This window comes from Brachybacterium sp. NPDC056505, assembly GCF_042794925.1.
GTDB classification, from domain to species: Bacteria; Actinomycetota; Actinomycetes; order Actinomycetales; family Dermabacteraceae; genus Brachybacterium; species Brachybacterium kimchii.
This window is the reverse complement of record NZ_JBHTSV010000007.1, coordinates 1-55,716: the sequence shown is the minus strand read 5'-3', so window position 1 is coordinate 55,716 and position 55,716 is coordinate 1. Positions and strand designations below refer to the sequence as shown.

Sequence of the window (55,716 nt, the reverse complement as noted above, 5' to 3'; positions counted from 1 at the left end):
CGGGACCGCAGACCGAGCAGGTCAAGAAGGCCGCTGAGGACGCGGACGTGCCTGTCGTCGGCGTCACCGAGACCCTGCCCGACGGCAAGGACTACGTCGCCTGGATGAGCTCGAACCTCGACGCGCTCGAGGACGCGCTGGGCAAGTGACGGACGGCAACGACCACGCCGCGCCGCCCCTGCTCTCCCTGCTCGGGGCGACCAAGCGTTTCGGCGACCGCGTGCTGTGGCAGGACGTCGACCTCGACGTGCGCCGCGGCGAGGTCATCGCCGTGCTCGGCGCGAACGGCTCGGGCAAGTCCACACTGCTGCGCGCGATCCTCGGCCTCGAGCCGCTGAGCGCCGGCGGCATCCGACTGCTCGGCCGTGAGGTGGGGCGTGGGAGCCGACGCATCGGGCTCGTGCCGCAGCAGCGCCTGGCTGACGACGGGCTCCCTCTGCGCGGCCGTGACCTGGTGCGCCTGGGGCTCGACGGCGATCGCTGGGGTCTGCCCCTGCCGCGCCGTGCGGCCCGCGAGAGGGTCGACGAGCTGCTCGCCGCGGTCGGCGCGAGCCGCTATGCCGACGCCCCCGTCTCCCGTCTCTCCGGCGGCGAGCAGCAGCGCCTTCGGATCGCGCAGGCCCTCGCGGCCGACCCCGACCTGCTGCTGTGCGACGAACCGCTGCTCTCCCTCGACCTCCCGCACCAGCGGATGGTCGCCCGCCTCGTCGACGACGCCCGCAACCGCCTCGACCTGGGGGTCCTCTTCGTGACCCACGACGTGAACCCGATCCTGGACATCGTGGACCGCGTCCTCTACATCGCCGGGTCGCGCTTCCGCATCGGCACGCCCGACGAGGTGCTGCGCTCGGACGTCCTCAGCGATCTGTACGGAGTCCAGGTCGACGTGCTGCGCCTGCACGGCCGCGTCCTCGTCGCGGGCGTCCCCGACCACCAGCACCATGACGACGACGCCGTGCTCGCCCCGCGCGCGGCCGACGACAACGCACAGGCGGGAGGCCCCCGATGAGCGACCAGCTCTCCCAGGTCCTCTCCCAGGTCGTCGACTTCTCCGACTACGCGGAGCTGCTGCCGCTGCTGCGCAACACGATCATCGCGTGCGTCGCCCTCGGGGTGGTGGGCGGTCTGATCGGCGTGTTCGTGATGATGCGAGACATGGCCTTCGCCGTCCACGGCATCAGCGAGCTGTCCTTCGCCGGCGCCTCCGTGGGGCTGCTGCTCGGCGCGGGCGTGGTGCCCGGCTCGCTCATCGGCTCGATGCTCGCGGCGCTCGTGATCGGCGTGCTGGGATCCCGGGCGCGCGACCGCAACTCCGCGACCGCCGTGCTCATGCCCTTCGGGCTGGGACTCGGCATCCTCAGCCTCTCCCTCTACTCCGGGCGCGCCTCGAACAAGTTCGGCCTGCTCACCGGTCAGATCGTCGCCATCGACAACCCCCAGATCACCTCGCTGCTGGTGATCTGCGCGCTCGTCGCCGCGGGGCTGCTGGTGATCTGGCGGCCGCTGCTGTTCGCCTCCACGGACCCCGTCACCGCCCAGGCCCGCGGCGTGCCCACGCGCGCGCTCTCGGTCGTGTTCATGGTGCTGCTGGGTGCGGCCGTTGCCGTCTCCGTGCAGATCGTCGGCGCGCTGCTCGTGCTCTCGCTGCTGGTCACCCCGGCGGCGGCCGCGATGCGTCTGAGCGCCTCGCCCGTGCGGGTCACGCTGCTGTCGGTCGCCTTCGCGCTCGCCGCCTCCGTGGGCGGCGTGCTGCTGGCCGCGGGCAGCTCCGTGCCGATCAGCCCCTTCATCACCACGATCTCCTTCGTGATCTACGGGGTGTGCCGCCTGGTCTCCGGGGCGCGCGGCCGGGTGTGAGGGCGCCCGGTCCTGGGGCTGGGCGACGGCGGAGGAGGGAGGGGAGATCGCAGGCATCCGCCCGCCGCGGCCGGGCCCTCACAGCTCCCAGCGGTGCTCGCCCGGCCCGACCTCGAGGCGGCGACCGTCCGGCAGGTGCACGAGTGCCCGGGAGCCGTCGGGCACCGTGAGGTGCACCCTCGAACGGGGGATGTCCAGGTCGGAGGCCCCATCCGCGTCACCGCGCAGATCCTCGTCGGCACCCTGCTCCCAGCCCGCCCGGATCCCGCGGTGCTCGACCGCGAGGCGTGCGATCCCCGGGACGAGGACGGGCCGCAGCTCGAAGGTCGCCCAGTCCGGGGCGGTCCGGTGCAGGCCCACCAGGTCGCGGGCCACGAAGTCCACGCCGGCGCCCATGAAGTAGTGGGCGCGCGAGCGCACGGGCTCGACCCACATCTCCAGCAGGGTGCGATGGCCCGCGAGGCGCCAGCTCTCCCAGCTGGGCGGCGCGGGGTTGCGGGCGACCGCGAGCGCCAGGTCCGCGCGACCCGCCTGCACGAGCACGCCGCCCAGATGCGCCATGCCCAGGCAGCCGGCGTCGTGGTGGTCGCCGCGCGCGCGGATCTCCTCGACAAGATGCCTGCGGACCGCATCGACGTGCCCGGCGGGGACGATCCCGGAGGTCAGGGCCAGGATCTGCGGGGTCTGGCGGAAGCCCGGGTCCGTTGGGGCGCGTGGGTCCGAGTGGGCAGGCGATTCCGGCAGGGCGGAGTTCCCGGCCCCGTCACCGTCGGCGAGGTGGGGGCTCCCGTGCAGCGGCGCCGAGGCGAACACCGAGCGCTCTGCGTCGAAGAAGACGCGCAGCACGTGCGCGGCGAGCTCGTCGCGGGCGCGGGCATAGCGCTCGCGATGGATGCTGCGGCCCGCGCGCGCTATCACGTCCAGTGCCCGGTGCAGCAGCAGGGAGGACTCCAGGCGCACGTCCTCGGGCGGAGGGCCGTCGGCCCCGGGAGAGAGGTAGTCGCCCAGGATCCCGACCGCGAGGCCGTCCGCGTCGATCCGGCCCAGCTCGAAGTCCAGGTAGTCCTCGACGGCCTCGCCGTGGATCGGCCACAGGTCCAGGCCGTACTCGCCCTCGAGCGCGTCCACGAGCACCGGGTACAGCGTCGTCCATTCGGGGGCGGGCGCGCACTGGCCGTCGCCGTAGCCCCATCCGGCCGACGGCACGATCACGGGCAGCGAGCCGTCCTCGCGCTGCGCGTCGAGGAAGTCGTCGAGCCAGCTGGTGAGGAATCGCCGCAGGTCGAAGCGGGTGAGCAGGGCCGGCAGAGCCACCTGCGCATCGCCCGTCCAGCCGTTCTTCTCGTACGTCGGGGTGTCCGTGAGCACCCAGTGGAGGTTCGCGCGGACGGTCGCGACGAAGGCCTCCTCGAGCCACGCGAGGGTCGGGTCCGAGGTCTCCGTGCCGCCGACGAGCGGCACGTCGGCCCAGGCGGCGCGGCCCAGGATCTCCGCGTCCTGTCCCGGCACGGCGCCCCGCACCTCGACGTACCGGAACCCCTTGTAGGTGTGGTGGGACTCGAAAGGTCGGCCCTCGAGCGCCACCTGGTCGCGCTGGAAGCGACCGGTGGGGATGAAGGCGTTCTCGGCGATCACGGAGCCGTCGTCCGCGAGGCGCTCGCCGTGGACGAGGGTGACCTCGAGACGCTCGTCCGTGAGCGGCTCGAGACGCGTCCAGCCGGCGACGACGCGCCCTAGGTCGCCGACGAAGCGTCCGTCGCCGAGGTCCGTCCATGTGGGCAGCAGGGTCTCCTGCACGAGGATCGGCTCGGCCATGGCCTCGCGCAGCGGCAGCCCGGCGGTCGGGATCTCGCGGGCGGCGCGCGGGCGGGGCAGCGCGGCCGACGGGCCGGGGTCGGGGGCGAGCACCGTGACGGGAGCCCACTGCGAGGAGGCGCGAGTGTCGTGGGAGCCGGGGTGCTCGGAGCTCTCGGTGTCCCCGGTGTCCCCGGTGCCCTCGTCGTCCTCGGAATCCTCGAAGCCGGGCTCCCGCCAGCCGTGGGGTTCGAGGGCCTCGTCCCAGGTCTCGCCCTCGTACAGGCTGTCGAAGCGGAGCCCGCCGGTCGCGCAGCGCCACGTCTCGTCGGTGACCAGGACGTGCTCGCTGCCGTCCTCGCAGGTCACGTGGAGCTCGGCGGTCAGACGCGGGGAAGCGCGCCAGGGCGCCTCCGACCACATCCAGACCTCGGGCGAGTGCAGGTCGAAGAAGCCACGTCCGAGCTCCGCGGCGAGGCAGACTCGCGTCGACCCCGCCGCCTGCGCGGTCACGTCCCAGCTCACCGCGCGGGCGGCGACCGAGGCGTTCGTGAGCCCCGGCGCGAGACGCTGCTCGCTCGCCGGGTGGCCGTTGACCCAGGCCAGCACGGTGCCGAGCCCGGAGACGTGCAGCGTCGCCCGGGCGATGGGGGAGTGCAGATCCCATGTCCGGCGGAAGATCGGGGCCGCGTGCGGATCTGCGGCCCGCGGAGAGGCGGTGATCCAGTCGGCCCGCCAGAGGTCCGGCAGCGGGATCCGCGGGCGGAGGGTCTCGAGGTCGCGAGCGGGGCCGGTGTCGCGGCCGGGACCGTGCTCGGCGGGCGGCGAGGAGAGCGGTGGGGACGGCGTCGTCATCACGCGCTTCAGCGTAGTGGGCGCCGCCGCGCAGCGGAGCCGCCGCCCTCCAGGGACGTCGGCCCCGCGAGCAGGTCAGCTGCTGGCGCCGGGCGCGAGGGTCATGATCTCGGCGCCGTCCGCGGTGATCGCGATCGTGTGCTCGGTGTGGGCGGTGCGCGCGCCGGTCACGCTGCGCAGGGTCCAGCCGTCCTCGGGATCGGTGACCAGCTCGTCGGTGTCGACCATGATCCAGGGCTCGAGCGCGAGCAGCATCCCGGGGCGCAGGCGCAGCCCCCGGCCGGGGCGGCCGTCGTTGGCGACGTGCGGGTCCTGGTGCATCGTGGTGCCGATGCCGTGGCCGCCGAAGTCCATGTTGATCGGGTATCCGGCGCCGGAGAGCACCTGGCCGATGGCATGCGAGACGTCGCCCAGTCGCGCATCCGGGCCGGCGGCCTCGATGCCGGCCGCGAGGGCCCGCCGGGTGGTCTCGATGAGGGCGGTGTCCTCGGGGTCGCGCTCCCGGCCGACCACGAAGCTGATCGCGGCGTCCGACGCGATGCCGTCGAGGATCACGGCGAGGTCGAGAGTGAGCAGGTCGCCGTCGGCGAGGACCTGATCGCGGGGCATCCCGTGCAGCACGGCGTCGTTGACCGAGGTGCAGATCCAGTGGCCGAAGGGGCCGTCGCCGAAGGAGGGCGCGTAGTCGACGTAGCAGGACTTCGCGCCGGCCTCGAGGATCATCTCCTTCGTCCACTCGTCGATCTCCAGCAGGTTCGTCCCCACCTGGGCGCGCTCGCGCATGGTCTGGAGGATGCGGCCGACGAGCGCCCCGGTCGCGCGGGCGCGGGTGATCTCGGAGGGGCTGAGGATCTCGATCATGGGGGCCTTCCTGGGCGGGGCGAGTGCGGTGCGGCGGCGCGGGGCGATGCCTGATGACGCGGAGCGGGAACAATCTATCCGGCTTGCGGCACGTCCATCAGGGCGCGGCCGTGCGAGTCCGGCCACGTGCGGGGGCCCGCTCGCGGAGTGCGCGCGGCCCGCCCCCACAGCTTCTGCACAGTCCTCGCATGACGCCTGCACCACGAGCGCTCGCAGAATCGGACACCGTGGCGGAAGATGGACGTGGCGTCCGCGCGCGTCCCGTCGCGCAACCCGCCCCGCGCGGCGTGCGACGCCCGCGCCGGGCGCACCGGCGTCCTGCGCACCGCGCCCCGACATCGACACGACCACGAGACGTGACCACGGAAGAGGCCCCATGGACCTGCTGCACATGCTGATGGACCCCACGCAGCTGCTGGAGCGCTTCGGCGCCGCCTTCTGGTGGGTCGCCCACGCGATCGTCTTCATCGAGTGCGGACTGTTCTTCCCGATCCTTCCCGGCGACTCCCTGCTCTTCGCCGTCGGCATGTTCTCCCACGGCGGCGGTCTCGGCGTCCCGCTCGCGCTGTCCCTGCTGACCCTGTGCGTCGCCGCGTTCGCCGGCAACGTCGTGGGGTACGAGATCGGTCGCGGCCTGGGCGGGAAGCTCTACGAGCGCGACGGCCGCCTCCTCAAGCGCCGCTACTTCGACCGCACCATCGAGTTCTTCGACCGCTACGGCCGGCGCGCCCTGGTGCTGGGCCGCTTCGTCCCGATCGTGCGCACCTTCATCACCGTCGTCGCCGGCGTCGGTCAGATGCAGCGGCGCATCTTCTACACCTGGTCCGCCGTCGGCGCCGTGCTCTGGGTCGTGCTCATCACGATGCTCGGCTACGCGCTGGGCAGCGTCACGTTCATCCGCGAGAACCTCGAGATCGCCGTGCTCGCCCTCGTGTTCGTCTCCGTGGTGCCGATGCTCATCGAGGCCCTGCGCAAGCGGGCCAAGTCCCGGAGGGCCGCCGCCTCGGCCTCGGCGCAGACGCCCGATCGCCCGGGCGAGGACCAGCTGGTCTGAGCGCTGCAGGCCGGCTGGTCCGAGGACTGTGGACTGAGGACCGGCAGATCCGCGCGTCGCGCACCATCTGGTCCGACGCTCACTCCGCCGCGGAGGTCTCCGTCTCCAGCGCGCCGCGCCGCGCGACGTCGCCGAGCCACTCGAGGCTCGGCTTGGGCCGGCGCTCGAAGGTCTGCGGGTCCCAGCCCACCAGCCCGAACGTCGGCCGATACCCGCTCGCCCACTCGAAGTTGTCCAGCAGCGACCAGTGCAGGTATCCGCGCACGTCGATGCCGTCGGCGATCGCCCGGTGCACGCCCTCGAGGGCGCCGCGCGTGTAGTCGATGCGGCGGGCGTCGTCGGCGGTCGCGATGCCGTTCTCGGTGATCATCAGCGGCACGTGGCCGCTGAGCTCCCAGGCGCTGCGCAGTCCCAGCTCCGCCGCCGGAGGGAAGTACTCCCATCCGGTCAGCGTGGTCTCGACCCCGTCGGCGACCGGGCGCGGACCGTCCGGGCCGATGAAGGTGCGGGTGTAGGCCTGCACGCCCAGGAAGTCGTCTCCCGCGGAGTTCTCGAGGTACCAGAAGTCGCGCGGATGCCCGTACTCCTGCAGCGCCTGCTCGCTGCCCTCCTCGTCGCTCGCGTGGAAGGCCTGGGTGGCGATCGTCCAGCCGGACTGCACGCCCGGCAGCGCGGAGAGCACCTCGCGGGAGCGGCGGTGGGAGGCCAGCAGCTGATCGGCCACGTGCAGGTCGGGGAACGGCAGGCCGTGCGCGACCAGGTTCTTCGCGTCCTCGCCGCCCGCGAGCATCGCCGCGATGTTCGGCTCGTTGATCGTGCACACCACGCGCACCCCGTCGAGGATCCCGAGCACGCTCTCGGTGTAGCGGGCGAACAGCTCGGGGGCATCGTCGGCCCGCCAGAAGCCGTCGCGCTCGAACCAGCGCGGCACCGTGAAGTGCATGAGGGTGACGATGGGCTCGACGCCGTGGTCGAGGCAGGTCTGGATCATCCGCCGGTAGTGGGCCAGCTCGGCCCGGGAGACCACGCCGCGCTCGGGCTCGATGCGCGCCCACTCGATGCTGAAGCGGTAGGCGTTCATGCCGGCGTCCGCGAGCAGGGCGATGTCCTCGGCGAAGCGGTGGTAGCTGTCCGCCGCGTCGTTGCTGGGCTCCACGACCGGGGAGCCGGGCCGGTGCTCGAGCTCCCACCAGTTCGAGTTCACGTTGTTGCCCTCGATCTGGTGGGCGGCGGTCGCGGCGCCCCAGCGGAAGCCGTCGGGGAAGCGGAGAGTGGACATGGGACTCCTTCGTGGTGGGTCGTCTCAGGCGCTGAGCGCCCGGCGGGGATCGGGGATCGCGTCGAGCAGACGGATCGTGTACTCGTCGCGCGGGGCCCGCATGACCTGGGCCGTCGGGCCGTCCTCGGCGATCCGGCCCTCGTGCAGCACGATGATCTCGTCGGTGACGAGACGGGCGCTGAGCAGGTCGTGCGTGATGTACAGCAGGGAGACGCCGGTGGTCTCCCGCAGCTCGCGCAGCAGCGAGAGCACCCCGGCGCGCAGCGACACGTCGAGCATGGAGACGGGCTCGTCGGCGATGATCACGCGGGGGTCGCAGGCGAGCGCCCGGGCGATCACGACCCGCTGGCGCTGCCCGCCCGAGAGCTGGTGGGGGAGTTTGGTCAGGTACTGCTCGACCGGCGTCAGCCCCACCGTCTCCAGCAGCTCGCGCACCCGGCGCCGCACGCCGTCGCGGCGCACGTCGGTGAGGTTCGCGACGGCCCGCGAGAGCGTGTACTCGACCGTGCTCAGCGGGTTCAGGGCCGCGTACGGATCCTGGAAGACCATCTGCACGGTGCGGCGGAGGTCCCGCAGCCGGCGCCTGGGCAGGTCGCCCACGGACACGTCGCCGATCTCGATCCTGCCCTCGGTGGGCCGCTCGATGCCGGTGATGAGCTTCGCGAGGGTGGACTTGCCGCTTCCGGACTGGCCGACGAGGGCCGTCGCCCCGCCCGGCGCGAGCGTGAAGGAGACGTCCTGGACGGCGCGCACGGGCGGCAGGCCGCGCCGCGGGGGCGCATAGGCCTTGCTCACGCCGCGCACGCGCAGCTCGGGTCCTGCCGATGCTGCCGACGCTGCCGACGGGCCTGGCGCGCGGGTCCGCTCCGACTCCCCATCGGCCCGATCCGCGGGCAGCACCGCGCGGTCCTCGAGACCGGGCAGGCTCACGACCTCTGCCCGCGGGTCCGCATAGTGGGAGAGCAGCATCCGCGTGTACTCGTGCTGGGGGCGGGTGAGGATGTCGGTGCTCGAGGCGTCCTCGACGATCCGGCCGTCGTGCATGACGAGCACGCGGTGCGCCGATTCGAGCACCACGCCCAGGTCGTGGCTGATGAGGATCGCCGTGAAGCCCTCGCTGGCCTGCAGCTCGCGGATGGTGTCCATGACGGCGTGCTGGACCAGCACGTCGAGCGCCGTCGTGGGCTCGTCGAACACCATCAGCTGCGGTTCCAGCGAGAGCGCGAGCGCGATCGTCACGCGCTGGCGCATGCCGCCGGAGAGCTGGTCGGGATAGCGGTCCAGCACGTCGGGCCCCAGGGACACCTTGCCCACGAGCTCCGCGGCGCGATCATCGCGCCGTGCCCGGGGCACGTGCCCGTGGGCGGCGAAGATGTCGTGGAAGTGCTTGCGGATCGTCCGCACCGGGTTCAGCGCGTTCATGCCGGACTGCAGCACCATCGCGAAGCCGCCCTGGCGCTGGGCGCGCAGCGACTCGTGGTCCATGGTGGCGATGTCGCGGCCCCCGAAGAGGATGCGCCCGCCCTCGATCCGCGCGGGCGCCGAGGCGAGCCCCGTGATCGCGAAGCCGAGGGTGGACTTGCCCGAGCCGGACTCGCCGACGAGCCCGACGAACTCCCCGCGGGAGACCTCGAGGCTCACTTCGCGCACCGCGTGGGTGGGGGAGGCGCCGACGGGCTCGTAGACGACGGAGAGGTCCTGGACCGCGAGGATCGGCCCGTCGGCCGCGGAGTCCTGCGCGGGGGAGGTCTGGGCGCTGGTCATCGTCCGGTGCTCCCTTCCCGCAGTCGCGGGTTGCTGATGCCGTCCACGCCGAAGTTGATGAGCGTGAGCGACGTGGCCATGAGGGCGATGCACAGACCGGGGGCGAACAGCAGCGCCCACTGCCCGGTGAGCAGCGCGTTGGAGTTCTGCGCCCAATAGATCATCGTTCCCCAGCTGACCACCGAGGAGTCCCCGAGGCCCAGGAACTCGAGCCCCGCCTCGGCGAGGATCGCGGCGGTCGCCGCCCCGAAGAAGGAGCCCGTGATCAGGGACGTCATGTTGGGCAGGATCTCGCGGAAGATGATCCGGCCCGCCCGCTCGCCGGAGAACCGGGCGGACTGCACGAAGTCCCGCGAGCGCAGGGTCGCGGTCTGGCTGCGCAGCACGCGCGCGCCCCAGGCCCAGCCGGTGATCGCGATGACCACGATGATCACCGAGATGCCGCCGTTGCTGAGATAGGTCGCGACCACGATCATCAGCGGCATCCCCGGGATCACCAGGAACAGGTTGACGAGGAAGTTGATCGCGTCGGCCGCGAAGCCCGTCAGGTACCCCCAGGTGAGCCCCACGATCACGGCGATCAGGGTCGAGATGAAGCCGGCGCCGAAGCCCACCAGCACGCTGATGCGCGCGCCGAAGATCAGCTGGCTGAGCACGTCCTCCCCGGCGGCCGTGGTGCCCAGCCAGTGCTGGAGCGAGGCGTCCTGGCTGCGGTCGAAGGAGTTGTCGGTGGGGCCGTAGGGGGCGAGCAGCGGCGCGAGCAGCGCCACCAGCAGCAGGATGCCGATGACGATCAGACCGATGCGGGCCTTGCGGTTGCCCCACACCGTGCGGGCCGACGACGCCAGGGCGCGCAGCCCCGGGTGGATCCGCCGCTCGGTCCCGGTTGCGTCGGTCCCGGGAGCACCGTTGCGGGGCGCGCCGGTCGCGGGGGCCGTCCCCGGTGCGGTCTCTGGTCTGCGGTTCATCGCCTGGTCCTTGGGTCGAGGGCGCCGTAGAGGATGTCCACGAGCAGGTTCGCCACCAGCACGCTCACGGTGATCATGAGGAAGAGCGCCTGCATGAGCGGGTAGTCCTGGCCGATCACGGCGTTGAACAGCAGGAACCCGATGCCGGGGTAGCCGAAGACCTGCTCGACGAGGATCGAGCCGCCGACGACCCCGCCGAGGGCCATCCCGAAGCCCGTGAGGTTGGGCAGGATCGCGTTGCGAGCGGCGTAGCGCAGGGCGACGGTGCGCCCGCCGATGCCGTTGGCCTCGGCGAAGGTCACGTAGTCCTCGCCGAGCGTGTTGATCATGGCGTTGCGCATGCCGATGATCCAGCCGCCCAGCGACGTCACCAGCAGGGTGAGCGCCGGCAGCGCCGCGTGGTAGAGCGCGTCGACGACGAAGGAGCCGCTGAGCTGCGGGGTGGTGGTCGCCGAGTACGCGCCCGAGGTCGGGAACAGGTGGGCGATGTACCCGAGGAAGAACAGCAGCAGCAGCGAGGTCCAGAAGTAGGGGAAGGTGTTGATGAAGCTGCCTCCCACGGTGGGCAGGGCGTCCATCCAGGTGCCCCGCTTCCATGCGGCCATCACGCCCAGCAGGGTGCCCAGCACGAAGGCCAGCACGGTCACCGCGCCCACCAGGATCAGCGTGTAGGGCAGGGCGCGGCCGATGAGCCCGCTCACCGGCTCCGGGTAGAACGCGTAGGACACGCCGAAGTCGAGGTGCACGACCTGCCCCAGGTACGCCCAGTACTGGGCGAGCAGGCTGCCGTCCGGCACTCCCAGCTGGGCCTCGACGGCGGCTCGGGTCTCCTCGGAGACCGGGCCGTTCTGGGCGAGCCGCGCGATCGCGGCGTCGGCCGGGGAGCCGGGCATCAGGCGCGGCAGCAGGAAGTTCAGGGTGACCGCCGCCCACAGGGTGAGGGCGAACAGGCCGAGCTTGTTCAGCACGTATCTCATGACGCGCTCTCCTTCCCCGCGCGGCGCAGCCGGGCGAGCACCTTCAGGGGGGAGGAGCCGTACGTCTGCGGCGCGGTGTACGGGTCCTCGGCATCGGGCCAGCCGGTGAACCGGCCGTCGTTGTACAGCCCCCAGAGACCGCCGTAGTAGAGGGAGATGATCGGGATCTTCTCGTAGAAGGCCTGCTCGAGGCCGTGGATGATCTGGGTCTGCTCGTCCTTGTCGACGCTCTCGCGGTAGCGGCGCAGCAGGTCGTCGACCTCGTCGTCGCGGAAGCGGATGCGGTTGTTCTGGCTGGTCTTCCCGACGGGCTGGTAGTACTCGCTCGAGAGCAGGTTCGCGTACCCCTGGTAGGCGTCCGAGCCGTTGGAGGAGCCGACCGCGAGCGTGAAGTCGCCGTCGGAGAGCGCGGCCTCGTAGGCGGCGGCCTGCGGCGCGGAGATGGTGACCTCGATGCCGATCTTCCCGAGCTGGCGCTGGACCTCCTGGACCGCCCGCAGCCAGTCGGTGTACCCGTTGGCGGTGGTGATCGCGAGGGTGAAGGGGTCGCCGTCCTTCGTGCGCATGACGGACCCGTCGTGCGTGAAGCCGGCCTTCTCGAAGGAGGCGATGGCGGCCTTCGCGTCCTGGACGATGATCCCCTTGTCGGGGATCGAGGGATCCAGGAGGTCCTCCTGGTTGGGCAGGAGCAGGCCGGTCTGGCCGGCCTCGTCCATGTAGCCCTCCGCGGCGGCCTGGCCCACGGCGTCGCCGTCGATCGCGAGCGCGAGGCCGCGGCGCACGTCGAGGTCGTCGAACGGCGCCTTGTCGTGGTTCGGGTGCAGCCCGATGATGCCGCCCGGCGGGAACCAGTGCCGGTTGTGCGCGTTGGCCGCGCCCCAGGTGGCGTCGACGTCGCTCATGAACGAGTAGCACCAGTCGTAGCCCTTGGTGACCACGTCGAGCTCGCCGGTCGCGGCGGGGAACACGATGTGCTCGACGTCCACGTCGTCGGCCGCCCAGTGGTCCGCGAAGCGGTCCATCGAGTACTGGAGCGGGGTGAAGCTCGCGAGCGTGAAGGGGCCCGAGCCGACGGGCTTCTCGTTGCGCCAGGTGGTGGGGTCCTCGACGTCGGACCAGATGTGCTCGGGCACGATGAGCGTCGCGCCGAGGATGCCGACCGCGGGGGAGTCCGCGCCCTTCAGGGTGAAGCGGATCCGCGAGCCGTCGGCCTCGAGGGAGTCGAGATGCCCCCAGACGCCCTTGAGGTCGTTGGCCGGGAACTCCTTGAGCATGCGGAAGGTGAACAGGACGTCGTCGGCCGTGAGCGGCGTGCCGTCGGACCAGGTCACGCCCTCGCGCAGCGTCATCGTCACCGACGACGGGTCGCTCTGGTCCCAGTCCGCGGCGAGCCACGGGTCCATGGATCCGTCGAGCGGGTTGAGCAGGATCAGCGGCTCAAAGATCAGGCCGACGCTCGTGCGGGCGTTCGCCTGGAACGGGTTGAAGTTCGCGGTGAACGTCGGATTGCCCTTGTCTCCCGCGATCTGCAGGGTGTCCGCGCCGATGGTCGGGTCCGGGCGGCTGCGCACCTGCAGGCTGCAGCCCGAGGCGGCGCCCGCGAGGAGTGCAGCGGAGGCCCCGGTCAGCAGGGTGCGACGGCCGACGCGCGGGGTGTTCGTGGAAGGCACGGGACTCGATCCTGACGTCGTTGTGCAAGAGGTCTCCGGTCCGATCCGTGCGGGTCTGCTGGTGGCGGTCACTCGTGGGTCTCGCTCAGGAGCCTCGCTCGGTCGATCGCCCGGGGGAGCGCGACGGGTGCGCAGGCTCGGACGGCCGGAGGATTGTGAGTGTATGCGCATACATAGGCGGGCGCAAGAGGTGTCTGGGCGCGGATCCGGCACGAATCCGGTGCGGGTTGGGTGCGGGTGCTCGAGCGCGGTGGACGTCGACGCCCGAGCGGGCGGACGGGGTGCAGTGGTCGCGACGCGCGCTCGACGGGTGTGCATCGAGGCGTGTTTTAAGGTACGTTAAATCCATGGCGGAACCCGTGGTCGATCAGCGCACCCAGGCACCCGTTCCTCGCACGGAGGAAGGGCGTCGGGCCGGTGCGCGTCCCGACGGGTCGCGCGAGCCCGGCCCCGCCCGTCGGTCCCGCGGCCCCTGGCGCACGCTGCGTCTGCTGGGCCCGGCCTTCGTCGCCGCCGTCGCCTACGTGGACCCCGGGAACATCGCCGCGAACATCACCGCCGGCGCCCGCCACGGCTACCTGCTGCTGTGGGTGCTCGTGGTCGCGAACCTCATGGCGATGCTCGTCCAGTACCTCTCGGCGAAGCTCGGCGCGGTCACCGGCCGCACCCTCGCCGATCATCTCGGAGCGACCCTGGGCCGACGCTCGCGCCTGCTGTTCTGGCTGCAGGCGCAGGCCATGGCGATCGCGACCGACATCGCCGAGGTCGTCGGCGGCGCGATCGCCCTGCGCATCCTCTTCGGGCTCCCGCTGCTGGTCGGCGGCGTCATCGTCGGCGCCGTCTCGATGGCCCTGCTCGCCGTGCAGTCCCGCTTCGGCCAGAGGCCCTTCGAGCACGTGATCATCGGGCTGCTGGGCGTGATCACCATCGGGTTCCTCGCCGGGCTCGTCGTCGCCCCGCCCGATCCGGTGGCCCTGGCCGACGGGCTGATCCCGCGCTTCGACGGGGGCGGCACCGTGCTGCTCGCGGCCTCGATGCTGGGCGCGACCGTCATGCCCCACGCGATCTACCTGCACGCCGGACTCGTGCGCGACCGCCACGGCAGCGACCGCTCTCCCGGGAGGATCACCCGCGTGGTCCGCGCCTCGCGCTGGGACGTGGTGCTCTCGCTGTGCCTCGCGGGCACCGTGAACATCGCGATGCTGGTCCTGGCCGCCGAGGCGCTCCCCGGGATCCCCGGCACCGACACCATCGAGGGCGCGCAGGCCGCGATCTCCGCCGCCTCCGGGCCCGTGGTCGGCGTGCTCTTCGGGATCGGGCTGCTCGCCTCCGGGCTCGCCTCCTCCTCCGTGGGCGCCTACGCGGGCAGCGAGATCATGCGCGGCCTGCTGCATCGGCGGATTCCGCTCGTGCTGTCCCGCCTGCTCACCCTGCTGCCGGCGCTCGTCGTGCTCGCGATCGGCGCCGAGCCCACCGCGGCCCTCGTGCTCAGCCAGGTCGTGCTCAGCCTCTGCCTGCCCTTCGCCCTGGTGCCGCTCGTGACCCTCACCGGCCGGCGCGCCCTGATGGGGAGCTTCGCGAACTCGCGGCCGGTCACCGTGATCGCCTGGATCGTCGTCGCGCTCATCATCGCCCTGAACCTCGCGCTCGTCCCGATGTCGCTCGCGGGCGGGTGAGCAGGGGCGAACCGGAGGTCGCCATCGGCCCCGGCGATACGATGCCGGGGTGAATCCCGACGAGCTCAGTCCCGTGGCCCAGGACTACCTCAAGGTGATCTGGTCGCGCACCGAATGGGGTGCCCCGCCGATCACCACGGGCGAGCTCGCCCAGCGCTTCGGCACCTCCGCCGCCAACGTCACCGAGACCCTCAAGCGCCTGGACGCCCAGGGCCTCGTGGCCCGCATCCCCTACAAGCCCGTCGAGCTCACCGAGGCCGGCGCGCAGTGCGCGATCGCGATGGTGCGCCGCCACCGTCTGCTGGAGACCTACCTGGTGGAGGCCCTCGGCTACGACTGGGACGAGGTGCACGACGAGGCCGAGCGCCTCGAGCACGCCGTGAGCGACACCTTCATCGCCCGCATCGACGCGATCCTCGAGCATCCGACGGCGGACCCCCACGGCGACCCCATCCCCGATGCCGACCACCGCTGGGCACACCCCGAGGACGCGCGGCGCCTCGCGAACGTCACCGGCAGCGGCCGCTTCCGCGTCCTCGTGGTCTCCGACGCCGACCCCGAGGTGCTGCGCACCGCCCGCGAGCTGGGGCTCGTGCCCGGTGTGGAGCTCGACATCGACGCGGGGGAGAGTGGCGCGTCGGGCGAAGGTCCGCTGGTGCGGGTGCTCGGGCGCGAGGGCGTCGAGGTGCCCGGGAGCGTCGCCGAGGGGATGCTCGTGCGGCCGATCGTATGAGGGCGACGGGCCCGACGGGCGCTCAGCGCCCGAGCGGCCCGCAGCTCTCGCGCAGCAGCACGTCGACCGGGAGCTGCAGGTCCTGGCCGGGAGCGTCGGCATCGGCCATCCGACGCAGCAGCGTCTGGACCGCCTGAACGCCGACGTCCGTCATCGGCTGGCGCACGGTGGTGAGCGGCGGACGGGACCAGCGCGCGTCCTCGATGCCGTCGAACCCGGTGACCACGCAGTCGCACGGGACGCCGATGCCGGCCTCTCGCAGCGCAGTGAGCGCCCCGAGCGCGCTCTGGTCGTTCGCCGCGATCACCGCGCCCGGGCGGACGTCCGCGAGGGCGCGGCGCATCTCCTGCGCCCCGCCCTCGGTCGTGAAGTCGGTGGACGCGATGCGCCAGGTCTCGCCGCTGCCGTCGATCTCCCGGCGGAAGCCCTCCTCGCGCTCGACCCCGTCGGGCGAATCCGCGGGTCCGCCCAGGTAGACCACGGGGCCCTCGGGCTTGCGCGCGAGCACGTGGCGGGTCACCGCCGCCATCCCGCCCGCGTTGTCCACGCGCACGGAATCGGCCGTCCCGGCGGCGCGGCCGGCGACCACCACGAGCGGCACGCGGCGCGCCGAGCGGGCGATGAGGTCGTCGGGCACGGTGCGGGAGATGACGATGATCCCGTCGACCCGACCCTCCAGATCGTCCAGCACCACGCTCCGGCTGAGGTCGGGGCCGGAGGCGACCAGGAGTGCATAGCCGCTGCCCCAGGCGCTGATCTCACAGCCGCGCACGAGCTGCTCGAAGTAGTGGTTGCGCTCGGGGTCCACGAAGCTGCGGTCCATGTCGTCGATGAACTCGACGACGTGATCGCCCGCGGATCCCGGCTGCGGCACCGGCGGGGCGTCGTGGCCGGGGATGAGCAGGCCCAGCACGCCGGTGCGGCGGCCTGCGAGGCCCCGCGCGCTCGCGTTGGGGACGTAGCCGAGCTCGTCGATCGCGGCGAGCACCCTCTCCCGCGTCGACTCGGTGACCTTCTGCGGGCTGCGCAGCACGCGCGAGACCGTTGCGATCGAGACCCCTGCGCGCGTCGCGACGTCGTAGACGGTCGGCGGTTTCCTGGGTGGCACGGGGAACCTCCAGGCGTCGGGCGGAGTGCTCGACGGGGTCGGGGACGGGGTGGACGTCATGAGCCGGATGGGGACGGGTGTCCGCAGGGTACCCGAGAGCGGGGACGCGCCGGTGCGTGACGGCCTGCTGGACTCGTTGACAGTTATACCCCCTAGGGGTATAGATTCGAGCTGTGCCCGAGCGGGCGCCGACGAACCGAGGAGGAGTCCATGACCACGACCGAGTTCCAGGTGACCGGGATGACCTGCGGGCACTGCGAGATGTCCGTGCGCGAAGAGGTCGGCGAGGTCCCCGGCGTCGAGGGCATCGAGGTCAGCCACGAGACCGGCCGTCTGGTCGTCTCCGGCCCCGAGGTGATCGACGAGTCCGCCGTGCTCGCCGCCGTCGAGGAGGCCGGGTACGAGGCCAGCCGCGTCGGCTGAGTCAGCGCCGTGAGCCGGCCCGCGCCGGTCGCCCGAGCTGTGCTGCGGGCCCAGCGCGTGCCGCCGGCCGATCCGCGCCGGCGGCGTGCTCCCGCGCCGCCCGTGTCCCCTCTGTTCCCGTCCCGAAGGAGCTTCGATGACATCCGTCGACCCCGCCGAGCGCAGCACGCCGAGCGGCGCGATCGGTCCGCTGCGCGGGATCGACCTCGACATCGGCGGGATGACCTGCGCCTCCTGCGCGAACCGCATCGAGCGCAAGCTCAACAAGCTCGACGGCGTGGAGGCGAGCGTCAACTTCGCGACCGAGTCCGCGAGGGTCACCGCTCCCGAGGATCTCGACCCCAAGGTGCTGGTGGGGACCGTGGCCAAGGCCGGATACACGGCCACGATGCCTGCGGGCCCGTCGGGCCCGTCGGGCCCGTCGAGTCCAGACCCTTCGGGTGTGGTACCCGAGGGCCGCGCGCCGTCGGCACACGCGGGATCCGACGCAGCCGGCCCGTCGGGCGCCCCCGGATCTTCGACCGGGTCCACCGTCGAGGACACCTCCGACGCCGAGCCCATCGACCCCGAGCTGGTCTCCCTGCGCCAGCGCCTGATCGGCGCGGCCGTGCTCGGAATCCCCGTGATCGCCCTGGCCATGATCCCGGCGCTGCAGTTCACGTACTGGCAGTGGGCCTCGCTCGTGCTCGCCGCGCCCGTGATCGTCTGGGCCGGCTGGCCCTTCCACCGCGCGGCGCTCATCAACGCCCGCCACGGAGCGGCGACGATGGACACCCTGATCTCGATGGGCACCACGGCCGCGTTCCTGTGGTCGCTGTACGCCCTGTTCCTGGGGGACGCCGGCATGCCGGGAATGCACCACGGCTTCGACCTCACCATCGCCCGGTCCGACGGCGCCTCCACGAGCTACCTCGAGGTCGCCGCCGGGGTCATCCTGTTCATCCTCGCCGGCCGGTACATCGAGAAGCGCTCGAAGCGCGAGGCCGGGGCCGCTCTGCGGGCCCTCCTCCATCTGGGGGCGAAGGACGTGGCGGTGCTGCGCGGCGGCACCGAGGTGCGCATGCCGATCGGCGACCTGGCCCCGGGCGACGAGTTCGTGGTGCGGCCCGGCGAGAAGATCGCGACCGACGGCGAGATCGTCTCCGGGCACAGCGCCGTGGACGCCTCCATGCTCACCGGCGAGTCGGTGCCCCAGGAGGTCGCTGAGGGAGACGCCGTCACCGGCGCGACCGTGAACAGCGGCGGACGGCTCGTGGTGCGCGCGACCCGCGTGGGCGCCGACACCCAGCTCGCCCAGATGGCGCAGCTCGTGAAGGACGCCCAGTCCGGCAAAGCGCGCGTGCAGCGCCTGGCCGACCGGATCTCCGGCGTGTTCGTGCCGATCGTGCTCGGGATCGCGCTGGTCACGCTCGTCGTCTGGCTGCTCACCGGGCACGGAGCGGAGGCCGCGTTCACCGCGGCCGTGGCCGTCCTCATCATCGCCTGCCCCTGCGCGCTGGGCCTCGCGACCCCCACGGCGCTGCTGGTGGGCACCGGCCGCGGCGCCCAGCTGGGCATCCTCATCAAGGGGCCCGAGGTGCTCGAGAGCACCGGCGACCTCGACACGGTGGTCCTGGACAAGACCGGCACCGTGACCACCGGACGGATGACCCTCGTCGACGTGCATCCGGCCGGCGGCATCGACGTCGAGACGCTGCTGCGCCGCGCGGGCGCCGTCGAGGACTCCTCCGAGCACCCGATCGCCCAGGCCATCGCCCGCGGAGCCGGCGAGCGCATCGGGAACGTCCCCGAGGCGACCGGCTTCGAGGCCCTGCCCGGCCGCGGCGCCCGCGGGATGGTCGACGGGGTGCACGTGAGCGTGGGACGAGAGCTCGGGGATGACGGAGCCAGCGGGGCCGACGGGGTCCGGGTGCCGGCCGAGCTCGCCGAGTTCCAGGAGAGCGCGCAGGCGGCCGGCCGCACCGCCGTGCTCGTCGCCTGGGACGGGCAGGCGCGCGGCGTCCTCACCGTCGCCGACGCCGTGAGGCCCTCGAGCGCCGAGGCCATCTCGCGCCTGCGTGAGCTGGGACTGCGCCCCGTGCTGCTGACCGGCGACGGCCGCACCGTCGCCGAGCGCGTCGCCTCCGAGGTCGGCATCGACGAGGTCATCGCCGAGGTCATGCCCGAGGACAAGGTCTCCGTGATCGCCCGCCTGCAGGGCGAGGGGCGGAAGGTCGCGATGGTCGGCGACGGCGTCAACGACGCGGCCGCCCTCGCGCAGGCCGACCTGGGCCTGGCCATGGGCGGCGGCACCGACGCGGCCATCCAGGCCGCCGACATCACCCTGGTGCGCAGCGACCTGCGCTCCGCGGCCGACGCGGTCCGCCTCGCACGCCGCACCCTGCGCACGATCCGCGGGAACCTGTTCTGGGCCTTCGCCTACAACGTCGCCGCCATCCCGCTGGCCGCGCTCGGCCTGCTGAACCCCATGCTCGCCGGTGCGGCCATGGCCTTCTCCAGCGTGTTCGTGGTCCTCAACAGCCTCCGCCTGCGCACCTTCCGGGCCGACGCGCGCTGAGCGCCCGGGACCTGCGCGGTTCCCGTGGCGCCCTGTTCGCTCCTGAGCCCGCGGCACCCAGGACGCGCGCGGCGCAGGTGCCACGCGCGCGGCACCGGCGCCACGCGCGCGGCGCAGGCGCCACGCGCGGCACCTTGTTCGCTCCTGGCGCGACCACTTCACGACCGCACCCGCCGGGCATAGCGTGGGCACCGAATCCCGCCTCGCGGGAACCCCGAGCGAAGGGAAGCATCATGACCGACCTGACAGGACGCACCGTCGCACTCATCGCGAACCGCGGCGTCGAGGAGCCCGAGCTCGCCCAGCCACTCGCCGCCCTCCAGGAGGCCGGCGCGAAGACCGTGCTGCTCTCCGCCGAGGACGGCGCCGTCGTCGCCCTGAACGGCGACTGGGACCGAGGGAAGGAGTTCCCCGTCGACGGGCCCATCAAGGGCGCGAGCGCCGACGACTACGACGCCCTGGTCCTGCCCGGCGGCACCCTGAACGCCGATTCCCTGCGGATCGACGAGGACGCCGTGGGCCTCGTGAAGGCCTTCGCCTCCGCGGGCAAGCCCATCGCCGCCATCTGCCACGCCCCCTGGATCCTCATCGAGGCGGGACTCGTCGACGGGCTCCGGATGACCAGCTTCACCTCGGTCGCCACCGACCTGCGCAACGCGGGGGCCGACTGGGTCGACGAGCAGGTCGTCACCGACCGCGGCATCACCACGAGCCGCAACCCCGGCGACCTCGACGCCTTCAACGCCGAGGTCATCGCGCGCCTCGCGGGCTGACGCGGGCGCGCCCTGGGCGCGGGGCGCGGGGCGAGGGCGCCTCGTTCCCGCGGGCGCGGGTGCACCGTTCCCACGGGGGGCGGTTGCGCCGTGCTCACGAGGGCGGTGCACCGTGCCTCCCGCTGCGTGTTGTGTTTGAGTGCTGCGTAATGGTCGTTCTGGAGGCTCATAACGACTGTTGCGCAGCACTGTTCGTGTGTCGCCCGCCTTCTGGCGCGGTGCCCGTTCCTTGAGTGCTGCGCAGTGGTCGTTTAGGACGCTCAAAACGACCGTTGCGCAGCACTGTTCGTGCGCGGCCCCTGCTTTGGGGTGCCCTGGAGTGGAGCTCGGATCTTGAGTGCTGCGTAGTGGTCGTTTAGGAGGCTCATAACGACCGTTGCGCAGCACTGTTCGCGTCGCGCCAGGCGCCAGGCGCCAGGAGCCAGGAGCCAGAGCCCAGGCGTCCGCTCCCACACTTGCCAGCTCAGCCCTCCCACCCGCGCGAGCGGAGGGCGCCCCGCACCTCATGCGCCGCGAGCCGTCCTCCGGCGCGGAGGTGCTCGGCGACGGTGCGGATCTCGAGCCACCCGTGGGCCGCGCGCCTTTTGCCGCGACGGATGTCCTTCGCCAGCTGCTCGGGGGTGAGGTGGCTGGGCCCTTCGTGCTCGACGCACACCTTCCACTCCGGCCAGCTCAGGTCCGGTTCCCCCAGGTCGACGTCGCCCTCCCAGACCCTGACGTTGAGCTGGGGATCGGGGATGCCGGCGCCCACGAGCGCCAGCCTCAGCGAGGTCTCGGCCGGGGAGTCGCTGCCGACCCGTGCCCGCGCGAGCGCGGCGCGCAGGTGCCCGCGTCCGGTTCGTCGGGAGGAGTCGATCGCGAGGCGCAGACCCTCGGGGGTCGCGTACGGAGCCGAGCGGCCCTCGAAGCGGGGGCGCGGGTGGCGGATCAGGTGGTCGAGGACGGAGACGAGGTCGTCGGGCGTCAGATGCTCGACGAGGTCCAACGCTGTGCGGATCCGACCGGTGAGGCGGCATCCCCGGGCGTCGACGACGTCGTCACGGTCGATCGTGAGGCGGTGCCAGATCAGCATCCTCGAGCCGCGCCGCGCATGGGCGCTGGTGAGGTGGATCTGTTGGGTGTTCGCCACATCGAGGGTTGAGGGGAGCGGCATGCCGAGAACCTGCGCGGCGGAGGGGCCGCACAGCATTACGCTCGCGTCCGACCAGCGCAGTGCCCGCGCGAGGTCCTCGGGAGTGAACCGGGGACCCCGCCGGTAGAGGCCGCGCTGCACCCGTCCCAGGTCTGGCGCCCGCAGCCGGCGAGCGCTGACGCCGGCCGCGAACGCCTCGGCAGCGGTGAACACGGGCCCGAGAGTGCTCGGCAGCGGTTCCGGGGTCAGTGTCATCGCCCCAGGGTGCACGGAGCAGTGCGGCCCGTCGGCCACTCATCCACATTCCCCTGGTCAGTCGCGGTCGCGCCTCTGGTCAGTCGCGCCCCCTACTTCACCGCGCCCATCGAGAGCCCGCGCACCAGCTGCTTCTGGGCGATCCAGCCGGCGAGGACCACGGGCAGGGAGGCGATGACCGAGGCCGCGGAGAGCCGCGCGAGGAACAGACCCTCGGAGGTCATCGTGCTCATGAGGTAGATCGGCACCGTGGCGGCGTTGGCGGCGGTGAGGTTCAGGGCGAAGAAGAACTCGTTCCACGCGAAGATCACGCAGATCAGCGCGGTCGCCGCGACACCGGGGGCCACCATCGGCAGCAGCACCGTGCGCATCGTGCGCATGAGCGAGGCGCCGTCGATCGACGCCGCCTCGAGCACCTCTCCGGGCACCTCGAGGAAGAACGAGCGCATCATCCACACCGCGATCGGCAGGTTCATCGCCGTGTAGAGCACGATGAGCGTGAGCAGGTTGTCGAGCATGCGCAGCTGTCCGGCGATCACGTAGATCGGCATGATCACCGCGACCACCGGCAGCATCTTCGTGGAGATGAAGAAGAACAGCACGTCCTGGGTCTTCTTCACCGGCCGGATGCTGAGTGCGTAGGCGGCGGGGATGGCGAGCACGAGCACCAGCAGCGTCGAGCAGGCCGTCGCGATCACCGAGTTCAGCAGGTAGCTGCCCGCGCCCGAGGCGAGCACCGCCTTGTACTGGTCGAGCGTCGGGGTGAACAGGAAGGTGGGCGGGTTCGACGCGGCCTGCGACTCCTGCTTGAAGCTCGTGAGCACCATCCACGCGACCGGCGCGAAGAAGATCAGCCCGACGATCCAGGCGAGGATGCCCAGCAGGCGTCCGGTCGTGGTGCCGCGGGCGCGCTTGGGGCGGATCGCGGGGGCGCCGGGGGCCGACGCGCGGGAAGCTGTCGAACCCGCGGACGAGCGCCGCGGCGAAGGGGCGGGGGAAGCGTCGGCGACGGTGCTCATGACTGCTCCTTGGCGTTGATGCTGCGGAAGATCAGGCGCAGCGCGAGCGTCGAGATGATGATGGTGGCGACCACGGTGACCACGCCCATCGCGGCGGACTGGCCGATGTCGAAGCCGAGGAACGCGCGCTGGTAGATGTAGAACGGCAGGTTCGCGCTCGCCGTGCCCGGTCCGCCCGCGGTCATCAGGTAGATCTGATCGAAGGTGTTGACCACGTAGATCGCGCCCAGCAGCACCGACAGCTCGATGTAGAAGCGCAGGTGGGGGAGCGTGATGTGGCGGAAGGTCTGCCACGGGGAGGCTCCGTCCATCGACGCGGCCTCGAGCACGTCGCCGGTCTGCGACTGCAGGCCCGCGAGCAGCAGGAGCATCATGAACGGCGTCCACTGCCACACCAGCGCCACCACGATCGAGAACACCGGCAGCTGGCTGGTCCAGTCCACGGGGCCGACGCCCACGAGGGAGATCAGCCAGTTCACGAGCCCGTACGTGGGGTCGAACATCGAGATCGACCAGAGCATCGCGCCGGCGACCGGCATGATGAGGAACGGCGTGATGAGCAGGGTGCGCACGATCCCGCGGCCCAGGAACTTGCGGTCCAGCAGCAACGCCAGCCCGAGCCCCAGCAGCAGGGCGACCGCCACGCACGCGAGCGTGATGAGGATCGAGTTCAGCGCGGCACCGCGGAACGTGGAGTCGCGGAAGATGTCGAGGAAGTTCTGCAGGCCCACGAACTCCTCGCCCTCGGGGCGCAGCAGGTTGCGCGAGCGCAGCGAGTACCAGATGGTCAGCAGGAACGGGATCTGCGTGCAGATCACCACGAACACGAAGGCGGGCAGGAGCGGCAGGCGCCGACTCCATCCGTCGGCCCGGGACTGCGCGGTGCCGCGCGGCGGCGCGGTGCGACGGGGCTGCGAGCTCCCGCGGGACTGCGGGGACCCGGCGGCGGCGGTGGTCGTCATCGCTCAGCCCTCCCATCCGTAGGTGCGGGCGACGGACGCGGCGAAGGTCTGCGCCTGGGAGAGGGCGTCCTCGACGCTCTGCCCGCCGGCGATCGCCGCGGAGAGCTGCTGGCCCACCCGGGTGCCCAGGTCCTGGAACTCGGGGATGCCGACGAACTGCAGTCCGGGGTAGGGGACCTCCTGGGTCATGGCCTTCTCCTGCGTCGCGTTGTCCATCGAGTCGAGGGTGGGGGTCGCGTAGTGGGCGGCGAGCTTCTTGTACTCGGGGATCTCGTACGTCGAGCTGCGGGACCCCGGCGGCAGCGCCTCCCAGCCCACCTCCTTCCCGACCAGCTGGAAGTAGTCGGGGTGGGTCATCCAGGCGATGAAGTCCCAGGCGGCCTGCTTCTTCGTGGAGGTCTCGGGGATCGCGAGCGCCCACGAGTAGAGCCAGCCGGTGGACTCGGTCTCGACCGTCGGCCCGAGCGTGTAGTCGGTCTTGCCGACGACGGTCGAGGAGTCCGGGTTCTCGATCCCGGAGACCATCGAGGAGGCGTCGAACCACATGGCCGCGTTGCCCTGGGAGAACTGGGTGAGGCACTCGCCGAAGCCGGAGGTCGCCGCGCCCGGCTGGCCCCAGGTGCGCACGGTGTCGACGTAGGTGGCGACGGCCTCGCGGACCTCCTCGGAGTCCAGTCGCGGCGCCCAGTCCATGTCGAACCAGCAGCCGCCGAAGGTGTTGATGGCCGTGTTGATGGGCGCGAGGTTCTCGCCCCAGCCGGCGAGGCCGCGCAGGGCGATGCCGGACATGCCGTTCTCGGGGTCGTGCAGGGTCTTCGCGAAGGAGCGGATGTCGTCCCAGCTGGGGTGGCCGGGCATGGTCAGCCCGGCCTCGTCGAAGAGGTCCTTGCGGTAGACGAGGAACGCGCTCTCGCCGTAGAACGGCACCGAGTGCATGGACTTCTCGTAGGTCAGGGCCTCTCGGATCGTGGGGATGAAGTCCTCGGGCTCGTAGCCGTCGGTCTTGTCGATGTACGGCTGCAGGTCGGTCAGCCAGCCGTTCTTCGCCCACAGCGGGGTCTCGTAGTTGGAGATCATCACGACGTCGAACTCGCCGCCGCCCGAGGCGACCGACGCCGTGATCTTCGCGCGGGCCTCGTTCTCCGGGAGGGACACGAAGCGCACGTCCACGTCGGGGTGGTCCGCCCGGAAGTGGTCGACGAGCCCGATCGCGTCCTGCATCTGCGGGTTCGAGACGATCGCGACGACGATGGACTGCTTCCCGCCGCTGCTGCCCGAGCCGCATCCGGCCAGACCCAGGGTCGCCGCGCCGGCGCCGAGCGCGCTCGCGCCCAGGACCGTGCGCCGGCTCGGGCGGGAGGCGGGGGTTCGGAGGGCCGACGGGGCCGGTGCGGCCGACGGCGGTGGTGAGGTGCGGGATCGGAGGTGCGGCATGGGCTGTCCCCTCTGGGCGGTGTCGGCGTCGGTGTCGACGGGTCTCGCGCTGGAACGTCGGTCCGGGGCCACGGGCCTACGTCGGAGTCGGACCGCGGGTGGTCGGTGCGGTCGGTGCGGGCCGCTGCACATCTGATAAGCGGCTCCGCTCATCTGATTCGTGAGCGTAGTCATATACGCTTCGCGGAGCAACAGGCGGAACGGAATCGGGACGCGGGTGCGGCGCGCGGCGTCGGCCGGCCTCCCGGGATCCTGCCGCCGCGCTGCAGCCCGACACGGCGCAGCCCTCCACGACCCCACGACCATCCACAGGAGCACCCATGCCCGCGGACGACGGCTCCCTCAAGGCGCACCTGGCGACCGAGTACTACCTCCGGAACCGCTCGAAGGTGGACATCGCCAAGGAGCACGGGCTCTCCCGCTTCCAGGTCGCGCGAATGCTCGAGGAGGCGCGTGCGCAGGGCATCGTGCGGATCCAGATCCACGACCCGGCGGAGTCGGGGCACGATCTCGCGCCGCTCGCCGAGAAGCTCGGCATCTCCCGCGTCGTCGTCGCCTCCCCGCGCGTGGACGAGACCATGCGCGGGGCCCTCGCCCGGCAGGTCGGACGGCTGCTGCCGGACCTCCTGCACGACGGCGGGCGGCTCGGGGTCGCCTGGTCGCGCACGCTCATGCACCTGCCCGACTCGCTCGACGCCCTGCCCAGGGTCGATGTCGTCCAGCTCGTCGGCCCGCTCAGCGCCCCCGGCTACTCGAGCGCGCACTCCTCGGCCCTCATCCACACGCTCGGATCCTTCGCGGGCGGCGCCATCTGGGCGCTGCCCACCCCGCTGATCGTCGACTCACCCGAGGTCGCGGCCTCGCTGCGCGGCATGGACGAGGTGCGCTCCGCTCTCGAGGCGGCCGACGAGATCGACGTCGCGACCGTCTCGATCGGCGCCTGGTGGCCCGGCGCGTCGACCCTGTGGAGCAGGCTGTCCGAGGACGAGCGCGGGCGGGCGCGCGAGGCGGGCGTGGTCGCCGAGTGCGCGGGCGTCCTCGTGGACGCCGAAGGCCGGGTCGCGCGGGCCGGCATCGAGGAGCGCGTGATCGGGGTCGGCGCAGAGCAGCTGAGGCGAGCCCACGTGGTCGCGGTGGCCCCGGCCGTGGGCCACCCCGAGGCCGTGGTCGCGGCCGCCCGTGCGGGACTCGTCGACGACCTCGTGCTCTCCTCCGAGCTCGCGGCCCAGGTCGCCGATCTGCTCGGCTGAGACCAGGGGCTGCTCATCTGATCCGGGCGCTGGTATCGTCGGCCCTGTCTCCATCCGCCGATGACGAAGGATGCGTCATGACCTCCCTGAACGCCGCCGCCCTGCCCGAGATCGCGGCCGCGGGCCGGATCCCGGTCCCTGATGTCCCGCTCGAGGAGAGGTCCGTCGGCATCGTCCACTTCGGCGTCGGCGGCTTCCACCGCGCCCACCAGGCGATGTTCCTGGACCGCCTCATGCGCGCCGGCCGCGACCGCGACTGGGCCCTGTGCGGCGTGGGCCTGCTGCCCGGCGATGCACGCATGCGCGACGCCCTCGCCGCGCAGGACGGTCTGTACACCCTGGTCACGAAGGCGCCCGACGGCACGCAGGACCCGCGGGTGATCGGCTCGATCGCCGAGTACCTCTTCGCGCCCGACGACCCGGAGGCCGTGCTCGCGCGCATGAGCGAGGCGAGCACCCGCATCGTCTCCCTCACGGTCACCGAGGGCGGCTACAACTACAACCCCTCGACCGGCGAGTTCCAGCGCGAGACGCCGGCCGTCGCAGAGGACCTGCGCACCGCCTTCGGCGGCGAGGGGAGCGGGGACGCGCCCGTCGGCCACCCGCAGACGATGTTCGGCTTCGTCGTCGAGGCGCTGCGTCGCCGCCGCGAGGCCGGCACGGCCCCGTTCACGGTGATGTCCTGCGACAACGTGCGCGGTAACGGCGATCTCGCCAAGCGCATGATCCTCGCGTACGCGCAGCTGCGCGACGAGGCCGGTCTGCACGGCGATGCGTCGATGGCCCCGTGGATCGACGAGCACGTCGCCTTCCCCAACTGCATGGTCGACCGGATCACCCCGGTCACCGCCGAGTCCGACATCGAGATGATCTCCCGCGAGTACGACGTCCAGGACGCCTGGCCGGTGGTCAGCGAGGACTTCGTGCAGTGGGTGCTCGAGGACTCCTTCCCGCTGGGCCGCCCGGCCTGGGAGGAGGTGGGGGTGCAGATGGTAGAGGACGTCGAACCCTACGAACTCATGAAGCTGCGCCTGCTGAACTGCTCCCACCAGGCCATCGCCTACTTCGGGCTGCTGCTCGGGCAGACCTTCGCCCATGAGGCCGCGCAGGACGAGGACCTCGCCCCCTTCACCCGCACCCTGTACATGGACCGGGAGGGCACGCCCACGGTCCCCGACGTCCCCGGCATCGACCTCGACGCCTACAAGGACGAGCTGATGGCACGCTTCTCCAATGCGCACGTGCGCGACACCCTCGCCCGCCTCGCCGCCGAGTCCAGCGACCGCATCCCCACCTGGATGGTCCCCGTGATCCAGGAGAACCTCGAGGCCGGGCGCGATGTCAGCGCATGCGCGGCGATCGTCGCCTCCTGGGCCCGCTACGCCGAGGGCACGGGGGAGAACGGCGAGGAGTGGCCCGTCGTCGACCGCCTGCACGATCGCGTCATGGCCGCAGCCGCGAAGCACGACGAGGACCCTCTCGCGTTCCTGCGCGATGCGGAGCTGTTCGGCGACCTCGTCGAGCACGAGGCCTTCACGACCCCGTACCTCCACGCGCTCGAGGTGCTGCGCACCCGCGGCGCCCGGGCCCTCCTCCAGGAGCTGCACGCGCAGGTGTGAGCGCGGTGGGCGCGCAGCGTCGGCCGGGTGAGATCGGGTCAGCTGGGTCGTGGTCGTGGTCGTGGCAGCGGGTCAGCGGGCCGACGTCCGCGGCCTGCGCCAGACCATCACCGCGACGAGCAGCACCATGACGATCGTGGTGAGGGCGATGGGCAGGGGCACCAGCGGATCGATCAGCACCACGAGCACCGCGAGCGCGATCGAGGCGCTCACCACGGCGTCGGCCGAGCGGCGGATCACCACGCACCACATGCCCACCAGGAAGATCGCGATCGGCAGGGAGACCGCGTACGCGGCGGCCGTCGGACCGATCTCCGACTCGCCCATGGCGACATCGACCTCGAGCTCGACGCCCACGGAGAAAGCGCCCGCGGCCGCGAAGATCACGTAGTGGCCGTAGCCGTAGAGCAGGGAGCTGCGCAGCGAGACGATCGCCTCGTGGTGGGGCGGCCAGAAGTAGATCCACCACAGCGCGGCGGTCACGATCAGGCACAGTGCGCCGAGCGGGACCAGGTCCGCGAGCGGGACCTCCGCGTCGCGCGCCTCGATGATCGCGTGGGAGGACGCGAGCAGGCTCTCACCCAGCAGGATCAGGGTGAATCCGCCGTAGCGCTCGGTGATGTGCTCGGGATGCCAGGGGGTACGCCCGCGCTGCTCCGCGATGACGGGAACGCTGATCTCCGCGAGGATCAGGAGGACGACCGCCGGGATCAACAGGCCGTGCGGCAGCAGGAGCACGAGCACCCAGAGCACCTGGACGATCGCGATGCCGACGGCGTAGTGGAGGGCCGCTCGCCGCGCCTCGCCCGTCGAGGACGGCGTCGCCGCCGCCCGCAGCCACTGCACGACCATCGACAGGCGCATGACGACGTACCCGGCGATCATCACGCCGAAGGAGTCGTGCTCGAAGACGGGGCCGATGCCCGCGGCGACCACCATCACGCCGCCCATCTGGGCGATGGTGAGCACCCGGTAGAGCCAGTCGTCGGTGTCGAACGAGGTGGCGAACCAGGTGAAGTTCATCCACGCCCACCAGATCGCGAACAGCGCCATCGCGTAGTGGCCCACGCCGCCGGCCACGTGCGACTCGGCGAGGGCGTGGTGGAGCTGGACGCCCGCGATGCTCACGGCGATCACGAAGACCAGGTCGAAGAACAGCTCGAGCGACGAGCCTGCCCGTCCCTCCTCGTGGGGGTCGCGGGGGCGCATCGGCAGCAGCCGCCAGCGGGAGGCGGTGGTCGTGGTCATGGGCACCTCGGTGGGGATGGGGATGAGGGCGCGTGCCCGCGCCTGTGCACGAGCCTCGAAGAGCGTACGCGGAGCGGCGAACGATCCGCATGCCGCATGCCGCATGCCGCATGCGGGCGCTGTGGGGACGTTGCGTCGGGCCGGACCAGTGCCCATCGATCCGATCCGTGCGCTCGCCATCGCTCACTCCCGCAGATCGACCACGCGGTTCTGATACGCCCACACCACGGCCTGCAGGCGCGAGGCCACGCCGAGCTTCGGCAGCATCCGTGCGAGGTGGGACTTCACGGTCGAGGCCTCGACGTGCAGGTGCGCGGCGATGTCCGCGTTGCTCATGCCCTCCGCGAGCGCACGCAGGATCTCCAGCTCCCGCGGGGTGAGGACGTCCTCGGCGCCGCTGTCCGGGCGCACGACGACCGGCTGCAGGCGTCGCCGCTCGGCGACCTCGCGGAGGATGCGGCGGGTGAGCGACTGGTCGATCGTTCCGCGACCCGCCGCCACCTGCCGCAGAGCGTGCGAAATCAGGTCCGGGTCCGCGTCCTTGAGGAGGAAGCCCGCGACTCCCGCCTCGAGAGCGCCGAAGACGTACTCGTCGAGGTCGAACGTGGTCAGCATGAGCACCTCCACCTCGAGCTCGCGGACCGCCTCGGCGACCTCGATGCCGTTCATCCCGGGCATGCGGACATCGAGGCACGCGACGTCGGGTCGCAGCTCGCGGATGAGCTCGAGCGCCTGGGGGCCGTCCTCCCCGATGCCCACCACCTCCATGTCCGGCTCGGCCTCCAGCAGCGAGGCGAGGCCCTTGCGCACGAGGGCGTGGTCGTCCGCCAGCACCACGCGGATCATGTCGGTTCCTCCCTCTGCTGCGGCTGGTCCGGGACGATGCCGTCACGGGGCAGGTCCAGCGTCACGGACCAGCCTCCTGCGCCGGTGGGGCCGTACTCGAGGCGGGCCCCCACCAGCTCCGCCCGCTCCCGCATGCCGATCAGACCGAACCCTCCGGTGCGGCCGGACTGCGGACCGGGGCGCGCCGGTCGCCCGTTGACCACGACGATCCGCACCCGCTGCGCGGAACGCGCGTCGACGCGCACCTCGCAGCCCGCCGCAGGGGCGTGGACGGCCGCGTTCGCGAGGGACTCCTGGACCATGCGATAGCCCACCAGCTGCGCGAGCGCGCCGACATCGGAGCCGGGGTCCGCACCCTGCGGCTTCACCGTCAGTCCGATCTCCGCCCCGGCGGCGCGCCGCTCGTCCACGAGCTGCGCGAGAGAGGCGAGGGACCGGTCGGCGAGCGGCGCCGCGTGCTCGTCGCGCAGCAGGCCGACGAGGCGCCGCAGGTCGCGCAGCACGGCGGTGCTCTGCATGCGGATGTCACGGGCCGATTCCTTCGCCGCCTCCGGTGCAGGGTCCACCTGGCGCTCGAGTGCGGAGGCCAGCATCGCGATGCCCGACATGTGGTGGGCGGCGATGTCGTGGAGGTCGCGGGCGACGGCGGTACGTTCGGCGGCGATCGCCACGGCGACCTGGGCGTCCTGCTCCCGGCGCAGGGCCGTGAGCTCCCGCTCGTGGGCGGTGCGCGCCTGCCGTCGGCTGACCACGATCAGGGCGAGGAGGAGCGGCACGCCGATGACGATCACCCCCTGCCCGATCCCGGCGAGGAGGGCCTGGATGGTGCCCGCATCTTCCGATCCGAGCGTGTTCACGGTCGTGGCCAGCACGGTGAGCGCGAGCATCGCCCCCGCCACCGGGGCGAGATGCTCGCGGCGGAGCCGCACCCCGGCGACGTAGGCCGCCCACAGCACCGCGACGGTCGTGGTGCCGAAGGCGGTGCCCGGGGCGAGGACGGCGAGCAGCAGCGGGAGCGCGCACACCACCACCGCTGCGAGGCGCGGGAGAGGCCGGAGCAGGACGAGCGCCGCCGCTTGGGCGAGCAGCGTGAGCAGGACCGCCCACCATGCGGCCGAGCCTGCGGGAGGCGCCCCCATCGGCTCGCCCTCAGCCCGTTCGAGCAGCGGGATCGCGAGCAGTGTTCCGGCGGCGATCACGAGGCAGCACAGCGCCGCCACGGCGTCGCTCCTCCGTGGGGCGGGGCCTCGCCATGGCGGCGCTGGGCTCGTGCTCGCCGTCATGAGCTCGACGGTAGCCCCTGGCGGCGGGGGAGGGACGTCGAAGCGGGGAGCGTCGGCTCCGGGGGACGCACGCCGAGGCGTCCTCGCGTGGCGAGGATGATCCCTGCCGCCGCGACGACGGCCGCCACGGCCAGCAGCGGGTACACGTACTGCGCCGCGATCGACGGGAACATGGCCGACCACAGCACGGAGGCGAAGGTGTTCGCGCTGACGTGCATGAGCATCGACAGCGGCAGCGATTCACCGGTCCGGTTGAACACCCAGGACATGACGATGTTGAAGCCGAGGCAGAAGACGGTGAAGGCGAGCAGGCCGGTCACGCTGCGGCCGGGCCCGTCGGCCCAGTCGGTGAGGAACAGCGGGTAGTGCCACACGGCCCACACGGGCCCCAGGATCGCGGCGGACGCGAGCGGGCTGCGCTGGTGCTGGAGGCGGCTGAGGGCGAAGTCCCGCCAGCCGGGCTCCTCCGCGAGGCCGGTGGTCAGCAGCTGCAGCACCAGCATCGGCGCGTACAACGCGAGGAGCGCCAACGGGGGTGCGACGACACTCCCGCCGATGGCGAGAGAGGCCGTGGTGCCGACAGCGGTCAGTCCTGCGGGGACGGCGAGCAGGGCGATCGCGTACCAGCGCCAGTTCGCGCGCCACCGGAACAGGCGCCCTGCCCAGGCGCGCAGGCCGGCGCGGCCGTCCACCACGGCGGTGACGATGAGCGCGGAGCCGATGGGGCCGAGGAACGCACCCGGGATGACGCCGAGCAGCTGCGTGGAGCCGAGCACCAACGGGTAGTCCACGTCGATGATGCCGAGGCCGCTGGTGGAGAGGATGTAGTTGAGCCACCCCAGCCAGCTGAGACCGCAGGCCAGGAGGAAATAGCTGAGGACGGGACGAGAACGGATGAGGTGCACCATGGAGGGCCTCCGGTCGACGAGGGGCGCTGACTCCTCCACGATCCGTGGTGCGAGGGCGCGCCTCGAGACCCGTTCGGGCGAAACCGGGGACTTGCAACTTTGGATGCAGACCGGCTCCGGGGCCCCGGGGGCCGGGGGCCGCGTGTCCGGAAGGGCGGCACCCTCTCCTGCGAACGACGGGGCGCCCCTCGGCCGCGCTGGTGGGCGGACGGCGGTCATGTCTTCCCGCTGAGGGGTTCCGGGTGTCGAGCCCTCAGGAGACACGATGAGCGACATGCCCGGACTCACCGCGATCAGCCCACGGTTCGCCCAGCACGCGGAAGCACTCGGAAGAGCATCGGGCGCCACACAGCAGAGCTCCGCGTCCGACGTCGGTGGCGCCTCCGACGGGGACGGCGGCTCCGAGGGTGCTGACGCACGCGGTTCGGGTGGAGAGGCGAGCGACCAGCCGGCCGCGGTCGCGGACCTGCGGGACGTCACGTTCCCGATCGACGCCCAGGCGGCCATCGACCTCTCCGATCCGATGACTTTCGACGACGCGCTGGACAAGGCCTCGCAGAAGGCCGACGGCCCCTGCGTGGTTGGAAGCTCGAGTGGCACGACGGTCACCGCGAATACCAGTTCGACATCGGACCCGAGCACGAAACGCCTGAGGTCACCGTGGACGTCGACTCCGGAAGCGCCCGCCTCGACGACTGACGCATGACCGCGGCTACTGCGACGAGCAATGGGATGCCGATCAGCTCGGCGTAGTTGGTGCTGGGCTCCGCTGCGGGCGCTGCGGCGATGAGCGGAGGTTCGATCACTCGATCATCGTCTCCGAACTGGCGCTTTTCATCAGGGGAGAAGTGCGCGGGGTTGTCGGAGGGTCGACCGTCAGTTCACCGTCGCGGGTGCCGCTTGTTGGCTTCGGCCCACGGGCGTGAGTACCGGGCTGCGGCACGGGAGAGCGAGCCCAGATCGTTGGGAGCGAACGGGCCGACGGTCACCTCGTCGACGTCGTTGGTGCAGGTGATCCAGATGGATCCGCAGTCGATGGTGATGGTGAGGCAGTCGCCGTCTGGGTCAGTGAGTTCGAGGGTGGTCATCCAAGGCTCCACGCCTGTTCAGGGAGGGGTGGCTGCTCGTCGTCGAGCCGCCGAGCTCCCCCACGGATCTGGGCCCGATGCTACGTCGGGCGCCCGAGTCGGAGATGTGTGTGCTGTTCAGCGGAGATTTCTTCGAGGCGCCAATCGCGAACGTGATCATGGCCCCGCTCGGTTCGGCCCGGCCCGCGCTCGTCCGCGAGGGAAGTCCGCCTTCGCCGAGAACGCGGTGTCGGGGGTTGGCTCGTGGCGTACGGGTGCCTGGGTGCGGTCGATCGTCATGGTGCCCCTCGGGCCGTGGTGGTGCGGCGGATGAGGACAGGGATGGAGACTCCGCAACGGTGTGAGAGTGGAGCCGTCTGCCCGGAGCGCGTGCGAATCCGTGCCCAGGGGCGAACTTAGCGGCGGGTCACTTCCCGCGCGCCGCGCTCGGCCAGCAGCCGCGCCGTGAGCTCGACCTCGTCGAGGTCGCCGCGTCTGGCTCGGACATCATGATGTTTGCGATTTTGGCTAACGACGAATCGAGGATTTGCGAATTCCGCACGGGGCCCCTAGTCTCGCCGGGTGACATCGAGAGATCTTCCCCCCGAGCGTCGCGGCGTCCCGGATGGCGACGCGGATCTCGTGGCTCAGAGACAGTGGCCGGACGGCCCGCCAGCAGTCGGAGGCGGCGACGGGCCGTCACCGGCCTCGGCCCAGCGAGATGCCCGGATGGTCCGGTTCCGGACCGCGATCCAGGGGTCGGGGTTGTCGCAGCGCGAGGTCGCTTGGCAGATGCGGCTCGAGGAGACGAAGCTCTCGAAGTCCTTGAAGGGCGCTCGACGGTTCCAGCCGGACGAGCTGTTCGCCCTGGCGACCATCACGGGCGTGACGGTCAGCTGGCTGCTCACCGGCTCGGACTCGGATGCGGAGTCGGCGGCCGCGCCGGCGCGCAGCGCGCTGCCGGCCTGGGAGTCCCAGGCACCCGCCGCGAGCAGTCTGCGGCGCCGGCGCATCGTCCAGGAGGCGTGGAAGCTCTTCGCCGATCGGGGATTCGCCCAGGTGCGAATCTCCGAGGTCGCGGCGGCCGCCGGCGTCTCCCCGCCGACGGTTCATTATCACTTCGAGGACAAGGAAGAGCTGTTCGCGGAGACGCTGCGGTACAGCGTTAAGCTCGCGTACGACCGGCAGGTCGCGGGTCTGGAGTCCGCCCAGCCGCCGCTCGACCGGCTCCGCGCGCTCGTGCGGATCCGGCTGCCGCAGCAGCCGCTCGTCCGCGAGGAGTGGTCGATCTGGGCGCAGACCTGGGCGATCTCCGCGCACAGCGAGTCGACCCGGGCGCACCACGCCGAGAGCTACGGCCGCTGGGAGAGCACGGTGCGGGACATCGTCGCGGATGGGATCGCTTCGGGCGACCTCCGCGAGCAGCCCCTCGAGGGTGCCGTGCTGCGGCTGACTGCGCTCTTCGACGGGCTCGGGATCCGCGTGCTCACCGGACTGCTCGACCCGGAGCAGATGCTCGCCATGGTCGATGCGCACATCGACGCCGAACTGGCCGCCCACCCCTGACGTCCTCCCCGGGTGGGTGCGCGCACCCGCCCGTCCCCGCATCGCCACGTCCGGCGAAGGGCCCGACGATCACCCCGTCGCCCGGCAGGACGGTCATGACCCAAGCAGCACGACCCTGACCAGAGCAGAACGACATGAAGCCGAGGACATCCCCATGAACCGTCACGTCATCCTCACCTGCGCGCTCACCGGAGCCGGCGACACGGCGGGCAAGAGCGAGCACGTCCCGGTCACCCCGCAGGAGATCGCGGAGTCCGGGATCGCCGCCGCCCGCGCCGGCGCCTCCGTGATCCACATCCACGTGCGGGACCCGCGCACCCGGCAGGGCTCGCGCGAGACCTCCTTCTACGCCGAGGTCGCGCGCCTCGTGCGCGAGTCCGATGTCGACCCGGTCATCAACATGACCGCGGGGATGGGCGGCGACCTCGTCATCGATCCGAAGGACCCCACCCGCCACCTCGACGGCACCGACCTGGTCCCGCAGGCGGAGCGCCTCGCCCACGTCGAGGCACTGCGCCCGGAGATCTGCACCCTGGACTGCGGCACCCTGAACTTCGGCGAGGGCTCGAGCATCTACGTCTCGACCCCCGACATGATGCGCGAGGGCGCGGCGCGGATCCGCGAGCTCGGCGTGAAGCCCGAGCTCGAGATCTTCGACACCGGCAACCTCTGGTTCGCCAACGTCATGTACGAGGAGGGGCTGCTGGACGATCCGCCGATGTACCAGCTGTGCATGGGCATCCCCTACGGCGCGCCTGTGAGCACCGGACTGCTGACCGCCATGGTGGACATGCTCCCGGCCACGGCGCAGTTCACGTCCTTCGGCATCGGCCGCCATCAGCTCCCGTGGGTTGCGCAGTCCGTCCTCGCCGGAGGGCACGTGCGCGTCGGGCTCGAGGACAACCTCTACCTGTCCAAGGGCGTGAAGGCCACCAACGCCCAACTGGTCGAGCGCGCGCGCACCCTCATCGAGGGCATGGGCTCTCGCGTCGCCTCACCGAACGAGGCGCGCGACATCCTCGGGCTCGCCGTCCACTGACGCCCGTCCCACACCACCACACACAGCAGCACCGCCCAGAAAAGAGGAGACCACCACACCATGCCACTGCGCGAGCCCGGAACCATCGACACCGTCGGATGCGTCGGAGCGGGAACGATCGGCGGCGGCTGGGCCGCCTACTTCCTCGCCCACGGACTGCGCGTGCGCGTCTGGGACCCCAGCCCGACGGCCGGGGAGAAGCTCGGGCGGCTGATCGACGCGGCCTGGCCCGCCCTGACCGAGCTCGGGCTCGCCGAGGGAGCGGACCCCTCCGCCTGGAGCGTGCACAGCGACCTTGCCGAGGCGCTCGAGGGCGTCGGCTTCGTCCAGGAGTCCGCCCCGGAAGACCTCGCCATGAAGCAGGACCTGCTGGCAGAGGTCGCGGCCGCCGCCCCGCCGGACGTCGTCATCGCGTCCTCGACCTCCGGGTACTCGATGACCGAGATGGCCACGACGGCCGCGCAGGCGGGTCTCGCCGACCGGCTCGTCGTCGGCCACCCCTTCAACCCGCCGTACCTGATCCCTCTCGTCGAGGTCGTCGGCGGCGAGGCGACCGATGCGGCCGCCGTCGACTGGGCCGCCGAGTTCTACGAGCGGATCGGCAAGTCCGTGATCCGCATGGACCGCGAGGTGCCCGGCTTCATCGCCAACCGGCTGCAGGAGGCGCTCTGGCGCGAGGCGCTGCACATGGTGGACGCGGGCGAGGCGACGGTCGACCAGATCGACCGCTCGATCACCGACGGCCCGGGCCTGCGCTGGCCGCTGCAGGGCCCCATGCTCACCTTCGCCCTGGCCGGCGGCGAGGGCGGAATGGCCCACATGCTCGACCACTTCGGACCCTCGTTGCTCGCGCCGTGGACCCGCCTGACCGCCCCCGAGCTCACCGACGACCTGCGCCAGAAGGTCATCGACGGCTGCGAGGACGAGATCGCCGGACGCAGCTTCACCGAGCTCGTCGCCGCCCGCGACGCCTCGATCATTGCGATCCGCCGGCTCTCCCAGGAGCTGCGCGCCTCCCTCCCGGGTGCCGCCGAGAGGCCGATGACCGGCGGGTCGGGTGCGAGCACTGGCAGCACGGACGCGAACACGGGCGGCACGGGGACGAGCGCATGAGCCTCACGATGTTCTCGACGCCCGTCCTGCCCGAGTGGATCGACTACAACGGTCACCTCTCCGAGGCCTACTACGTCCTCGTGTTCGGCTATGCGACCGACGAGGCGATGGCCGCCCTCGGCCTCGGACGCGAATATCGCGAGAGCACGGGCTGCTCGCTGTTCACCGTCGAGGCGCATGTGCGCTATCTCCGGGAGGTCGGGCCGGATGCCCGGCTCGAGGTGCGCAGCGACGTGATCGCCATCGCGGAGAAGAAGCTGCAGCTGGTCCACGAGATGACCGTCGACGGCGAGCCTGTCGCCACCGAGGAGCTGCTCGGCATCCATGTCGACCGGGGGACGGGGCGCGCCTCGGCCCTGCCCGCCGCGACTCGTGCCGCCGCGCAGTCGGCGCTCGCCGGAGCTCCCGCGTGGGCGGGACGGTCGGTGGGCGTCTGAGTGCCAGGGGAGACATCAGCGGCGGGCGAGACATCGGACCCGGGCAGGACATCGGGCCAGATCGACGCACGAGGAGGAGACACCGTGACGGAGAGGAAGCGATGAGCGGGCGCAGAATGGCGGGCAAGGTCCCGGCGGGACCCAGCCGTAGGACGCTGCTGGGCGGCGCCGCAGGGATCGGATCCTTGGGTCTGCTCTCGGCGTGCGGACGTGCGCCGGCCCCCGAGGCCGACGTGGACGGCGAGCCGCGCCGTGGCGGCACCCTGCGGGTCGGACTGGTCGGCGGCTCGTCGGCCGACAGCGTCGACGCGCACACGCCCGTGAACTCCGGCGACTCCGCCCGCGTCATCAACCTGTACGACCCGCTGCTGCTGCGCGGCGACGACTACCAGCTCGAGCACCGTCTCGCCGAGTCCTTCGAGCCGAACGCTGAGGCGACCATCTGGACCGCGAGGCTGCGCCGGCACGTGACCTTCCACGACGGCTCCCCGCTGACGGCGGACGACGTGGTGTTCACCTTCGAGCGGATCATCGACCCCGACGACCCGAAGTCGGGCGCCGCGGGCCTGGCCGCACTGGACAAGATCGTCGCGGTCGACGACCACACCGTCGAGTTCCACCTCCACGAGCCCGACAGCGCGCTGGACGATATCGTCGGCCAGTACTCCCAGGGCATCGTCCCTCGCGGATACGACCCGGAGGCGCCGATCGGCACCGGACCGTTCTCCCTCGCGTCCTTCGACCCCGGGCAGTCCACGGTGCTGAAGGCCAACACCGAGTACTGGGACGGCGCGCCCTACCTCGACCAGGTGCAGCTGCTGAACTTCAACGACACCGACGCGATGGTCAACGCGCTGCTGTCCAGCCAGGTGGACTGCATCGGCCAGATCCCGCTCGCGCTCGTGGAGGTCCTCGGGTCCGACGAGCGGATGAAGATCCTCAACTCCGAGACCGGCATGTGGCTGCCGTTCACCATGCGCGTGGACGTGAAGCCCTTCGACGACGTCCGCGTGCGACAGGCCATGCGCCTGGCCGTCGACCGCCCGCAGATGATCGAGCAGGTCTTCTCCGGCTACGGCCGGGCCGGCAACGACATGTTCGCGCCGCTGGACCCGGACTACCCGAAGGACTTCCCGCAGCGGGAGCAGGACGTCGCCGAGGCGAAGCGGCTGCTCGCCGAAGCGGGACATCCCGACGGCATCGACGTCGAGCTCGTCACCGCCCCGATCCAATCGGGCGCGGTCGAGGCCGCGCAGGTGTTCGCCGAGCAGGCGAAGGACGCCGGGATCAGGATCAGCATCCGCCGCGTGGACACCACCACGTTCTTCGGCGAGGACTACCTGCAGTGGGACTTCGCGCAGAGCTTCTGGTACACGCGCAACTTCACCTCGCAGGCGGTCTCCTGCGTGCTCGAGGGCTCGCCGTTCAACGAGACCCACTTCATCGACGAAGAGTTCGCGAAGCGGATCGACGCCATCCGCGCCGAGCTCGACGAGAAGACCCGCGGGAGCCTCATCCGCGAGGCGCAGAGGCAGCTCTTCGAGGAGGGCGGATACATCATCTGGGGATTCGGCAACCAGGTCGACGCCTACCAGGGGTACGTCGTCGGTCTCGTGGAGAACGCGACGGGGCTGCCCCTGTCCGGGTACACCTTCCGCCGCGTGTGGCTGGGGGAGGTGTCCTGATGCGTCGACTCATCCTGCGCAGGCTCGTCCTGTCGGTCGCGATCCTGCTCGCCGTCTCCGTCGTGATCTTCTGCGCGACCCTGCTGCTGCCGGGCGATCCGGCCCGCGCCATCCTCGGCCAGCAGGCGACGCCCGAGCGGATCGCCGCGCTCAACGCCGAGATGGACCTCGACAAGCCCGCGATCGTCCGATACTTCTACTGGCTCGGAGGGCTGTTCGTCGGCGACTTCGGGTACTCGACGTCCTCGGGCGGTCCGGTGAGCGCGCTGCTCTCGCAGCGCCTGGTCTCGAGCCTCGTGCTCATGTGCCTGGCCGCGATCGTCTCCGTGCCGCTCGGCATCGGCTTCGGGATCTACTCCGCACTGCACCACGGCACCCGCCGTGACAGCGCCGTGACCTGGGTGAGCCTCGCGCTCGCCGCACTGCCCGAGTTCGTGATCGGCATCGCACTGGTCGCGCTCCTGGCCACCTCGGTCTTCCAGGTCCTGCCGGCGGTGACGATGGCCCCGCCCGGGGTCGCGCCCTGGCGCCTGCCCTCGCAGATGATCCTGCCGACCATCACCCTCGCCCTGGTGGTCGCGCCGTACATCGCCCGCATGATGCGCGCGACGATGCTCGACGTACTCGACTCCGGGTACGTCGAGATGGCCCGTCTCAAGGGCGTGCCCGAACGTCGCGTGATCCTGCGCCATGCGCTGCCGCACGCGGTCGGCCCCGTCGCCCAGGTGATCGCGATCCAGCTGGCATGGCTGGCGGGCGGCGTCGTGGTCGCCGAGTTCCTGTTCCGCTATCCCGGCATGGGCCAGGCACTCATCGACGCCGTCAACTTCCGCGACGTCCAGGTCGTCCAGGCGGTCTCGATGATCGTGGCGGCGGTGTACGTCGTGGTGAACCTGCTCGCCGACGTCGTCGGGATCCTGTCCAATCCGAAGCTGAGGAGCCAGTCATGAGCGATTCCGCTGCTGTCGCGCTCACCGGGGGCGGACCCGGCAGACCCGCCCGGTCCGACGTGCCGGGCGAAGAGCCGGGGGCCGTCAAGGAGTCGGCCTCCCGCCCCGTCCCCATCCTGCACCGCGTCTGGGCGCAGTCCGAGGGCCGGATCGGCATCGTCCTCACCGCGGTGATCCTGGTGCTGGCCTTCGCCGGTCCTCCGCTCGCCCCCGTGCTCACCGGGCACGGGCCGACGGAGTTCGCCGCCCGCCCCTTCCAGTCCTGGGGCCTGTTCGGGACCGACGAGCTGGGCCGCTCGGTCGCCTCCCGGTTCCTCGCCGGCGGCACCCTGCTGGTCGTCTACGCCGTCGCCGCCACGGCCATCGGCCTGATCGTGGGCGCCGCGTTCGGGATGCTCGCCGCCTACGCGGGCGGGGTCCTCGACGCGATCCTCATGCGCTGCAACGACGTGCTGCTCGCCGTCCCGCAGCTCGTGTTCGCGATGCTCGCGATCGTCGTCCTCGGCTCCCACGGCTGGGTGCTGATCGCCGTCATCGGCCTGACCCACGCCCCGCGCGTGGCGAGGGTCGCCCGGGCGGCGACCCTCAACGTCATCAACGAGGACTACATCCGAGCCGCCGAGATGTACGCGATGCCGCGCAGCCGCATCATCTTCCGCGAGATCGTGCCGAACGTGACCGGCCCGCTGAGCGTCGAGGCCGGGCTGCGGCTGACCTACTCGATCGGTGCCATCGCCTCGCTGTCCTTCCTGGGCCTGGGCATGCAGCCGCCCACCGCCGACTGGGGACTGATGATCAACGAGAACCGGATCGCGCTCAGCATCCAGCCGTGGGGCGTCCTGCTCCCGGTCCTGGCGATCGCCGTGCTGACGATCGGCACCAACCTGCTGGCCGACGCCATCGCGCGGGCGACGGCCTCGACGAACGTGGAGGGACTATGAGCACCGCACCGTCCACCGCCTCGACCCCGGCCGTCGACGGCGCGCCCTCGATTGTCCTGCGGATCGACCAACTGCGGGTGAGCGCCGTCGCGGGGGACGAGATCCTCCACGGCATCGACCTCGAGCTGCTGCGCGGGCAGGTCCTGGGCCTGGTCGGCGAATCCGGATCGGGGAAGACCACCGCCGGGCTCGCGTGCCTGGGCCACTATCGCGACGGCGTCGAGCGGACCGGCGGGGGCATCGAGCTGCTCCCGCGCGAGGGCGAGCCGGTGCGGATGGAGGATCTGGGCGGCGACCAGGTGCGCTCGCTGCGCGGCTCCCGCGTGGCCTACATCCCGCAGGATCCCGCCCTCTCGCTCAACCCCGCGATGCGCGTGGGCGAGCAGATTCGCGAGGTCCTCGACGTCCACGGCTACGGCGGCTCTCCCCGGGAGCGCGAGGGCCGCGTGGGCGAGGCCCTCGAGGACGTCGGGCTGCCCTCGACGCGGGACTACCAGCGGCGCTGGCCGCACCAGCTCTCCGGCGGCCAGCAGCAGCGGATCGGCATCGCCATGGCCTTCGCCATGCTGCCCGACGTGCTCGTCCTCGACGAGCCGACCACCGGGCTGGACGTCTCCACGCAGGCGCACGTCCTCGACACCATCCGCGCCATGACGCGCAGGCACGACGTCGCGAGCCTCTACATCACCCACGATCTCGCGGTCGTCGCCGAGCTCGCGGACCGCGTCGCCGTCATGCTGCGCGGCGAGCTCGTCGAGGAGGGACCGGTCCACAAGGTGCTCCACGACGCCGAGCACCCGTACACCCGTCGGCTGCTGGCGGCCGTGCCCGATCTGCAGGGGCAAAAGCAGCTCACCCGAGCGGTCCCCGAGACCGGCCGCGCCGCGCAGCGAGCCGGGACTGCAGAGGAGTTGGAGTACGCGGAGGCGGGGCGGGACGCGCCTCCCGCCGCGGGCGAGAGCGCATCGGCGCCGGACGACGGGGCGGACGGTGCGCGCGGGGGCGATCTGCTGCAGGTGAGGAACCTCAGCATGCGCTTCGGGTCGAACACCGTGCTGAGCGGCATCGACATGACCCTGCAGCCGGGGGAGTCGCTCATGCTGCTGGGGGAGTCCGGATCGGGCAAGACCACCCTCTCCCGATGCGTGGCGGGACTCGTCGACGGCTACGAGGGCTCCGTCAGCCTGCACGGGGAGAAGCTCGCGCGCTCGACCCGCGGCCGCTCCCTCGAGAGCCGACAGGGCATCCAGTACGTCTTCCAGTCGCCGTTCTCCTCACTGAACCCGCGCCGTACGATCGGGCAGTCGCTCACCGTCCCGCTCGAGCTCAGCCGTCGGCTGCCGCGCGGTGGGCGGCGGGCAGTCGTCGAGGAGGCGCTCGACGCGGTGCGGCTGGGGCGCTCCTTCTATGAGCGTCGTCCGGGGGACCTCTCGGGCGGAGAGCGCCAGCGCGCGGCGATCGCCCGGGCCCTCGTCAACGCGCCGAGCGTGCTCGTATGCGACGAGGTGACCAGCGCGCTCGACGTGTCAGTCCAGGCCTCGATCATCGCGCTGCTGAACACGCTGCGCGAGGAGCGCGGACTGGCGATCCTCTTCGTCACTCACAACATCACGCTCGCTCGGCACGTGTCCGACCACATCGCGGTGCTCAACAAGGGGCACATCGTTGATCGCGGGACGGTCGACGCGGTGCTCGAGAACCCCACCCACGAGTACACCCGGACGCTGCTGTCGAACATCCCGCAGCTGTGAGGGAGAAGGCCGAGGAGTCTCCATGACCGACGGACACACCAGCCCGGCGCAACGGGTCGAGGATCTGCCCGATCACCTGCTCGAGGCGCTGAGCCCCCAGATGCGGCGGGTGCTCGAGCACCAGTACGCGGACGAGGCCCGCCGGCGCGCCGAGCTGAGTCAGCCCGAGGATCCGCTCGAGGCGGCGCGCGCGGACTACCGGGCGGAGCGGGCCTTCTGGAACGTCGGCGGCCCGGCGATGGCCTCCACGCGGGATGTCGTGCTCCCCGTCGCCGGGGCCGAGGTCCCGGTGCGGTGCCACCGCCCGACGACCGCCGCCCGCACTGGCGCGCCCGCCATCATCTTCCTCCACGGCGGCGGGTTCACCCTCGGGGACCTCGACACGCACGACCGCATCCACCGGATGCTCGCCCACCACAGCGGCGCGGTGGTGGTGGCCGTCGACTACTCGCTCTCGCCGGAGGCGAAGCACCCGCAGGCCATGCACGAGACCGCCTCGGTCGCCGCCCATCTCACCGTGCACGGCGAGGAGTGGGGGATCGACCCGCGCCGGCTCGTCCTCGCCGGCGACTCCGCGGGCGCGGGGCTCTCCATCGGGGCGGCCCTCATGCTGCGGGACGACCAGGTCTGCGGCCTCGCCGACGGCGCCGTCACGGGCCCCGAGGTCTTCGACCGGCTGCGCTCGCTGCTGCTGTTCTACGGCGGCTTCGGCCTCGCGGACTCGGCCTCGCGCCGCCTCTGGGGCGGGGATTGGGACGGGATGGCGATGGAGGAGCTCTCCGCCTTCACCGATGACCTCTACGCGGATCCCGTCGACGCGGACGCGCCCTGGGCACGTGCGATCACGGCTGACCTGTCCGGCCTGCCGCCGGTCCTCGTGCGGTCGGCGGCCCTGGATCCTCTCGCCGACGACAGTCGCGCTCTCGCCGAGCTCCTGCGCCGCGGCGGCGTCCCCTACGACTACCGCGAAGCGCCCGGCATCCTGCACTCGTACCTGCACTTCGGACGCATCCTCGACGCGGCGAACGAGACGCTCGCGGAGGCCGGGGTGTTCGCGGCCGCGCATGCGGCCGGCCCGCGCCGGTAGGTCTCAGGGCTGGTCCGCGCGGATCAGAGCGCGCGCCACAGGCTCGCGACCGCCTGGCCGCAGCCGATGCACATGGTCGCGAGCCCCAGCTCGCCGCCGGTCCGACGCTGGCCCGCGATCGTGCGGGCGCTGATGATGGCGCCGGTGGCGCCGATCGGATGGCCCCAGGCGATGGCGCCCCCAAGCGGATTCACGACCGAGTCGTCGAGGCCGAGGCCGAGGTCGCGGATCACCGGCACCGCATGGGCGGCGAAGGCCTCGTTGAGCTCGATCCAGTCCAGGTCCGCGGCGCCGACACCGGTGCGGGCGAGCAGCCGGTCCACGGCGGGCTGCGGTCCGTAGCCCATGATCGCCGAGTCGATGCCGACCTCGGTGAAGTCCACGAGCTCCGCGAGAGGCGACGCATCCCGTGCGCGCGCGACCGTGGCGCGCGTGAGGACCAGGGTGGTGGCGCCGTCGTTGATGCCCGAGGAGTTGCCCGCCGTGACGGTGCCGCCCTCGCGGAAGACCGGGCGCACCCCGAGCTTCTCGAGGGTGACCTCGCGAGGGTGCTCGTCGGCGTCGATGATGACGTCGCCGCGCCGGCCGCGGACCGCGACCGGGATGATCTCTTCCGCAACCGCGCGGTCGCCCTGGGCGGCGCGCGCACGGCGCTGCGACTCGAGCGCGAAGGCGTCCTGCTCCGCGCGCGACGCCGAAGCGCTCGGCGACGTCCGACTCGCCGACGAGCAGTTCCCCTGCGCCGAGCGCGATCGCCTGCATTCCGGAGCCGCACAGTCGGTTGACGGTCAGGGCCGTGGAGCTCTCGCCCGCGCCGGCCCCGACGCTGACGCGCCGGGAGATGTAGGCGTCCCGGCCGGTCGAGCCGACGCAGCCGACGATCCACTCGTCCCGTTGGGAGGGTCAGTCGAGGGCGAGAGTGAAGCCCGGCTCGGTGGCCTCGCGCAGCTCCTCGACGGTGACGCCGGGAGCCATGGCCGAGAGCACCAGGCCGTCCTCCCGGACGTCGAGCACCGCGCGGTCGGTGATGATCCGGTCGACGACGCCCACGCCGGTGCGCGGCAGCGTGCACTCGCGGAGGATCTTCGGGCTGCCGTCCTTCGCGGTGTGCTGCATCATCACGATCACGCGGCGCGCGCCGGCGACCAGGTCCATGGCCCCGCCCATGCCCTTGACGAGCTTGCCGGGGATCTGCCAGTTCGCGATGTCGCCGTCGCCCGTGACCTGCATGGCGCCGAGGATGGCCGTGGTCATCTTGCCGCCGCGGATCATCGCGAAGGAGGTGGAGGAGTCGAAGATCGAGGCGCCGCGGCGCAGGGTGATGGTCTGCTTCCCTGCGTTGATGAGATCCGGGTCCTCGTCGCCGTCATAGGGGAAGGGGCCCATCCCCAGCACGCCGTTCTCGCTCTGGAGGACGATGTCGACGCCCTCGGGCAGGTTGTTCGCCACGAGAGTCGGCATCCCGATGCCCAGGTTCACGCAGTCGCCGTCGTACAGCTCGGACGCGGCGATCGCGGCCATCTCGTCTCGGGTCCAGGTCATCTCAGGCCGTCTCCTGCTCGTCGGTTCGGGGTCGCACGGTGCGCTGCTCGATCTCCGTCGGGCTCACCGCCTGCGAGACGTGGTGGACGAAGACTCCGGGGGTGTGGATGTCGTCGGGGGCGAGCGCGCCGGTCCCGACGATGTTCTCCGCCTGCGCGAAGGTCGTGCGCCCACACATGGCAGCAAGGGGGTTGAAGTTGCGCGCGGTGAGGCGGTAGCGGAGGTTGCCGTCCGTATCCGCGGTATGCGCGTGGACCAGGCCGAGGTCGGCGACGATGGCGCGCTCGAGAACGTGGGTGCGGCCGTCGAACTCAGCGGTCGGCTTGCCCTCGGCGACCTCGGTGCCGACGCCCGTGGGCGTGAAGAAGGCAGGGATCCCGCTGCCGCCCGCGCGCATGCGCTCGGCGAGCGTGCCCTGGGGGACGAACTCGACGTCGAGCTCGCGGTCGATGTACTGGCGCATGAACAGGGCGTTCTCGCCCACGTAGCTCGCGAGGACTCTGCTGATCTGGCCGTTCTCCAACAGGAGCCCCAGGCCCTTGCCGTCCACCCCCAGGTTGTTCGAGGCGACAGTGAGGTCCCGGACCCCGGTCTCGCGCACGATTCTGATGAGGTCGGTGGGGATGCCGCACAGACCGAATCCGCCCACCGCGATGGTCATCCCATCGCGCAGGACGCTCCGCAGCTGCTCCGACACGTCGTCCGAGACCTTGGACACCGTTGTTCCTCCCGCCTGATCGTCGCGTGGACGCCCCGATCCTCCGAGGTCGCTCGCGGCGGTCGCCGCGCACGGGAGACGGGTCGTCCTCGAGCCTAGGAGCTGCGGGGCCCGGACCGCCACGCACGAGCGGACAACGCTCGAGCGGTCGGGATTGTGCGGATCTACAACGAGGGCGCGTCCGGGCTGCCGAGCTCGATGGCGCATCGGGCGCCGGTCACGTCGTCGGGGTCCGCGAGGTCCGCGCCCGTGAGCGCTTCGAACCGGCGCAGCCGGTACCGCACCGTGTTGGGGTGCACGACGAGGCGCTCGGCGGTGCGCGGGATGCTCTGCCCCGAGCGGATCCACGCGTCCACGGCGGCGAGGACCTCGGCGCCGAAGCGGCCCTGGTCGACGATCGGGTCGAGCAGGCGCTGCGCGTAGTGCCGTCGGACGTCGGGACGGGCGGCGAGGGCGAGCCGCCACCCGAGGTCCTCGATCGACTGGACCCCGTCGCGTCCGAGGTCGTGAGCGAGGTGGAGCGCGTCCTTCGCGGTCCGGTCGGAGACCGGCAGCTGGTCAGGGGGTCCGAAGGGGCCCAGCCCCACGGGCGCTCCGGGATCTGCGGGGCGAGCGGCCACGATCCCGAAGCAGGAGGTGCCGTCGGTGACCACGTGGGCCCTGGCCTCGGGCAGTGAGCCGGATCGCTGCAGGTGGCGTCGCATCTGCTCCGCCGGCGCGCCCTCGGGGACGGCGCAGCGGATAGCCGCGTACTCGGTGCGCGGCTCGAGCATGCCTCGCCGGGGCACCCCGGCCAGGAGGTCGCGCACGACCGCCATGCGGCGTTGGGCGTCGTGGAGGGCGCTGTCGATCTCCAGGTCGTGGTATTCGGTGATGATCCGGGTGGTGAACGCGTCGGCCACGCCCCACATCACGCGGACGCCTGCGACCGACTGCGCCGCCGAAAGCTGCTGCGAGATCGCGAGGTCGACGAACCGCTCATGGATCAGGGCGATGGAGATGCGGAAGCCGCGGACGATCTCCTCCACGGGGATGTCCGCGAGGAACCGCTCGTGGGCGGTCTGCGCCGCGTCGCTCAGCTCCTCGGGATCAGGCACCCGCGACGTGCGAAGGGCCGTGAGTGCCGTGCGCAGATTCCGGCCCACGGCCTCCGCCAGCGCCGAGGCGTCGACGTGGGCGTAGGAGGCGAGCTCGCGGTGGATGCGCCCGCACGTCAGGACCACGAGCTCCTCGTGGGCGGCAGCGAGCGCGTCGAGGACCTCGTCGAGGACGGGGCGAGGCGGAGTGACCATAGTGTTGAACCTCGGGAGAGCGGGAGAGCGGGAGAGCGGGAGACCGAGAGAGCAGGGGCGCGGATAGCGGAAAAAGACGAGGGGACCCGCTGGCATCCTGCCGCGCCGCCCACAGGTTCGCGAGCATGAGTTGATCGCCTCGTACGGCGTACTCCGCACGGCCGGCGTGGGTGACGGGGCTTGCCGGAGCGGCAGATCGGCACCGCGATTCCAAGAAAAAGATCACCCCGTGCAGCCTGTCGCTGAACCGCCTCGCGCACGACTTGAAGGCGAGGACAAGACTTCCGCACGAACAGATCTAGACGTCACCCATCCGTGCGGCAGCCTCACTCTCTCCAGACCGCCGCGCATCCCCTTATCGTGCCCTCCCGCAGTCCGCTCCCCGGGCGCCCCCGTGCCTCGTCGGCCGTCGGATCGTAGAATCGTGGACGGGTCCGCGCGCCGCGGGCCCGCGTCCCGTGCCCACCGTCGGTCGCGCGCTCCCGGACCGACGGCAGCGCGCACTCGCGCCCCCGCGCTGACCTGGTGGAACACGTGCGCCCCGACTTTTCAGCGGGATCGGACGGTCCGTCGGCCACCACTGGCCGGCGTTCCCGACGCCGACCGACCCCGTGACCGAGATGAAGGAGCCCGCACCCGATGAGCCTCGTCGTGCAGAAGTTCGGCGGTTCCTCCGTCGCCGACGCCGCTTCGGTGATCCGGGTGGCCTCCCGCATCGCCCAGTACGCGAAGGCCGGCCATGAGGTGGTCGTCGTGGTCTCCGCGATGGGCGATACCACCGACGACCTCATCGACCTCGCCGAGCAGGTCACGCCGAACCCGCCGCCGCGCGAGCTCGACATGCTGCTGACCGCCGGCGAGCGGATCTCGATGGCCGTGCTCTCGATGGCTCTGAACAACAGCGGCGTCGCCGCCCGCGCCTACACCGGCTCGCAGGCCGGCGTGATCACCGACGAGGTCCACGGCAAGGCCCTTATCCAGAAGGTCACGCCCGGGCGCATCCGCAGCGCGCTGGACGCCGGCAACGTCGCGATCGTCGCGGGCTTCCAGGGCGTCTCCCAGGGCACGAAGGACATCACGACCCTGGGCCGCGGCGGCTCCGACACGACCGCCGTCGCGCTCGCCGCGGCGCTCGACGCCGACATCTGCGAGATCTACTCCGACGTCGACGGCGTCTTCACCGCCGACCCCCGCATCGTCCCCAGCGCCCGCCGCGTCCCTGTGATCTCCTGCGAGGAGATGCTGGACCTGGCCGCCAACGGCGCGAAGATCCTCATGGGACGCAGCGTCGAGTACGCCCGCCGCTACGGCGTCCCCCTGCATGTGCGCAGCTCGTTCTCCGGACGCCTGGGCACGATCGTCTCCGACGACGCCGAGCGCGAGGTCCCCGTGGACCCCGGCGTCACCGTCCGCATCGCCGATGTGCCGCACCTGGATGCGGCCGACCCCAGCAAGGAGCTGTCCGTGGACACCACCGACCCCGGCCTCGAGGCGCCGATCATCTCCGGCGTCACCCATGACCGCAGCGAGGGCAAGATCACCGTCGTCGAGGTGCCCGACCAGCCCGGCAAGGCCGCGCTGCTGTTCGACGTCGTCGCCTCCTCCGGCGCGAACATCGACATGATCGTGCAGAACTCCTCGACGACCGACGACACGGTCGCGATCTCCCTGACGCTCCCGGAGGCCGACTCCGACGTCGCCCTCGCCGCGATCGAGCAGGCGCGTGAGACGATCGGCTACTCCGAGGCCCGCTACAACAACCAGATCGGCAAGGTCTCCGTGGTGGGCGCCGGCATGAAGTCCTCCCCGGGGGTCTCGGCCACGCTGTTCCGCTCGCTCGGCGAGGCCGGCATCAACATCGACATGATCTCGACCTCGGAGATCCGCATCTCCGTGGTCACCGACATCTCGCGGCTGGACGACGCCGTCCGCGTCATCCACACCGCCTTCGGCCTTGACGCCGAGCAGACCGAGGCCGTGGTCTACGGAGGGACCGGGCGATGACCAGCACCGACACCACCAGCACCGCCGTCGATTTCTCGGCCACCCCCGGCTATGCGGCCGACGGGCCCGTGATCGGAGTCGTCGGCGCCACCGGCCAGGTGGGCCGCGTGATGCTCGCCCTCGTCGCCGAGCGCGCCCTCCCGCACTCCGCCGTGCGCGCCTTCGCCTCCGCGCGCAGCGCCGGCAGCACCGTGCACTACGCAGGGCTCGACCTGGTCGTGGAGGACGCGGAGACCGCGGACCTCGAGACCTCGCCCGTGCACATCGCGATCTTCTCCGCGGGAGGCTCGACCTCGAAGGCCCTCGCCCCGCGCTTCGCCGCGGCCGGCGCGGTCGTCGTCGATAACTCCTCCGCGTGGCGCAAGGATCCCGAGGTCCCTCTGGTGGTCTCCGAGGTGAACCCCGAGGCGATCGCCGATCGCCCCCGCGGCATCATCGCGAACCCGAACTGCACCACGATGGCCGCGATGCCGGCGCTGAAGGCCCTGCACTCCGTGGCCGGCCTCGCGCGCCTGAAGGTCGCCACCTACCAGGCGGTCTCCGGCTCCGGCGTCGCCGGGGTGAAGGAGCTCGCCGCGCAGGTCCGCGCCGCCGCCGATCATCTCGAGGAGCTCGCCCTGGACGGCTCGGCGGTCGAGTTGCCCGTGCCCGAGACCTACGTGAAGCCGATCGCCTTCAACGCCCTCGCCTACGCCGGCAACCTCGTCGAGGACGGCTCGGGCGAGACCGACGAGGAGCAGAAGCTGCGCAACGAGTCGCGCCGCATCCTGAACCTCCCGGACCTGCCCGTGGCCGGGACCTGCGTGCGCGTGCCCGTGTTCACCGGCCACAGCGTCGCGATCCACGCGGAGTTCGACGAGGCCATCACCCCCGAGCAGGCCCGCGAGGCGCTCGCCGGCGCCCCCGGCGTGACCCTCGAGGACGTCCCCACGCCGCTCGAGGCGGCCGGCAAGGACGGCACCTTCGTGGGCCGCATCCGCCAGGACCAGTCCGTGCCGGGCGGCAAGGGTCTCGTGCTCTTCGCCGTCTCGGACAACCTGCGCAAGGGCGCGGCGCTGAACGCCATCCAGATCGCCGAGCTCGTCGCCGCGGAGCGCGCCGGCCAGGCCTGACGGACCTGACGGACCTGGCGGGCTCGAGCGTCGGCCCCGCGGGTCCGACGGGCTGGGCGGTCCCGGCGGCCGTCACCCGCTGACGCGGATCCCCAGATGGGCGGCGAAGTCCTCCGCCCAGGCCGTCGCCTGCGCCACGGAGACGACGGCGCCGCGCATGCCGCCGATGCCCGCGAGCGCACCCGTCTCCAGGCCGCGCAGGTCCACGTCAGAGAAGCGCGCACCCGTGAAGGTCACCGTCTCGGCACGGCAGTTCTCGAAGCAGACGCGCGTCGCGTCGGCCTCGCCGAGGTCGAGCTCCGTGAGCGTGCAGTCGCGCAGCACCACGTCGACCAGGTGCGCGCCGCGCAGGTTCAGCCAGTCCAGCTTGCAGCCCGTGAGGACGACCGAGTCGAGGTCGGCGTCGAACAGCTCGAGCGCGCCGATCCGCGAGGACGTGACCTCCGCGCCGTGGAGGGTGGCCCGGCCCGCCTTCAGCGCAGGGGCGTTCAGGCGCTCGATGCGCACCTCGGTGAGGCGGGCGTCCTGCAGGTCGGTCTCGTGCGCGATGATGTCGACCAGCTCGCACTCGTCGAGCGCGAGCCCGTGCAGGTCACGGCCGGAGACGTCGGCCCCCTCGAACCGCAGTCCTTCGAGGGACGCGTAGGAGTCGAGGGCATCGGCGGGGGAGTCCTCGAGGTCCCGCAGGACGAGCGGGTCGATGCGGGGCGCGGCGACGGCGTCGGAGGCGCGTGCCGCCCCACCAGAGCTCGCTGCCCCGCCGGAACGGGAGGCACCGGAGGAGCGGGAGCTGCGGCGCGCGGCCATCAGAGCGCCTGCCCGGTGATGCCGTCGGCAGGGGATTCGGCGGCGATCCGTGCGGCCTGGTAGGCGGGCACGACGACCTCCTCGCGCAGGGCGCGGCGCTGCTCGTAGGGGGCGAAGCCGTTGTCCAGGCCGATGAGCGTCGCCTGCTCGAGCTCGTCGAGTCCCCAGGAGAAGCTGTCCACGATCCGCCCGAGCTCCCGATTGGTCCAGGTCCTGCTCATGAGTCGATTGTCGGAGCTGACGGCGATCTTCATCCCCGCCCGGCGCAGCGCGTCGACCGGGTGGGAGGCCATGGTCTGGAACGCGCCGGTCTGCAGGTTCGAGCTCGGACAGACCTCGAGCACCACGCCGTCCTCGCGAACCCGCCGGGCCGTAGGACCGACCACGCCGGCGTCGATGTCGTCGATGAGGCGCACGCCATGGCCCAGGCGCTCGGCGCCGCAGTCCAGGGCGTCGGCGATCGAGTCGACGCCCGCCGCCTCCCCGGCGTGGATCGTCACGTGGACGCCGGCGGCGCGGGCCCGCTCGAGCTGCGGGCGGAAGCGGGAGGCGGGGAAGCCGTCCTCGGGTCCGGCGAGATCGATGCCGACGACTCCTCGGCCCTGGCGCGCGATCGCGAGGTCCACGATCTCCTCGCGCGGGGCGTTCTGGCGCATCTGGCAGAGGATCTGGCCGACGAGGATCCGGCCGCCCGCCGCCTCGACCTGCGCGGTGCCCTCGTCGAGGCCCGACTGCACCGCCTCGACGGCCTCCTCCATGCTCAACCCGCCCTCGAGGTGCTGCTCGGGGGCCCAGCGGGTCTCGGCGTAGACGACGCCGTCGGCCGCCATGTCCTCCACGAACTCGCGGGCCACCCGGCGCAGGGACTCCGGGGACTGCATCAGCTCGAGCACGCGCGCGAAGGTCTCGAGGTAGCGGGGGAGGGAACCCGAGTCGGCGGCCTCGGCGAACCAGTCGGCGATGCCCTCGGCGGTCGGCGCGGGCGGCTCGATGCCCAGCTCGCGGGAGAGGTCGAGGACGGTCTGCGGGCGCACACCGCCGTCGAGGTGGTCGTGCAGGACCGCCTTCGGCAGGGCGCGCAGGTCGAGATCGGAGGCGTCGGAGGCGGGCATCGCTTCTCCCGAGGGTGTGGTGGCGGATCGGACGGACCGGGGAGGCAGTACGGGGGATCGGAGGGCAGCGGGTCCAGTATCCCGCCCTGGCGTCGGGTCCCTGTCGGAGTCCCCGGACGCCGGAGCGGTCGACGCAGGGTCGCCTCCGGCGAAGTCCTCCCGATCCCGGCCCCGATGCGCGATCATGCCAGGAGCGCCCGACGTCCGACGCCGTCCCCGACGGCGACGCCGCCGCCATGCCGCTCGGCGCCGAGCGGCACCATCGATCCGTGGGAGGCACCATGCCCGAACGTCCCGTCGAGACCGCGCACGGCGCCGCCCCGTCGGCCGATCCCTCCCACGGCGGTGCCCCGTCGGCCGATCCCGCGCCCGCCCGCACCGGTGTCCATTCCGAGGTGGGCCGGCTGCGGAAGGTGCTCGTGTGCCGGCCCGGGCTCGCCCACGAGAGGCTCACCCCGTCCACGAGCGACGAGCTGCTGTTCGACGACGTCATGTGGGTCGAGGCCGCTCAGCGCGACCACGCCGACTTCGTCGAGACCATGACCTCGCGCGGCGTCGAGGTGCTCGAGCTGCACGACCTGCTCGGCGAGGCCATGGACATGCCCGAGGCCCGCGCCTGGCTGCTGGACCGCAAGGTGATCGCCAACCGCGTGGGCCTGGGGCTCGTGGACGCGACCCGCAGCTGCCTCGACGCGCTCGAGGGGCCCGAGCTCGCGCGCGTCCTCATCGGCGGCATGGCCACGACGGAGCTTCCCGCCGAGCTGCGCACCGCCTACGCGAACCTCGCCCGCGAGTCCGTGGGCACCCCCGAGTACCTGCTGCCGCCGCTGCCCAACACCCTGTTCACGCGCGACACCACCTGCTGGATCGGCGACGGCCTCACCCTGAACCCGCTGTACTGGCCGGCCCGCAAGGACGAGACCCTGCTCATGCAGGCCCTCTACCGCTTCCATCCCGAGCTCTCCGGCTCGCGCGTGTGGTGGGGCGACGCCGAGCGGGACTGGGGGCAGGCGACCCTCGAGGGCGGCGACGTGATGCCCGTGGGCAACGGGACGCTGCTGATCGGCATGAGCGAGCGCAGCTCCCGGCAGGCCATCACCCAGCTCGCCGCCGCGCTCTTCGCGGCCGGCGCCGTGGAGCGGATCGTCGTCGCGGGGATGCCGCGGCTGCGGGCCGCCATGCACCTGGACACCGTGTTCACCTTCGCCGACCGCGACCTCGCGACCGTGCACCCCGCGATCGTCGACGGCATCCACGCCTTCACCATCCGACCGGCCGACAACCCCCTGGGCATGGAGGTGCGCGACGAGGGCGAGCGCCGCTTCGTGGACGTGGTCGCCGAGGCCATGGGCCTGAAGCAGCTGCGCACCGTCGCGACCGCGGGCGATCTCTACGCCTCCGAGCGCCAGCAGTGGGACAGCGGCAACAACGCCGTCGCCCTCGAGCCGGGTGTCGTCATCACCTACGACCGCAACACCCAGACCAATGCCGCGCTGCGCGACGCCGGCGTCGAGGTGCTGACGATCCGCGGCGCCGAGCTGGGCCGCGGCCGCGGCGGCGGGCACTGCATGACCTGCCCGATCGTGCGCGACCCCGTCGACTGGTGAGGTTCGGCATCGACGGGTGAGGCTCAGCGCCGACCGAGTCCGGAGGCATCCCAGCCGGCCCGTCGCCACGCCGCGAGATCGAGCACGTTGCGGCCGTCGATGAGACGCCTCGCGGCGACGAGCGTGCCGGCCCGCGCGGGGTCCAGCTCCCGGTAGAGGGGCCATTCGGTGAGCAGCAGCACGAGCTCGGCCCCCGTGAGGGCCTCCTCGACGTCCTCGATCGCGTGCAGCGAGGGGAAGCGGGCGCGCACGTTCGCGAGCGCGGCAGGGTCGGTGATGGAGACGTCGGCCCCCTCGCCGACCAGGCGCACCGCGATGTCCAGGGCGGGGGAGTCGCGCACGTCGTCCGTGTCGGGCTTGAAGGCGGCGCCGAGCACCGCGACGCGTCGGCCCTCGAGGCTGTCGCCGAGGGCGGCGCGGGCGCGGCGCAGCATGTACTCCCGCCGCCCCGTGTTGATCGCGTCGATGTCGCGCAGGAACGCGAAGGAGTCGACGGCGCCGAGCTCGCCCGCCCGGGAGATCAGGCCGCGCAGGTCCTTGGGCAGGCAGCCGCCGCCGAAGCCCACGCCGGCGCGCAGGAACTTCCGGCCGATCCGGTCGTCCATGCCGATCGCCTCGGCGACGTCGGCGACGTCCGCGCCGGTGATGTCGCACAGCTCGGAGATCGCGTTGATGAACGAGATCTTCGTGGCCAGGAACGAGTTCGCCGAGACCTTCACGAGCTCGGCCGATTCGAGCGAGTACAGCTTCCGCGGGGTGCTCGTGGCCAGCATCGGCGCATACACGCGGTCCAGCAGGGCGACCTCGTGCTCGGCCTCGGCGCCCGCGGGATCGGCGAGCCCGTAGACGAGCCGGTCGGGGCGCAGGGTGTCGGAGACCGCGAAGCCCTCCCGCAGGAACTCGGGGTTCCACACCACCGTGGCCCCGGCGATCCCGGCCACGCGCGCGTGCAGCCGGCGGGCGGTGCCCACGGGGACCGTGGACTTCCCGGCGATGAGAGTCCGCGCCCCTCCGCGCGCCGCGAGCAGCGGGACCAGGGAGTCCAGCGCCGACTCGATCATGCCGAGGTCCGCGCCCAGGCCGTCGGCCCGCTGCGGCGTGCCCAGTGCCAGGAAATGGACATCGGCCCCGGCGAGATCCGCGTAGTCGGTGGTGAAGGTGAGACGGCCGGAGGCCACGGTGCGCGTGAGCAGCTCGGCGAAGCCCGGTTCGTGGAACGGCGGACGCGCCGCGCTCAGCGCGGCGACCCGCTGCGCGTCCACGTCGAGCCCGATCACGCGGTGCCCCAGCTCGGCCATGGCGGCCGCGTGGACGGCACCGAGATATCCGCAGCCGATCACGGAGACCGTGAGGGGCGAGAGCGATCGAAGGGGAAGCACGGAGATATCGACCTCTCGAGACGGCGTAAGTGGACCGACGGGGCCTGCCGAGGGGCGCCCGATGGGCCCGGAGATGGCTGGTTCCTCGTGCTATCGCCATGTTAAGATGAATCGCCCCGGGTTTGTTAGAGGCTCGCAAGTGCCGCTTCGGCGGGTGCCGGTGCGGTCTGGTTGTGATGGTAGGTGTCCTCGAGCTCGACGG

47 protein-coding genes and 2 pseudogenes (1 of these 49 only partly in view) are annotated in these 55,716 nt (G+C 71.9%); 24 read left to right on the top strand and 25 right to left on the bottom strand.

Annotated features, from left to right (window positions below; genetic code table 11):
• The 3 genes in view from ACFQ53_RS06800 to ACFQ53_RS06790 are tightly spaced (each overlapping or abutting the next) and all read left to right on the top strand, a layout consistent with a single transcriptional unit that may run on beyond the window.
• Nucleotides 1–149, top strand: partial view of a metal ABC transporter solute-binding protein, Zn/Mn family gene (locus ACFQ53_RS06800; RefSeq protein ID WP_377857197.1) — the end only. Its footprint begins 808 nt before the window's first position; 149 of the gene's 957 nt are visible here — the last part of the coding sequence; the start codon falls outside the window, past its left edge; the stop codon is at nt 147–149.
• The gene (locus ACFQ53_RS06795) at nt 146–1,009 is read left to right on the top strand and encodes a metal ABC transporter ATP-binding protein (RefSeq protein ID WP_377857194.1); all 864 of its coding nucleotides are present in this window, start codon (nt 146–148) and stop codon (nt 1,007–1,009) included. Before ACFQ53_RS06800 ends, ACFQ53_RS06795 begins: the two co-directional genes overlap by 4 nt.
• Entirely contained in the window at nt 1,006–1,857 is an 852-nt protein-coding gene (locus ACFQ53_RS06790) for a metal ABC transporter permease (RefSeq protein WP_377857191.1), read from the top strand. The genes ACFQ53_RS06795 and ACFQ53_RS06790 overlap by 4 nt, the downstream gene beginning before the upstream one ends.
• A gap of 78 nt (nt 1,858–1,935) precedes the next feature.
• Here the strand turns inward: ACFQ53_RS06790 and ACFQ53_RS06785 are convergent, their stop codons facing one another.
• Together ACFQ53_RS06785 and map are read right to left on the bottom strand one after the other, a co-directional pair.
• A complete protein-coding gene (locus ACFQ53_RS06785) occupies nt 1,936–4,506 on the bottom strand; it encodes a family 78 glycoside hydrolase catalytic domain (RefSeq protein ID WP_377857384.1) in 2,571 nt (856 codons plus the stop codon).
• Between the two features lie 75 nt (nt 4,507–4,581).
• On the bottom strand, nt 4,582–5,367 hold the full coding sequence (gene map, locus ACFQ53_RS06780; RefSeq protein WP_377857189.1) for a type I methionyl aminopeptidase: 786 nt from the start codon (nt 5,365–5,367) through the stop codon (nt 4,582–4,584).
• 376 nt (nt 5,368–5,743) lie between these two features.
• Here map and ACFQ53_RS06775 point away from each other — a divergent pair, with 376 nt between their 5' ends.
• A complete protein-coding gene (locus ACFQ53_RS06775; RefSeq protein ID WP_377857186.1) occupies nt 5,744–6,421 on the top strand; it encodes a VTT domain-containing protein in 678 nt (225 codons plus the stop codon).
• Between the two features lie 79 nt (nt 6,422–6,500).
• Here ACFQ53_RS06775 and ACFQ53_RS06770 read toward each other — a convergent pair whose 3' ends face one another.
• The 5 genes from ACFQ53_RS06770 to ACFQ53_RS06750 are packed head-to-tail and all read right to left on the bottom strand — an operon-like array spanning nt 6,501 to nt 13,079.
• Nucleotides 6,501–7,700 (bottom strand): glycoside hydrolase family 1 protein, encoded by a 1,200-nt coding sequence (locus tag ACFQ53_RS06770; RefSeq protein WP_377857183.1) that lies wholly within the window; start codon nt 7,698–7,700, stop codon nt 6,501–6,503.
• A gap of 24 nt (nt 7,701–7,724) precedes the next feature.
• Entirely contained in the window at nt 7,725–9,464 is a 1,740-nt protein-coding gene (locus ACFQ53_RS06765; RefSeq protein ID WP_377857180.1) for an ABC transporter ATP-binding protein, read from the bottom strand.
• On the bottom strand, nt 9,461–10,432 hold the full coding sequence (locus ACFQ53_RS06760) for an ABC transporter permease (protein WP_377857177.1): 972 nt from the start codon (nt 10,430–10,432) through the stop codon (nt 9,461–9,463). Before ACFQ53_RS06760 ends, ACFQ53_RS06765 begins: the two co-directional genes overlap by 4 nt.
• Complete coding sequence (locus ACFQ53_RS06755; protein ID WP_377857173.1) at nt 10,429–11,409, bottom strand: ABC transporter permease; 981 nt, start codon at nt 11,407–11,409, stop codon at nt 10,429–10,431. Before ACFQ53_RS06755 ends, ACFQ53_RS06760 begins: the two co-directional genes overlap by 4 nt.
• Nucleotides 11,406–13,079: an ABC transporter substrate-binding protein gene (locus ACFQ53_RS06750; protein ID WP_377857170.1), complete on the bottom strand. Its 1,674-nt coding sequence runs from the start codon at nt 13,077–13,079 to the stop codon at nt 11,406–11,408. The genes ACFQ53_RS06755 and ACFQ53_RS06750 overlap by 4 nt, the downstream gene beginning before the upstream one ends.
• Before the next feature lie 347 nt (nt 13,080–13,426).
• Between ACFQ53_RS06750 and ACFQ53_RS06745 the strand changes: the two genes are divergently transcribed.
• Together ACFQ53_RS06745 and ACFQ53_RS06740 are read left to right on the top strand one after the other, a co-directional pair.
• Nucleotides 13,427–14,755 (top strand): Nramp family divalent metal transporter, encoded by a 1,329-nt coding sequence (locus ACFQ53_RS06745; RefSeq protein ID WP_377857167.1) that lies wholly within the window; start codon nt 13,427–13,429, stop codon nt 14,753–14,755.
• A gap of 49 nt (nt 14,756–14,804) precedes the next feature.
• Entirely contained in the window at nt 14,805–15,488 is a 684-nt protein-coding gene (locus tag ACFQ53_RS06740; RefSeq protein WP_377857164.1) for a metal-dependent transcriptional regulator, read from the top strand.
• A gap of 22 nt (nt 15,489–15,510) precedes the next feature.
• On the opposite strand, the gene ACFQ53_RS06735 is transcribed toward ACFQ53_RS06740, so the two are convergent.
• Nucleotides 15,511–16,596 (bottom strand): LacI family DNA-binding transcriptional regulator, encoded by a 1,086-nt coding sequence (locus ACFQ53_RS06735; RefSeq protein WP_377857161.1) that lies wholly within the window; start codon nt 16,594–16,596, stop codon nt 15,511–15,513.
• Between the two features lie 210 nt (nt 16,597–16,806).
• Between ACFQ53_RS06735 and ACFQ53_RS06730 the strand changes: the two genes are divergently transcribed.
• From ACFQ53_RS06730 to ACFQ53_RS06720, 3 genes are all read left to right on the top strand, one after another.
• Nucleotides 16,807–17,019: a heavy-metal-associated domain-containing protein gene (locus ACFQ53_RS06730; RefSeq protein ID WP_377857158.1), complete on the top strand. Its 213-nt coding sequence runs from the start codon at nt 16,807–16,809 to the stop codon at nt 17,017–17,019.
• Between the two features lie 136 nt (nt 17,020–17,155).
• The gene (locus tag ACFQ53_RS06725; RefSeq protein WP_377857155.1) at nt 17,156–19,576 is read left to right on the top strand and encodes a heavy metal translocating P-type ATPase; all 2,421 of its coding nucleotides are present in this window, start codon (nt 17,156–17,158) and stop codon (nt 19,574–19,576) included.
• Nucleotides 19,577–19,809: 233 nt separating this feature from the next.
• On the top strand, nt 19,810–20,349 hold the full coding sequence (locus tag ACFQ53_RS06720; protein ID WP_377857153.1) for a type 1 glutamine amidotransferase domain-containing protein: 540 nt from the start codon (nt 19,810–19,812) through the stop codon (nt 20,347–20,349).
• Between the two features lie 463 nt (nt 20,350–20,812).
• Here ACFQ53_RS06720 and ACFQ53_RS06715 read toward each other — a convergent pair whose 3' ends face one another.
• From ACFQ53_RS06715 to ACFQ53_RS06700, 4 genes are all read right to left on the bottom strand, one after another.
• Nucleotides 20,813–21,736, bottom strand: a complete 924-nt coding sequence (locus ACFQ53_RS06715) for a hypothetical protein (protein WP_377857150.1) — start codon at nt 21,734–21,736, stop codon at nt 20,813–20,815.
• A 92-nt stretch (nt 21,737–21,828) separates the two neighbouring features.
• Nucleotides 21,829–22,755, bottom strand: a complete 927-nt coding sequence (locus ACFQ53_RS06710; RefSeq protein WP_377857147.1) for a carbohydrate ABC transporter permease — start codon at nt 22,753–22,755, stop codon at nt 21,829–21,831.
• The gene (locus ACFQ53_RS06705; RefSeq protein ID WP_377857144.1) at nt 22,752–23,717 is read right to left on the bottom strand and encodes a carbohydrate ABC transporter permease; all 966 of its coding nucleotides are present in this window, start codon (nt 23,715–23,717) and stop codon (nt 22,752–22,754) included. Before ACFQ53_RS06705 ends, ACFQ53_RS06710 begins: the two co-directional genes overlap by 4 nt.
• 3 nt (nt 23,718–23,720) lie before the next feature.
• Nucleotides 23,721–25,151, bottom strand: a complete 1,431-nt coding sequence (locus ACFQ53_RS06700) for an ABC transporter substrate-binding protein (RefSeq protein WP_377857141.1) — start codon at nt 25,149–25,151, stop codon at nt 23,721–23,723.
• Between the two features lie 320 nt (nt 25,152–25,471).
• Between ACFQ53_RS06700 and ACFQ53_RS06695 the strand changes: the two genes are divergently transcribed.
• A complete protein-coding gene (locus ACFQ53_RS06695; protein ID WP_377857138.1) occupies nt 25,472–26,401 on the top strand; it encodes a sugar-binding transcriptional regulator in 930 nt (309 codons plus the stop codon).
• Between the two features lie 77 nt (nt 26,402–26,478).
• Entirely contained in the window at nt 26,479–28,020 is a 1,542-nt protein-coding gene (locus ACFQ53_RS06690) for a mannitol dehydrogenase family protein (protein ID WP_377857135.1), read from the top strand.
• Between the two features lie 72 nt (nt 28,021–28,092).
• Here the strand turns inward: ACFQ53_RS06690 and ACFQ53_RS06685 are convergent, their stop codons facing one another.
• From ACFQ53_RS06685 to ACFQ53_RS06670, 4 genes are all read right to left on the bottom strand, one after another.
• Nucleotides 28,093–29,268, bottom strand: a complete 1,176-nt coding sequence (locus ACFQ53_RS06685) for a low temperature requirement protein A (protein ID WP_377857132.1) — start codon at nt 29,266–29,268, stop codon at nt 28,093–28,095.
• A gap of 183 nt (nt 29,269–29,451) precedes the next feature.
• Entirely contained in the window at nt 29,452–30,114 is a 663-nt protein-coding gene (locus ACFQ53_RS06680; protein WP_377857129.1) for a response regulator, read from the bottom strand.
• Complete coding sequence (locus ACFQ53_RS06675) at nt 30,111–31,397, bottom strand: sensor histidine kinase (RefSeq protein WP_377857126.1); 1,287 nt, start codon at nt 31,395–31,397, stop codon at nt 30,111–30,113. The genes ACFQ53_RS06680 and ACFQ53_RS06675 overlap by 4 nt, the downstream gene beginning before the upstream one ends.
• The gene (locus tag ACFQ53_RS06670; RefSeq protein WP_377857123.1) at nt 31,394–32,305 is read right to left on the bottom strand and encodes a CPBP family intramembrane glutamic endopeptidase; all 912 of its coding nucleotides are present in this window, start codon (nt 32,303–32,305) and stop codon (nt 31,394–31,396) included. Before ACFQ53_RS06670 ends, ACFQ53_RS06675 begins: the two co-directional genes overlap by 4 nt.
• A gap of 265 nt (nt 32,306–32,570) precedes the next feature.
• On the opposite strand from ACFQ53_RS06670, the gene ACFQ53_RS06665 reads away from it, so the two are divergent.
• The gene (locus tag ACFQ53_RS06665; RefSeq protein ID WP_377857118.1) at nt 32,571–33,011 is read left to right on the top strand and encodes a hypothetical protein; all 441 of its coding nucleotides are present in this window, start codon (nt 32,571–32,573) and stop codon (nt 33,009–33,011) included.
• 175 nt (nt 33,012–33,186) lie between these two features.
• Here ACFQ53_RS06665 and ACFQ53_RS06660 read toward each other — a convergent pair whose 3' ends face one another.
• Nucleotides 33,187–33,393 (bottom strand): hypothetical protein, encoded by a 207-nt coding sequence (locus ACFQ53_RS06660; RefSeq protein ID WP_152352493.1) that lies wholly within the window; start codon nt 33,391–33,393, stop codon nt 33,187–33,189.
• Between the two features lie 708 nt (nt 33,394–34,101).
• Between ACFQ53_RS06660 and ACFQ53_RS06655 the strand changes: the two genes are divergently transcribed.
• The 9 genes from ACFQ53_RS06655 (at nt 34,102) to ACFQ53_RS06615 (ending at nt 43,941) form a co-directional block, all read left to right on the top strand.
• The gene (locus tag ACFQ53_RS06655; RefSeq protein WP_377857115.1) at nt 34,102–34,938 is read left to right on the top strand and encodes a TetR family transcriptional regulator C-terminal domain-containing protein; all 837 of its coding nucleotides are present in this window, start codon (nt 34,102–34,104) and stop codon (nt 34,936–34,938) included.
• A 154-nt stretch (nt 34,939–35,092) separates the two neighbouring features.
• The gene (locus ACFQ53_RS06650) at nt 35,093–35,977 is read left to right on the top strand and encodes a 3-keto-5-aminohexanoate cleavage protein (RefSeq protein ID WP_377857112.1); all 885 of its coding nucleotides are present in this window, start codon (nt 35,093–35,095) and stop codon (nt 35,975–35,977) included.
• Nucleotides 35,978–36,037: 60 nt separating this feature from the next.
• A complete protein-coding gene (locus ACFQ53_RS06645) occupies nt 36,038–37,090 on the top strand; it encodes a 3-hydroxyacyl-CoA dehydrogenase NAD-binding domain-containing protein (protein WP_377857109.1) in 1,053 nt (350 codons plus the stop codon).
• Nucleotides 37,087–37,527 (top strand): thioesterase family protein, encoded by a 441-nt coding sequence (locus ACFQ53_RS06640; protein WP_377857107.1) that lies wholly within the window; start codon nt 37,087–37,089, stop codon nt 37,525–37,527. The genes ACFQ53_RS06645 and ACFQ53_RS06640 overlap by 4 nt, the downstream gene beginning before the upstream one ends.
• Before the next feature lie 101 nt (nt 37,528–37,628).
• On the top strand, nt 37,629–39,212 hold the full coding sequence (locus ACFQ53_RS06635) for an ABC transporter substrate-binding protein (protein WP_377857104.1): 1,584 nt from the start codon (nt 37,629–37,631) through the stop codon (nt 39,210–39,212).
• Nucleotides 39,212–40,162 (top strand): ABC transporter permease, encoded by a 951-nt coding sequence (locus ACFQ53_RS06630; RefSeq protein ID WP_377857101.1) that lies wholly within the window; start codon nt 39,212–39,214, stop codon nt 40,160–40,162. Before ACFQ53_RS06635 ends, ACFQ53_RS06630 begins: the two co-directional genes overlap by 1 nt.
• The gene (locus ACFQ53_RS06625; protein ID WP_377857098.1) at nt 40,159–41,103 is read left to right on the top strand and encodes an ABC transporter permease; all 945 of its coding nucleotides are present in this window, start codon (nt 40,159–40,161) and stop codon (nt 41,101–41,103) included. The genes ACFQ53_RS06630 and ACFQ53_RS06625 overlap by 4 nt, the downstream gene beginning before the upstream one ends.
• Nucleotides 41,100–42,854 carry an ABC transporter ATP-binding protein gene (locus ACFQ53_RS06620; protein ID WP_377857095.1) on the top strand — a complete coding sequence of 585 codons (1,755 nt, stop codon included), beginning with the start codon at nt 41,100–41,102 and terminating at the stop codon, nt 42,852–42,854. The genes ACFQ53_RS06625 and ACFQ53_RS06620 overlap by 4 nt, the downstream gene beginning before the upstream one ends.
• A 22-nt stretch (nt 42,855–42,876) precedes the next feature.
• Nucleotides 42,877–43,941: an alpha/beta hydrolase fold domain-containing protein gene (locus ACFQ53_RS06615; RefSeq protein WP_377857092.1), complete on the top strand. Its 1,065-nt coding sequence runs from the start codon at nt 42,877–42,879 to the stop codon at nt 43,939–43,941.
• Between the two features lie 23 nt (nt 43,942–43,964).
• On the opposite strand, the pseudogene ACFQ53_RS06610 reads toward ACFQ53_RS06615, so the two are convergent.
• From ACFQ53_RS06610 to ACFQ53_RS06590, 5 genes and pseudogenes are all read right to left on the bottom strand, one after another.
• Nucleotides 43,965–44,603 (bottom strand): annotated as a pseudogene (locus ACFQ53_RS06610) (thiolase family protein); the annotation flags it as partial.
• Nucleotides 44,604–44,723: 120 nt separating this feature from the next.
• Nucleotides 44,724–44,784 (bottom strand): annotated as a pseudogene (locus tag ACFQ53_RS06605) (hypothetical protein); the annotation flags it as partial.
• Nucleotides 44,785–44,844: 60 nt separating this feature from the next.
• Nucleotides 44,845–45,483: a 3-oxoacid CoA-transferase subunit B gene (locus ACFQ53_RS06600; protein WP_377857089.1), complete on the bottom strand. Its 639-nt coding sequence runs from the start codon at nt 45,481–45,483 to the stop codon at nt 44,845–44,847.
• 1 nt (nt 45,484) lies between these two features.
• Nucleotides 45,485–46,201, bottom strand: a complete 717-nt coding sequence (locus tag ACFQ53_RS06595; RefSeq protein WP_377857086.1) for a CoA transferase subunit A — start codon at nt 46,199–46,201, stop codon at nt 45,485–45,487.
• 164 nt (nt 46,202–46,365) lie between these two features.
• Nucleotides 46,366–47,493 (bottom strand): PucR family transcriptional regulator, encoded by a 1,128-nt coding sequence (locus ACFQ53_RS06590; protein WP_377857083.1) that lies wholly within the window; start codon nt 47,491–47,493, stop codon nt 46,366–46,368.
• A gap of 639 nt (nt 47,494–48,132) precedes the next feature.
• Here ACFQ53_RS06590 and ACFQ53_RS06585 point away from each other — a divergent pair.
• Together ACFQ53_RS06585 and ACFQ53_RS06580 are read left to right on the top strand one after the other, a co-directional pair.
• Entirely contained in the window at nt 48,133–49,497 is a 1,365-nt protein-coding gene (locus tag ACFQ53_RS06585; RefSeq protein ID WP_377857080.1) for an aspartate kinase, read from the top strand.
• On the top strand, nt 49,494–50,609 hold the full coding sequence (locus ACFQ53_RS06580; protein WP_377857077.1) for an aspartate-semialdehyde dehydrogenase: 1,116 nt from the start codon (nt 49,494–49,496) through the stop codon (nt 50,607–50,609). The genes ACFQ53_RS06585 and ACFQ53_RS06580 overlap by 4 nt, the downstream gene beginning before the upstream one ends.
• Before the next feature lie 72 nt (nt 50,610–50,681).
• On the opposite strand, the gene ACFQ53_RS06575 is transcribed toward ACFQ53_RS06580, so the two are convergent.
• A complete protein-coding gene (locus tag ACFQ53_RS06575; protein ID WP_377857074.1) occupies nt 50,682–51,416 on the bottom strand; it encodes a pentapeptide repeat-containing protein in 735 nt (244 codons plus the stop codon).
• Nucleotides 51,416–52,528, bottom strand: coding sequence for an adenosine deaminase (locus ACFQ53_RS06570; RefSeq protein ID WP_377857071.1), 1,113 nt, complete (start codon nt 52,526–52,528; stop codon nt 51,416–51,418). The genes ACFQ53_RS06575 and ACFQ53_RS06570 overlap by 1 nt, the downstream gene beginning before the upstream one ends.
• A 281-nt stretch (nt 52,529–52,809) precedes the next feature.
• Here ACFQ53_RS06570 and ACFQ53_RS06565 point away from each other — a divergent pair, with 281 nt between their 5' ends.
• The gene (locus ACFQ53_RS06565; protein WP_377857068.1) at nt 52,810–54,135 is read left to right on the top strand and encodes an arginine deiminase; all 1,326 of its coding nucleotides are present in this window, start codon (nt 52,810–52,812) and stop codon (nt 54,133–54,135) included.
• A gap of 23 nt (nt 54,136–54,158) precedes the next feature.
• Here ACFQ53_RS06565 and ACFQ53_RS06560 read toward each other — a convergent pair whose 3' ends face one another.
• Nucleotides 54,159–55,514: a UDP-glucose dehydrogenase family protein gene (locus ACFQ53_RS06560; RefSeq protein ID WP_377857065.1), complete on the bottom strand. Its 1,356-nt coding sequence runs from the start codon at nt 55,512–55,514 to the stop codon at nt 54,159–54,161.
• Nucleotides 55,515–55,716: the final 202 nt, after the last annotated feature.

Bases quoted from the DNA above. Each gene is read 5' to 3' on its own strand.
- ACFQ53_RS06790 (WP_377857191.1), top strand. From the start codon at position 1,006: ATGAGCGACCAGCTCTCCCAGGTCCTCTCCCAGGTCGTCGACTTCTCC.
- ACFQ53_RS06785 (WP_377857384.1), bottom strand. From the start codon at position 4,506: ATGACGACGCCGTCCCCACCGCTCTCCTCGCCGCCCGCCGAGCACGGT.
- map (WP_377857189.1), bottom strand. From the start codon at position 5,367: ATGATCGAGATCCTCAGCCCCTCCGAGATCACCCGCGCCCGCGCGACC.
- ACFQ53_RS06775 (WP_377857186.1), top strand. From the start codon at position 5,744: ATGGACCTGCTGCACATGCTGATGGACCCCACGCAGCTGCTGGAGCGC.
- ACFQ53_RS06770 (WP_377857183.1), bottom strand. From the start codon at position 7,700: ATGTCCACTCTCCGCTTCCCCGACGGCTTCCGCTGGGGCGCCGCGACC.
- ACFQ53_RS06765 (WP_377857180.1), bottom strand. From the start codon at position 9,464: ATGACCAGCGCCCAGACCTCCCCCGCGCAGGACTCCGCGGCCGACGGG.
- ACFQ53_RS06760 (WP_377857177.1), bottom strand. From the start codon at position 10,432: ATGAACCGCAGACCAGAGACCGCACCGGGGACGGCCCCCGCGACCGGC.
- ACFQ53_RS06755 (WP_377857173.1), bottom strand. From the start codon at position 11,409: ATGAGATACGTGCTGAACAAGCTCGGCCTGTTCGCCCTCACCCTGTGG.
- ACFQ53_RS06745 (WP_377857167.1), top strand. From the start codon at position 13,427: ATGGCGGAACCCGTGGTCGATCAGCGCACCCAGGCACCCGTTCCTCGC.
- ACFQ53_RS06730 (WP_377857158.1), top strand. From the start codon at position 16,807: ATGACCACGACCGAGTTCCAGGTGACCGGGATGACCTGCGGGCACTGC.
- ACFQ53_RS06725 (WP_377857155.1), top strand. From the start codon at position 17,156: ATGACATCCGTCGACCCCGCCGAGCGCAGCACGCCGAGCGGCGCGATC.
- ACFQ53_RS06720 (WP_377857153.1), top strand. From the start codon at position 19,810: ATGACCGACCTGACAGGACGCACCGTCGCACTCATCGCGAACCGCGGC.
- ACFQ53_RS06715 (WP_377857150.1), bottom strand. From the start codon at position 21,736: ATGACACTGACCCCGGAACCGCTGCCGAGCACTCTCGGGCCCGTGTTC.
- ACFQ53_RS06710 (WP_377857147.1), bottom strand. From the start codon at position 22,755: ATGAGCACCGTCGCCGACGCTTCCCCCGCCCCTTCGCCGCGGCGCTCG.
- ACFQ53_RS06705 (WP_377857144.1), bottom strand. From the start codon at position 23,717: ATGACGACCACCGCCGCCGCCGGGTCCCCGCAGTCCCGCGGGAGCTCG.
- ACFQ53_RS06700 (WP_377857141.1), bottom strand. From the start codon at position 25,151: ATGCCGCACCTCCGATCCCGCACCTCACCACCGCCGTCGGCCGCACCG.
- ACFQ53_RS06695 (WP_377857138.1), top strand. From the start codon at position 25,472: ATGCCCGCGGACGACGGCTCCCTCAAGGCGCACCTGGCGACCGAGTAC.
- ACFQ53_RS06690 (WP_377857135.1), top strand. From the start codon at position 26,479: ATGACCTCCCTGAACGCCGCCGCCCTGCCCGAGATCGCGGCCGCGGGC.
- ACFQ53_RS06685 (WP_377857132.1), bottom strand. From the start codon at position 29,268: ATGACCACGACCACCGCCTCCCGCTGGCGGCTGCTGCCGATGCGCCCC.
- ACFQ53_RS06680 (WP_377857129.1), bottom strand. From the start codon at position 30,114: ATGATCCGCGTGGTGCTGGCGGACGACCACGCCCTCGTGCGCAAGGGC.
- ACFQ53_RS06675 (WP_377857126.1), bottom strand. From the start codon at position 31,397: ATGACGGCGAGCACGAGCCCAGCGCCGCCATGGCGAGGCCCCGCCCCA.
- ACFQ53_RS06670 (WP_377857123.1), bottom strand. From the start codon at position 32,305: ATGGTGCACCTCATCCGTTCTCGTCCCGTCCTCAGCTATTTCCTCCTG.
- ACFQ53_RS06665 (WP_377857118.1), top strand. From the start codon at position 32,571: ATGAGCGACATGCCCGGACTCACCGCGATCAGCCCACGGTTCGCCCAG.
- ACFQ53_RS06660 (WP_152352493.1), bottom strand. From the start codon at position 33,393: ATGACCACCCTCGAACTCACTGACCCAGACGGCGACTGCCTCACCATC.
- ACFQ53_RS06655 (WP_377857115.1), top strand. From the start codon at position 34,102: ATGGTCCGGTTCCGGACCGCGATCCAGGGGTCGGGGTTGTCGCAGCGC.
- ACFQ53_RS06650 (WP_377857112.1), top strand. From the start codon at position 35,093: ATGAACCGTCACGTCATCCTCACCTGCGCGCTCACCGGAGCCGGCGAC.
- ACFQ53_RS06645 (WP_377857109.1), top strand. From the start codon at position 36,038: ATGCCACTGCGCGAGCCCGGAACCATCGACACCGTCGGATGCGTCGGA.
- ACFQ53_RS06640 (WP_377857107.1), top strand. From the start codon at position 37,087: ATGAGCCTCACGATGTTCTCGACGCCCGTCCTGCCCGAGTGGATCGAC.
- ACFQ53_RS06635 (WP_377857104.1), top strand. From the start codon at position 37,629: ATGAGCGGGCGCAGAATGGCGGGCAAGGTCCCGGCGGGACCCAGCCGT.
- ACFQ53_RS06630 (WP_377857101.1), top strand. From the start codon at position 39,212: ATGCGTCGACTCATCCTGCGCAGGCTCGTCCTGTCGGTCGCGATCCTG.
- ACFQ53_RS06625 (WP_377857098.1), top strand. From the start codon at position 40,159: ATGAGCGATTCCGCTGCTGTCGCGCTCACCGGGGGCGGACCCGGCAGA.
- ACFQ53_RS06620 (WP_377857095.1), top strand. From the start codon at position 41,100: ATGAGCACCGCACCGTCCACCGCCTCGACCCCGGCCGTCGACGGCGCG.
- ACFQ53_RS06615 (WP_377857092.1), top strand. From the start codon at position 42,877: ATGACCGACGGACACACCAGCCCGGCGCAACGGGTCGAGGATCTGCCC.
- ACFQ53_RS06600 (WP_377857089.1), bottom strand. From the start codon at position 45,483: ATGACCTGGACCCGAGACGAGATGGCCGCGATCGCCGCGTCCGAGCTG.
- ACFQ53_RS06590 (WP_377857083.1), bottom strand. From the start codon at position 47,493: ATGGTCACTCCGCCTCGCCCCGTCCTCGACGAGGTCCTCGACGCGCTC.
- ACFQ53_RS06585 (WP_377857080.1), top strand. From the start codon at position 48,133: ATGAGCCTCGTCGTGCAGAAGTTCGGCGGTTCCTCCGTCGCCGACGCC.
- ACFQ53_RS06580 (WP_377857077.1), top strand. From the start codon at position 49,494: ATGACCAGCACCGACACCACCAGCACCGCCGTCGATTTCTCGGCCACC.
- ACFQ53_RS06575 (WP_377857074.1), bottom strand. From the start codon at position 51,416: ATGGCCGCGCGCCGCAGCTCCCGCTCCTCCGGTGCCTCCCGTTCCGGC.
- ACFQ53_RS06570 (WP_377857071.1), bottom strand. From the start codon at position 52,528: ATGCCCGCCTCCGACGCCTCCGATCTCGACCTGCGCGCCCTGCCGAAG.
- ACFQ53_RS06565 (WP_377857068.1), top strand. From the start codon at position 52,810: ATGCCCGAACGTCCCGTCGAGACCGCGCACGGCGCCGCCCCGTCGGCC.